This window comes from Bradyrhizobium sp. AUGA SZCCT0431 (assembly GCF_018131065.1).
In the GTDB taxonomy this organism is placed as follows: Bacteria; Pseudomonadota; Alphaproteobacteria; order Rhizobiales; family Xanthobacteraceae; genus Bradyrhizobium.
Genome location: NZ_JAFCLR010000041.1, coordinates 1 through 57671 on the forward strand (window position 1 = coordinate 1; position 57671 = coordinate 57671).

Genomic DNA, 57671 nt, shown 5'->3' on the forward strand with positions numbered 1-57671 from the left:
AGAAAGCCCGTTCACCAGGGAGAGCACGATATAAGCCGTAAAGCCATTGCGCAGGGAAGGCCGGGTGTTCTCCGCTGGACCTGTATGCTCGTGTGCGCATTTTTCTGTGCAAATTGCACACGGGACCGCGGGTGCAGCGCGCACCCGGTCTTCCCTGCGCCCTTTGTTGAGGAGGGCGGGAAGTTCAACAGCAAGCCTCGGGCGCAATGCGTCGCGAGAACGCGAAACTGCGTTTGGATGATGGTGGCACAACAAACACCGCTGTCGTCCCGGCCTTGAGCCGGGACCCATACGCCGCGGCCTTGCGGTTTAGCGCCGGCCGGCAGTGAGCACCCGTAACCACGAAAGCCGGTGGCTATGGGTCCCGGCTCAAGGCCGGGACGACAAAAGCGAGAGGATTGACTCCCTCGCCAATAGTTATAAAATATAACTATTCTGGACGGGAAACAATAATCCATGGGAAACGCCGCTTCCGCAACCGCTGACCAGGCCGGATTGCTCACCATCGAGAAATCAGGCGCGGTGCTGACCGTGGGCCTCAACCGCCCCGCCAAGCGCAATGCGCTGAACGACGGCATCATCCTCGCGATCCAGGATTGCTTCGCCAATCTTCCTGAAGGGACCGGCGCCGTTGTCATCCATGGCATCGGCGACCACTTCTCCTCCGGCCTCGATTTGTCTGAGTTGACCGAGCACGATGCGACCGAAGGCCTGCGGCACTCGCAGATGTGGCATCGGGTGTTCGACCGCATTCAGTACAGCCGTGTGCCCGTGATCGCGGCGCTCAAGGGCGCGGTGATCGGCGGCGGGCTGGAGCTTGCCTGCGCCGCGCATATCCGTGTTGCCGAGCCATCAGCCTATTTCGCGTTGCCCGAGGGCCAGCGCGGCATCTTCGTCGGCGGTGGCGGCTCGGTGCGGCTGCCGCGGCTGATCGGGGTGGCGCGGATGACCGACATGATGCTGACGGGGCGGGTCTATTCCGCAACCGAAGGCGCCGCCTATGGCTTCTCGCAATATCTCACCGAGGCCGGCGGCGCGCTGCCGAAGGCGCTGGAGCTCGCCGAACGCGTCGCGGCCAACGCGCCGCTGACCAATTTTGCGGTGCTGCAGGCGCTGCCGATGATCGCGGAAGCCAATCCGCAGGCCGGCCTCCTGATGGAGTCGCTGATGGCCACGGTGGCGCAGAGCGACAAAGAGGCAAAACGCCGGATCCGCGAGTTTCTCGATCGCAAGACCGCCAAAGTGAAACCGACCTGACATGAGCGCCAAGCCCAACATGTCCCCGATTGAAAGCGCCGGTCGCAGCGGCAGCGCCCATCCGCTCCGCGCGATCTCGTTCGGCAATCCCGACGTCACGGTCGATCGCCGCGATGACGGCACCATCTATCTGCGGCCGAAGCTTAAACTGCGCGACTATCCCGTCCGCATCACCGATCGCCTGCATCATTGGGCGCGGGAAGCGCCCGAACGCGTCTTCATGGCGGAACGGGATGCAAGCGGCGGCTGGCGGAAAATCACCTATGCGCAACTCCTGACCACGACGCGGCGCATCGCCTCGGCGCTGCTGGCGCGCGGGCTTTCGGCGGAAAAGCCGATCGTGATCCTGTCAGGCAATTCGATCGACCATGCGCTGCTGGCGTTCGGCGCGCTCTATGCCGGCATTCCCTTCTGCCCGGTGTCGCCGGCCTATTCGCTGGTGTCGCGCGATTACGGCAAGCTTGCCTTCCTGATGAAGCTGTTGACGCCCGGCCTCGTCTTCGCCGACGACGCCACCAAATTCGCCGATGCGCTTGCCACCAACGTCTCATTGGGGACGGAGATCGCAGCAACACGCGGCGAGGTGCCCGGCCGCGACGTGACGCTGCTGTCGGACCTGCTGGCGACGCCGGAGCATTGGCGCCTCGATGCGGCCCACGATGCCATCGGCCCCGACACCATCGCCAAGTTCCTGCTGACGTCAGGCTCCACCGGCAATCCCAAGGCCGTCATCAACACCCAGCGGATGATCTGCGCCAACCAGGTGATGCTGCGCGAAACGCTGGCGTTCCTGATGGACGAGCCGCCCGTGATCATCGACTGGCTGCCGTGGAATCACACATTCGGCGGCAACCACAATATCGGGCTGACGCTGTTCAACGGCGGCTCGATGTATCTCGACGAAGGCAAGCCGATGCCCGGCGGCATCGAGGAGACCGTGCGCAATCTCCGGGAGATTTCGCCGACGGTCTATTTCAACGTCCCCAAAGGCTATGAATCGCTGCTGCCTTATCTGCGCGAAGATTCAGCGCTGCGCGCAAAATTCTTCGGACGGCTGCACGCGATGTTCTTCTCCGGTGCGGCGCTGTCGCCGTTCGTCTGGAACAGCCTCGACGAGCTCGCGGTGCAGGAGACCGGTTTTCGCATACCGATGCTGACCGGCCTCGGCGCCACGGAAACTTCGCCGTTCTTCATGTCGGTACGTCCCGACACCAGCCGCTCCGGCCATGTCGGCCTTCCCGTGCTCGGCAACGACGCAAAATTGCTGCCCAACAACGGCAAGCTGGAAGTCCGCGCCAAGGGTCCGAACGTCACGCCGGGGTACTGGCGTCAGCCCGAACTGACCGCTGCGGCATTCGACGAAGAAGGCTTTTACAAGTTCGGCGATGCGCTGAAGCCCGCAGATCCCGACAATTTCGACGCCGGCTTCGACTTTGATGGCCGCATCGCCGAGGACTTCAAGCTTGCCAGCGGCACCTGGGTCAGTGTCGGTCCCTTGAGGGCGCGCTTCGTCGCGGCCTGCGCGCCTTTGGTGCGCGACGTCGTGATTGCCGGCATCAACCGCGACGAATTATCGGCGCTGGTCATGCTCGATCTCGACGGCTGCCGTCTGATCAACCCGAAACTCCCTGCGAACGACCTCGCGGCAGCGGCGTCCGATCCGCTGATCCGCGCGGCGTTCCGCGAACGGTTTCAAAAGTTGCTGGCCGATGCCACGGGCTCGTCGACCCGGATCACGCGCGCGGTGCTGTTCGATGCGCCGCTGTCGATCGATCGGGGCGAAGTCACCGACAAGGGCTCCATCAACCAGCGCGCGGTGATCGAGCATCGCAGTGCCGTGATCGAGCAGATTTATTCACCGGCGCCACCGGCGCAGGTGATCACGCTGAAATGAATTCCAGAAACCCTACTTCGAGAAGATTCTACCAGGGAGAAACACAATGCAGTTGAAGGACCAGGCCGCCATCGTCACCGGTGGCGCATCCGGATTGGGCGCCGCCACCGCGCGCCGGCTTGCCGCGCAGGGCGCCAAGGTCGCGGTGTGCGACCTCAACGCCAAGCTCGCTGAAACCGTCGCCGCCGAAATCGGCGGCGTCGCTGTGGTCTGCGACGTCTCGGACGCCGTCTCGGCCGAAGCGGCGGTAGCCGCCGCCGCGAAGGCACATGGCCCGGCCCGCGTGCTGGTCAATTGCGCCGGCATCGGCGTTGCCAAGCGCGTGATCGGCAAGGAAGGCCCGATGGCGCTCACCGATTTCGACCGCGTGATCAAGGTCAATCTGATCGGCTCGTTCAACATGCTGCGGCTCGCGACATCAGGCATGTCGAAGCTGGAGCCGCTTGAAACCGGCGAGCGCGGCGTCGTGATCTCGACCGCCTCGGTCGCGGCCTATGACGGCCAGATCGGGCAATCAGCCTACTCGGCCTCCAAGGGCGGCATTGTCGCGATGACGCTGCCGATCGCGCGCGAGCTGGCGCAGTTCGGCATTCGCGTGCTGACCATCGCGCCCGGCCTGTTCCTCACGCCGCTGCTGGCGAATTTGCCGCAGGAGGCGCAGGACTCGCTCGCCGCCTCGATCCCGTTCCCGCGCCGGCTCGGCCAGGCCGATGAATTTGCCTCGCTGGCGCTGCACATGATCGACAACCCATATCTCAACGGCGAAGTGGTGCGGCTCGATGCCGCGCTCCGCATGGCCCCGCGCTAAGTATGGTCGGCAGGACTGCGCTTGGCTACTTCCCCTCTCCCCTTGTGGGAGAGGGTGGATCGAATGAGCGGAGCTCATTCGAGACGGGTGAGGGGTCTGTTTCCGCGGATAGAGACCCCTCATCCGCCTTCGCTCTCGCCATAGCCGATGCAGAGCATCGGCGTACTTAAGAACGGCGGCCAGAGGCCGCCTATGGGCCACCTTCTCCCACAAGGGGAGAAGGGAAGAAAACTTTCGTTGCGGCGACGTCGAGGTCTAACAACAATGTTCGTTAACAAGCGCGACGTGCAGATCCAGTGGGGCGATTGCGACCCCGCCAACATCGTCTACTACCCGCGCTATTTCGCGATGTTCGACGATTCGACCTCGATCATGTTCGAGGCGGCCGGTTTTTCGAAACAGGACATCATCCACAAATACGGCCTCGTCGGCATTCCCATGGTGGATACGCGGGCGAAATTCCACATCCCCTCGACCCATGGCGACTGGATCAGAATCGAAAGCCGGATCGAGAGCTTCAAGCGGTCCAGCTTCGAAGTGGTCCACAACGTGTTCAAGGGTGAGGCGCTGGCGATCGAGGCGTTCGAGACCCGCGTGCTGGTCGGCAAGCATCCGGACGATCCCGCGCGGCTGAAATCGGCTCCGATGCCGCCGGAGATCATCGAGCGGTTCACGCGGGGCTGAGGCATAGATGGCTGACTTGTTAGCTGACTTGGCGCGTTGCATGACCTAAAGAAGGGGCTGAATTGGCTACCAATTTTTGATCTAAAATTAGAACAATATCCAAGGGAGGAATGAATGAAGAGGTTTTATTTGTCCGCTGCCGTGATTGCGGCGTCGCTGGCGCTGCCGGCTGTGCCCGCGTTGGCGCAAGCCAATGAAATCGTCATCGGCATCACCATCGTCACCACCGGCCCGGCCGCGGCCCTTGGTATTCCCGAGCGCAATTCGCTCGACTTCGTGCCGAAGGAAATCGGCGGCGTGCCGCTGAAACTGATCGTGCTCGACGACGGCGGCGATCCGACCGCCGCCACCACCAACGCGCGGCGCTTCGTCACCGAATCCAAGGCCGACATCATCATGGGTTCCTCGACCACGCCGCCGACGATTGCCGTCTCCACCGTCGCCAACGAAGCCGGCATTCCGCATTTCGCGCTGGCGCCGCTGCCGATCAACGAGGCGCGCATGAAATGGTCGGTCGCGATGCCGCAGCCGATCCCGATCATGGGCAAGGTGCTGTACGAGCACATGAAGGCCCACGGCATCAAGACCGTCGGTTACATCGGCTACTCGGATTCCTACGGCGACCTCTGGTTCAATGATTTCAAGGCCCAGGCCGTTCCGATGGGCATAGCCATGGCGACTGAAGAGCGCTATGCCCGTACCGATACGTCGGTCACCGGCCAGGTGCTGAAGCTGCTCGCCGCCAATCCCGACGCGGTCCTCGTCGGCGGCTCCGGCACCGCCGCGGCCTTGCCGCAGGCCGCGCTGCGTGAGCGTGGCTACAAGGGCCTGATCTATCAGACCCACGGCGCCGCCAGCATGGACTTCATCCGCATCGCAGGTGCTGCGGCGGAAGGCGTGATCATGGCCTCGGGTCCGGTGATGTCGCCGGAAACCCAGCCGGACTCAGCGCTGACCAAGAAGCCCGGCCTGGCGCTCAACACCGCCTATGAAGCCAAGTACGGCGCCAACAGCCGCAGCCAGTTCGCCGGCCATTCCTACGACGCCTTTGAAGTTCTCAAGCGCGTCATTCCGCCTGCACTGAAGGCCGGCAAGCCCGGCACGCCGGAATTCCGTGAAGGCATCCGTCAGGCCCTGTTGACCGAACGCGACATCGCCGCCAGCCAGGGCGTCTACAACTTCACCGAAAAAGACCGCTACGGCCTCGATGACCGCTCGCGCATCATCCTGACCGTGAACAACGGAAAGTACGTTCCAGCGAAGTGAGGGATGTCGTAGGGTGGGCAAAGCGAAGCGTGCCCACCACTACCTCCACGAAGAATGGTGGGCACGGCGCAAGAGCGCCTTTGCCCACCCTACCTTCAGATCGCGCTCTCGCCTTCGTGCGTAAAGCCGAGATAGCTTGCGGCGACGCGCGCGTTGGTGGCGATGTCGCTGGCCGGGCCGCTCAGAACGAATTCGCCGAGCTCCATCACATAGGCGCGGTCGGCGATCCTGAGCGCGGCTTGCGCGTTCTGTTCGACCAGCAGCACCGAGACGCCGGCGGCGCGGAGTTCGCCGATGGTGCGGAAGATGTCGGCGACGATGATCGGCGCGAGGCCGAGGCTCGGCTCGTCCAGCATCAACAGTTTTGGGGCGCCCATCAGCGCGCGGCCCATCGCCAGCATCTGCTGCTCGCCGCCGGAGAGCGTGCCGGCGAGCTGCTTGCGCCGCTCCTTCAGCCGTGGAAACAGCGTGTAGACCCGCTCGAAGGATCTCGCCGCGGTGGCCTTGGGGATCCGGAACGCGCCGAGCTGCAGATTGTCCTCGACGTTCATGGTGCCGAACAATTCACGGTGCTCGGGCACGAGGCTCAGTCCAACAGCGACGCGGTCCTCGATGTCGAGCGGGGCCATGTCCGCGCCGGCGAAAGCCGCAAATCCCGTGAGCGGCAGGATGCCCATGATGGCGTTCAGCAGCGTGGTCTTGCCGGCGCCGTTGGCGCCGATGATGGTGACGATCTCGTTGTCGGCGACTTCGAGCGATACCGAGCGCACCGCCTCGACCTTGCCATAGGCGACATGCGCATCGCTCACCTTCAACAGCGCGCTCATGTGGTGGCTCCGAGATAGGCCTTGATCACGTCAGGATTGGTCTTGATATCAGCCGGCGTGCCCTCGGCGATCTTGGTGCCGAAGTCGAGCACCACGATCCGGTCGGCGAGGTCCATCACAAAACCCATGTCGTGCTCCACCAGCAGTACCGACATGCCGCCGTCACGCAATTGACGCAGCAATGCGGCGAGCCGCTGTTTCTCCATGTGGCGGAGGCCCGCGGCAGGCTCGTCGAGCAGCAGCAGCAGCGGATCGACGCACAACGCGCGCGCGATTTCGACGATGCGTTGCTGGCCGAGCGACAGGCTTCCCGCCAGCTGGTCGATCTGGTCGCCGAGGCCGACGCGCTCGATCTGGCGGGCGGCTTCCGCCAGTAATCTGGCTTCATCAGCGCGGTCGAGCCGGAACATGCTGGAGATCGCGCCGGCATGGCCGCGCAGATGCGCGCCGATCGCGACGTTCTCCAGCACGGTCATGTCGGGCACCAGCTTGACGTGCTGGAAGGTGCGGGCAACGCCGAGCTTGACGACTTCCTGCGGCGGCGCATTGTCGACCTTGGTGCCGAGCACCGAGATCGCGCCGCTGGTCGACGTCAAAACCCCCGTGATCAGGTTGAAGGTCGTGCTCTTGCCGGCGCCGTTGGGGCCGATCAGGGCAACGATCTCCCGTGCCGCGACGTCGAAGCTGACGTCGTTGACGGCGATGACGCCGCCGAATTGCTTGCGCGCCTTGTCGATATGCAGCAGCGCCGAAGATGTCGACGGCGTCCGCACCCGCGCGGGCAGCTCGAGCGAGGTGTCAGGGATCTTGCGGGCCGGCTTGAACGGCAGCTTCGACATCAGCCAGGGCCACACGCCGGTGGGCGCCAGCTGCAGCAGGACCACCAGCAGGATGCCGAACACGATGGTCTCGAGCTGGCTCTGGCCGCCGAAAATATACGGCAGATAGCTCTGCAGGATCTCCTTCAGGATCACCACGATGCCGGCGCCGAGCACCGCGCCCCAGACATAGCCGGCGCCACCGACGACGGCGATGAACAGATATTCGATGCCGGCCTGGGCGCCGAACGGCGTCGGGTTGGCGGCGCGCTGGAAGTGCGCATAGAGCCATCCGGAAAGCCCGGCCAGCACCGCCGCATAGATGAACACCAGAAGCTTGGCGCGCGGCGTCTGCACGCCGAACGCTTCGCCGGCGATATGCCCGCGCCGCAGCGCGCGGATAGCGCGGCCGGTGCGGGAATCCAGCAGGTTCATGGTCAGCAACGCCGAGAGCAGCACGGCGATCCAGATTGCGAAATAGATCGTGCCGGGATCGAGCATCCGGAAGCCGCCGATGCTCAGCGGCGGAATGCCGGAAATGCCGTCATTGCGGCCGAGGAATTCGAGCTTGCTGAACAGATAAAACAGCCCGATGCCCCAGGCGATGGTGCCGAGCGGCAGATAATGGCCGGACAGCCGCACCGTGACGATGCCGAGCAGGACCGCCGCGATGCCGCTGACCAGCAGCGAGAGCGGCAGCGTCAGCCACGGCGACACGCCATAGGCGGTGGTCAGCACCGCGGTGGTGTAGGCGCCGAAGCCGCAAAACGCCGCCTGGCCGAACGAGGTGAGGCCGCCGACGCCGGTCAGCAGCACGAGGCCCATCGCAACCAGCGCCGCGAGGCCGATATTGTCCAAGAGCACGATCCAGAACGGCGGTATGCCCGGGATGAACGGGATCATCGCCATGACGATGGCGAAGATGATGAGGGGAAGCCGTTGCGTCATCGCCGTCAGTCCTTCTCTTCCTCGACCGCGGGGGCTGCGAGGGAACGCAGCACCAGCACGGGAAGGATCAGCGTGAAGACGATGACCTCCTTGAAATTACTGGCGTAGAACGAGGAGAAGGCCTCGACGCTGCCGACCACCAGGGCGGCGACCGCCGTCAGCGGGTAGCTCACCAGCCCGCCGATGATGGCGGCGATGAAGCCTTTCAGGCCGATCAGGAAGCCGGTGTCGTAATAGAGCGTCGTGATCGGCACGATCAGGATTCCCGAAATCGCGCCGATCACGGAGGCGAGCAGGAAGGCGATCTGTCCCGACAGCGTGGTCCGGATGCCGACGAGGCGGGCGCCGAGGCGATTGACGGCGGTGGCGCGCAGCGCCTTGCCCATCAGCGTGAAGCCGAAGAACAGCCACAGCGCGATGATGAAGGCGATGGTCAGGCCGTAGACGGCGATGCTCTGGCCGGTGAAGCGCAGCGGCCCCACCGTGAACGCCGCATTCGACAGCGCTGGTCCGCGCAGGCCTTCGGCGCCGAAGAACACGAGGCCAAGGCCCTGCAGCGCGAGGTGGCAGCCGACCGAGGCGATCAGCAGCACCAGCACCGAGGTGTGCGCAAGTGGCTGAAAGGCGATGCGATAAAGAAACAGCCCGATCGCCGCGACGATCAGCAGCGACAACGCGATATTGACCGCAATCGGGGTTTTGGGACCGGCCAGCCCGTAGGTCAGCGCCAGGATCGCCACCGGCAGCACGATGTTGAGCAGCACCGAGCGCACCACCAGCTTGAAGCGGAGCGAGCGCCGTGCCGCATACAGATCGAGGCCGAAGGCGACGACGCCCATCGCGACCGCCAGCCGCGCCGTGCCCGGCACCTGACCGGTCGCCAGCATGGCGTAGCTCAGCGCGCCGAAGGTAACGAATTCGCCTTGCGGGATCAGGATCACGCGCGTGACGGCAAACACCAGCACCAGCGCAAGCCCGAGCAACGCATAGATCGCGCCATTGGTGATGCCGTCCTGCAGCAGGAACAGCATGATCGTCGTATTCAAGACTGGCGCTCCCCCTCACGCGTCGCGCCGGTCTCGGCCCTTAAGGGCTAGCCGGCGGTTCGATATCGGCAGTTGAATGAGGCCGACATTTGATATAGTCTATAACAATTATCAAACATAACCTCAAGGCCCGGACCACAGGCGGACCTTTTTATCGGGATTGCGAGCCCCCTGCGATGACAGTTTCCAAGGCGGCCACTGACGCCGTCAAGCCTTCCCGCGCAGGCGGCAAGGAGGCGGTCGACGGCGCTGCGGAGAATGCCGCCCTGCAAATGGGCGAATTGTCCGACCTGCTCGGCTATTCGCTGAAGCGCGCGCAGCTGAGGGTGTTCGAGGACTTCCTGCGCTGCGTCGCGCCGCTGCAGCTGACGCCGGCGCAGTTTTCGGTGCTGCTGCTGCTCGACAAGAATCCCGGCCGCAACCAGACCGAGATCGCCAATACGCTCGGCATCCTCCGGCCGAATTTCGTGGCGATGCTCGACGCGCTGGAAAGCCGCGATCTCTGCACGCGGATGCGTTCGACCAACGACCGCCGTTCCCACATCCTGATGCTGACCGACAAGGGCCGCGCGGTGCTGGCGCGCGCCAAGAAGCTCGTCGCCACCAAGCATGAAGCCCGCCTCAACGAAGTGCTGGGGCCGGCCAATCGCGTCGCGCTGCTCGATATGCTGTCGAAGATCGCGGCCGAGTTTTAGTCAGGCCGTCATTCCGGGGCGCGCGAAGCGCGAACCTCAGATGTGCAATTGCACATCGGGGAATCCAGAGGTTGTGGCGCGAGATTCCGGGTTCATCGCTGCGCGATGCCCGGGAATGACAAACGACAATTAATCACGCCGCGACGATACGGCCGGCAGTTGCCTTCGTCCCATTCCCCTTCAGGAACAGCCGCTCGATCTCGCGGGCGGGAAGCGGCTTGCTGAACAGGAAGCCCTGCATCTCCGTGCATCCTTCGGACGCGATGCTGTCGAGCTGTTCCTTGGTCTCGACGCCTTCGGCGGTGGCCGTCATGCCCATGCCATTGGCGAGCGCTGCGACCGCCCGCACGATGTTGAGCGAGCCCGAATTCTCGGTGATGTCCTTGACGAAGGAGCGATCAATCTTGATCTTGTCGAACGGAAAACTCTGCAAATAGGTCAGCGAGGAATAGCCGGTGCCGAAATCGTCCATCGCGATCCGGATGCCGAGCTCGCGCAACTGATGCAGCACGGCGAGTGTCGCTTCCTTGTTGTGCAGCAGCACGGTCTCGGTGATTTCGATCTCCAGCCGGGCCGGGTCCAATCCCGAGGCGGTAAGCGCGCCCGTTATCACCTGCATCAGGCCGGGGTTGCGAAACTGCGCCGCCGAAATGTTGACGGCGATGTGGAGGTTGCCGGGCCATTGCGCCGCGGTAGCGCAGGCCTGGCAGATGACCCATTCGCCCATCGGGACGATGAATCCGATCTCCTCCGCCAGCGGGATGAACGCGGCCGGCGAAATCATGCCCTTGGTTGGATGATTCCAGCGGATCAGGGCCTCAAATCCGCTGATCTCGTTGCTCGCCAGATTGACGACGGGCTGATAGTGCAGCTCGAACTCGCCCGCAGGCAGCGCCTTGCGCAAATCCTGTTCCATGACGCGGCGCGTCTGCATCTGCAGATCCATCACCGGCTCAAAGAAGCGAAACGTGCCGCGTCCGTCCCCCTTGGCGCGGTACAGCGCGAGGTCTGCACTCCGCAATAGCTTGTCGGGGCTATTGCCGTCACCGGGTCCGACCGAGATGCCGATGCTGGCTCCGATCACGGCCTGGTGACCTTCAAGGTCGTAGGGTTCGCTCAAAAGGCCGATGACGCGCTGCGCCAGCGACGTTGCGTCGGCCGGGTCCGCGATCGGGGCCTGCACGATGACGAATTCATCGCCGCCCATTCGCGCGATGGTGTCGGTGTCGCGAACCAGCCCACACAGGCGCTCGGCGACGATCTTCAGAAGCTTGTCGCCGGCGTGATGGCCAAACGTGTCGTTCACGGCCTTGAACTGATCAAGATCGAGGTGATGAACCGCGACCGCTTCCCCGCGGCTCAGGGCGTGTTCGAGCCGTTCGTTGAGCAGCACCCGGTTGGCGAGCTCGGTGAGCGAATCATGGTGGGCCATGTATTCGATCTTGACCTCGGATTGCCGCTGCTCGGTGATGTCCTCGTGCGTGGCGACCCAGCCGCCGCCGGGCATCGGCCGATGGCGGATCTTGAAGGTGCGGCCGTTCCGCAGTTCGACGATGCTGTCTTTGGCTTCGTTGGAAACCGCCACGTTGGTACGCCAGTGCAGATATTCATCCCGGGTCATCGCGGGGAAGCTGCCGGCTTCAAAGCGGAGATCGACGATGTCAGTCAGCGGCGTGCCGGGGCCGACGCGGCCGAACGGGATGTCGTACATCTCGACAAAACGGTCGTTGCACACGATCAGGCGGTGGTCTGAATCGAAGAAGCACAGCCCCTGCGACATGTTGTTGATCGCGGTGTCGAACTGGAAGTTGCGTATCCGCAGCGCCTCTTCCTGCTGCCTTCCCAGATCGTATTGTGTCTTCAGGCGGGCATGGAGTTCTTCGCGCTCGGTGATGTCCTCGTGGGTCGCCATCCCGCCGCCGCCGGGCATCGGGTAGACCGTGTAGGCGATGATCCGCCCGTCGGTGAACTCCTGGAACGTGGTGTCGAGCGCGATGTTCTGTCCGACGCGGGCGCGAACGTAATCATCCGGCGCCACCGCCACCTTCAGGCCGAGCTTCAGCCGGTGCCGGATCAGTTCGCTGGTCGGCGTGCCCGGCTTCACCTGTTCCGGCGAAAGCCCGTACATCTCCGCGTAACGTCTGTTGCAGAAGACGACTTCCCGCTTCTCATCGAAGACGACAATGCCGAGCGACAGGTGATTGATCGCCTGTTCGAGCCGTTCGCTCAAATGAGCTGGCTCGGAACCGGTCGCCCCCGCAACAGAATCCACCATTTCGCATTCCCCTGCCGCGATTTGCGGCACCCCGGCAATAAGGAGGGTCCTATTAAGGACCAGGCTGGTGAATTGCAGCTTTGAGAGGCGGCAATTGCTTGCGGGTTCCTGCGAATGTCCTCAACAAAACGTTAATGCCGTCGGCCTGGGCGGACATGAAATCGAAGGACCACGGCCCAAATTCAATCGACCAGGATCACCCTGACGTCGTTGACATTGGTGAGCGTCGGACCGGTCAGCAGCAGGTCGCCCGTTGCCACAAAGAAGGCGGTGGCGTCGTTATTGTCCAGATAGGCCCTCGGATCGAGGCCAAGCGATTTCATCTTCGCAAATGTGGTCTGGTCGATCACGGCCCCGGCGGGATCGGTCGCGCTGCCGGCGCCGCCGTCGGCACCGTCGGTATCGCCGGCCAGCGCGGAGATGCCGGGTGTCTGCTTAAGCAGGTCCGCCAGCGCCAGCGCATATTCCTGGTTGGGGCCGCCGCGGCCGTTGCCGCGCACGGTCACGGTGAGTTCGCCGCCCGACAGGATCGCGGTGCGCTTGCCCTCGCTGCGCGCTTTCAGCGCCAGTTGAACGTGAGCGGCCGCGACCTCGCGCGCCTCGCCTTCGAGGTCGGCGCCGAGACCGATGATGGCGTAGCCCGCATCCTGTGCGATCCTGATCGCCGCATCGAGCGAGGCCTTCGGCCGCGCGATCAGTTCGAACCGCGCGCGCGCGAACGCGGGGTCGCCGGGCTTGCAGCTCTCGTTCTTCGGGTCGTCCAGCGCACGCCGAACCGCATCGTCGACGGCGAGATTGTACTTCGCGACCAGCGCGCGGGCATCCGCCAGCGTGGTCGGATCCGGCACCGTCGGCCCAGACGCGATCGCGGAAGCGTCGTCGTGCGGCACGTCCGAGATCGCCAGCGTGACGATTTCGGCGGCGCGGTGGCCGGCGCGGGCCAGCCGGCCGCCCTTGATGCGCGACAAATGCTTGCGGACGATATTCATCTCGCCGATCGGCGCGCCGGAACGGAGCAGCGCGCGGTTCACCTGCTGCTTCTGCGCGAACGAAACGCCCTCGACCGGAGCGATCCAGTTCGCCGAGCCACCGCCCGACAGCAGCACCAGCAACAGGTCGTCGGCGGTTGCCTCGGCCGCGAGACGCAGCGTGTCGTCGGCGGCTTTCAGCCCGGCTTCGTCGGGCACGGGGTGGCCGGCTTCGACCACCCTGATCCGCCGCGTCGGCACGCCGTGGCCGTGCCGGGTGGTGGCAATGCCGGTGAGGCGCTCCGGGTCGAGCGCGAGCGTACCGAGATAGTGCCGCTCGGCGGACGCGGCCATGGCCGCGGCGCCCTTGCCGGCGGCGAGGCAGATCACCCGGCCTTTGGGGGCGGGAGGCAAATGCGCTGACAGCACCACATCGGGATGCGCGGCTGCGACGGCCGCATCGAAGATCGCACGCAGGAGGGGACGTCGGTCGGTCATCGGTTCACGGCAAGCCAGAGATCGCGAATGGAAGACCGGTTATCCATCCAATCGCCGCAAAAGAAAACCCCCGCGGGCGGGTCCGCGGGGGCGCTTGAGGCCGCAAATGGGCCGATCGGAATTCGGAATAGCTAGCCGCCGACGTCGCCGGAGAGGATTTCGCCGAAGCGTTCCCAGGTCTCGCCCTTGAACTTGATCAGTTGGACCTGCGAGATCGGCGCAAAGTCGGTGGGCGAGGTGTTGACCTTGATGCCCGGCAGCAAGCCTTCGAGTTCGAGGTTCTTGATGTTGGCCGCCTGCTTCATGACGTTCTCGCGCGTGAGATCGTCGCCGCAAGCCTTCAACACATGCACCAGACCCTGGGCGACGGTATAGCCGAAGATCACCGACGCATCGGCGCGGTTGGCTTCCGGATAATACTTGTCCAGGAACGCGTTCCAGGCCTTCATGCCGGCATCGTCCTTCCACTGCGCATCCGTCGGATCCTTCAGGTACTGCGACGAGATGATGTCCTGGGCGTTTTCCATGCCGGCCGGCTTGATGACGCTGCCGATCGAGGCCGAGACGTTGTTGAGGAAGTGCAGCGGCTTCCAGCCGATTTCGGCGTTCTTCTTGATCGCCTGCGCCGCGAATTTCGGCGTGGTGATGTTGATGAACACGTCGGCGCCGGTCGCCTTCATCTTGACGATGTGGGAATCGATCGTCGGTTCGGAGACTTCATAGCTCTCCTCGATGACGATCATCGATGCGGCCTTGGCGCCGAGCCCGTCCTTGAAGCCCTTCAGATAGTCCTTGCCGTAGTCGTCGTTCTGATACAGCACGGCGATCTTGGCGTTCGGCTTCTCCTTCAGGATGTACTTCGCATAGATCTGCGTTTCGCTCTGGTAGTTGGGCTGCCATCCCATGGTCCAGGGGAAGTTCTTCGGATCGTTCCACTTGGTGGCGCCGGTGGCGACGAACAGCTGCGGCACCTTCTTGGTGTTCAAATATTTCTGGATCGCCGAATTCGGCGGGGTGCCCAGCGGATTGAACACCAGCAGCACTTCGTCGCTTTCGACCAGCTTGCGGGCCTGCTCGACGGTCTTCGGCGGTGAGTAGGCATCGTCATAGCTGATGAAGTTGATCTTGCGGCCGTTGATGCCGCCTTCGGCATTGACCTTCTTGAAGTAGGCCTCTTCGGTCTTGCCGATCACGCCATAGGCGGAAGCAGGGCCGCTATAGGGCATGATGTTGCCGACCTTGATTTCAGTATCGGTGGCACCGCTGTCGTATTTTTTTTGAGCGAGCGCGCCGTTGCTCGTGGCTGCGAACGCAATGAACGCGGCCGAGGCAATGGCGAGTCTGCTGGTAGCAATAGGCATTCCGAGTCTCCCTTTTTGAGATTGTCTTTTTGTGCAAGCGTCACGCTCTGTTGTTGATTGCAGTTTGCGCATGACGTGACGGGATTGAATACGATTTAGCGGAAAGCATCAAGAAAAAGCCCCCGCGGCGATGCCGCAGGGGCTGCTCCTTTGGTAGTCAGGACCGTCTGGGCGTTATTAGCCGCCGACGTCGCCGCTGAGAACCTCGCCGAACAGCTCCCAGCCCTCGCCCTTGAACTTCATGAGCTGCAGTTGCGAGATCGGGGCGAAGTCGGTCGCCGAAGTATTGACCTTGATGCCCGGCAGAAAGCCGCCGAGCTGGAGGTCTTTGATGCTCGCTGCCTGCTTCATGACGTTCGCCCGTGTGAGGTCGTCGCCGCAGGCTTTCAGCACATGCACGAGGCCTTGGGCCACGGTGTAGCCGTACATCACCGACAAGTCGGCACGGTTGGCTTCGGGGTAGTATTTGTCCAGGAATTCGTTCCAGGCCTTCATCCCCGCATCGTTCTTCCATTGCGGATCGGTCGGATCCTTCAGATAATTCGATGAAATAATATCCTGCGCGTTTTCGAAGCCGGCAGGTTTGATGACGCTGCCAACCGAAGCCGAGACGTTGTTGAGGAAGTGCAGCGGCTTCCAGCCGATCTCCATGTTCTTCTTGATCGCCTGCGCCGCGAATTTCGGCGTCGTGATGTTCATGAACACGTCGGCGCCGCTCGCTTTGAGCTTGACGATGTGGGAGTCGATGGTCGGCTGCGAAACTTCGAAGCTCTCCTCCATGACGATCATCGACGCCGCCTTGGCGCCAAGTCCGTCCTTCAAACCTTTAAGGTAATCCTTGCCGTAATCGTCGTTCTGGTACAGCACGCCGATCTTGGCGTCCGGCTTGTGCTTCAGAATGTACTTTGCGTAGATGATGGTTTCGCTCTGGTAGTTGGGCTGCCAGCCCATGGTCCAGGGAAATTCCTTGGGGTCGTTCCACTTGGTGGCGCCGGTGGCGACGAACAGCTGCGGCACCTTCTTCTGGTTCATGTATTTCTGGATCGCCGAGTTCGGCGGCGTGCCGAGCGGATTGAACACGATCAGGACTTCGTCGCTCTCCACCAGCTTGCGCGCCTGCTCGACGGTTTTGGGCGGGCTGTAGTTGTCGTCATAGCTGATGAAGTTGATCTTGCGGCCGTTGATGCCGCCTTCGGCATTGATCTTCTTGAAGTAGGCTTCTTCGGTCTTGCCGATTACGCCGTAGGCGGAAGCCGGTCCGCTGTAGGGCATGATGTTGCCGATCTTGATTTCGGTATCGGATGCGCCGGTGTCGTATTTCTTTTGGGCAAGCGCGCCGCTGCTGGTGGCGGCGAGCAATGCGAGGGCGGCCGAAAAGGCCCCCAATCGCAAGTTGATAGCAGGCATGTTTTTCTCTCCCTGGAGACCACGATGAATGTGTCGTTTTTTCTTGGAGTTGGAGCACTTTGCGGCTCCTGCCATCATTCAATACCTTTCGGTCGCGCCGGGCAACAAAAAGCCCCCCGCGACGGTGTCACGGGGGGCGATATTTTAGTCTCGAGTCCCGGGCGGACTGCCCGTGACGCGGAATATTAATTACTGAGTTCGCCGCTGATGATGTCGCCGAACAGTTCCCATTTCTCGCCCTTGAACCGCTGCATCTGAAGCTGTTCGATCGGGGCGAAGTCCTTGGCTGACGTGTTGATTTTGACGCCGGGCAGCAGGGTGTCGGGTGCAAAGTCCTTCAGGCTGGCAGCCTGCTTCATTACGTTGGCGCGGGTGAGGTCGTCACCGCACATCTCCAGCACCTTTACCATGGTTTGCGCCGCGCCGTAGCCATACACCACGGAGCCGTCGAGCTTGTTGGCTTCGGGATAATACTTGGCGAGGAATTCGTAGAACTTCTTCATGCCGGGATCATTGTCCCACTGCGCGTCCGCGCCGTCCTTGGCGTAGTTGGCCGAGAGAATGCCTTGCGCATTCTCGAAGCCCGCCGGCTTGATCACGCTGCCGACCGAGGCCGAGACGTTGGAGACGATGTGCAGCGGCCTCCATTCGACTTCGGCGATCTTCTTGATGGCCTGGGCGGCGAACTTCGGCGTCGTGATGCTGATGAAGACGTCGGCGCCGGTGGCTTTCAGCTTGACGATGTGGGAGTCGATTGACGGCTCCGAGGTCTCATAGCTTTCCTCCGCGACGATCATCGACGCCTTGGCGCCGAGGCCGTCCTTCAGGCCCTTGAGGTAATCCTTGCCGAAGTCGTCGTTCTGATAAAACACTGCGATCTTGCCATCCGGCTTTTCCTTCATGAGGAACTTGGCATAGATCCGCGCTTCGCTCTGGTAGCTGGGCTGCCAGCCGATCGTCCAGGGGAAGTCCTTCGGCTCGTTCCATTTGGTTGCGCCGGTCGCGACGAACAGCTGCGGTATCTTCTTCGAATTGAGATACTTCTGGATCGCGGAATTGGACGGCGTGCCGAGCGGATTGAACACCACAAGCACTTCGTCGCTCTCGACCAGCTTGCGGGCCTGCTCGACGGCCTTCGGCGGGCTGTAGCTGTCGTCGTAGGTGACGAAAGTGATCTTGCGGCCGTTGATGCCGCCTTCCGCGTTGATCTTCTTGAAGTAGGCCTCTTCGGTCTTGCCGATCACGCCGTAGGCGGACGCCGGTCCGCTATAGGGCATGATGTTGCCGATCTTGATTTCGGTATCGGACGCGCCGGTGTCGTACTTCTTCTGGGCGAGGGCACTGCCGCTGACGGCAATAGAGGCGATGAGCGCCGTCGCGAACGCGGCGCTTCTTGTTGTCGAAAGCATCATTATTTAAGGATTCCCGGATTCGAGTTTGAGGTTAGTTTTTCTTCGTTAGTTTGCCGAGCAAATGCTGGGCAACCATTGCGACCTGCCTTGCGCCGTGCGGCACCAGGAAGATGACAAGGAACAGCAGCACGCCGAACACGGCGCCGGAGAGGCCCTTGGAGATGCTCTCGGCGATGTTGGGCACGAAGATGATGAAGGCGGCGCCGACGAACGAGCCCGGCAGCCAGCCCACGCCGCCGACCACCATGCCGAGGAATAGCGCGATGGCCAGGTTGATCGTGTAGCTGTCGGGCGCCACGAACGCCACGACGATGGCGCTGAGCCCGCCGGCAATGCCGGTGATGCCCGCGGACACGCCGAAGGCGAGCGTCTTGTACTGCGCGACGTCGACGCCCATGGCGGAGGCCGCGATCTCATTGTCGCGGATCGACATGAAGGCGCGGCCCGAGCGCGAGCGCAGCAGGTTGATCGACCCGATATAGATCGCCAGCGAGATCGCCAGTGTGAAGTAATACAGCCACTTGTCCTGTCCGATCGGCAGGCCGAACGGCGCATCGGGTTTCATGACGGTGAGGCCCTGCACGCCGCCGGTCCAATGCTCGAGGAAATGCAGCTTCAGGAGCTGCGGCATGGCGACCGCCAGCGCAAAGGTGGCAAGGGCAAGGTAGATGCCGGAAAGCCGCAATGCGGGTTTGCCGAACAGGTAGCCGGCGCCGAACGAGACCAGCCCCGCGATCGGCAGCGTCAGCGCGTAGTTCATGTTGGCGGTTTCCATCAGGACCGCCGACGTATAGGCGCCGAGCGCGTAGAACGCGCTTTGGCCGAGCGAGAACTGACCGCTTCCGCCGGTCAGGATGTTGAGCGCCAGCACCGCGATCCCGTAGATCATGACCATCGTCATCTGGAAGACGACGAAGTTCTTCACGAATATAGGGGTAACGAGCAGCGCCGCCAGGATCACCAGCGAGGTGCCGGTGCCCAGCGTCATGGCCCGCTTCGGAACGGCCTCGACGGCCGGGGCTTCTGTAACGGCGTCTTCTGCAGCTGCGCTCATGATCAGACTCGCTTGACGATGGCTCGGCCGAAGAGACCGGCAGGTTTGAAGACCAGGACGGTGATGATCAGCGCAAGCGCGATCGGCAGTTTCAGTTCATTACCCACGCCGGGGATGTAGGTGCCGGCGAGGTTCTCGAAGACGCCGACCAGGAAGCCGCCGATGACGGCGCCAAGCGGCGAGGAAAGCCCGCCGAGCACGGCGGCGGCGAAACCGTAAACCAGGACGCCGCCCATCATGTTCGGCTCGAGGAAGACGACCGGGGCGATCAGGATGCCGGCGACGGCGCCGATCGCGGAGGCCATGCCCCAGCCCAGCGCGATCATCCAGGAGGTGTTGACGCCGACCAGCCGCGCCGATTCCGGCAACGCCGCAGCAGCGCGCATCGCAAGGCCAATCCGGGTGAACTGGAAAAAGAGGTAGAGCCCGATCAGCATCAGGAGAGTGACGCCGATCATCCCGGCCTGGTGGGTCGAGATCAGCTGGCTGCCGAGGAAGGGCGAGGATCCGAAAGGCGTCGGATACTGCTTGATGGTAAAATCCCAGATCAGGCCGGCGATCGAGTTGACGATGGCGAACAGGGCGATGAAGCCGGCGACGTTGGTCAGGACCGGGGCCTTGGCCAGCGGCTTGAACAGCAGCCGCTCGATGAGGATGCCGCCGGCAAAGGAGATGATCAGCGTGGCCAGGAAGGCCCACCAGTACGGTATGCCCCACTGCATCAGCTGCCAGGAGATGAAGGTCGAGAACATCGCCATTTCGCCCTGGGCGAAATTCAGATGGTCGATCGCCTGGTAGATCATGACCACCGCGAGCGCCATACAGGCATAGATTGCGCCTGTGGCGATGCCGGCCAGGACTTGGTTGGTAAGTAGTTCCACGGCCGTGCTCCTCAGTAGCCCAGATAGGATTTGCGGACGTCTTCGTTGCTCGCGATTTCCTTCGCGTTCCCCGACATCACGATTTTTCCGGTTTCGATCACATAGGCCTGGTCGGCGAGCTCCAGCGCCAGTTGCGCGTTCTGCTCCACCACCAGAATGGTAACCTTGTCCTCACGGTTGATCTTGCCGAGGATCTTGAACAGGTCGCGCACGATCAGGGGGGCGAGACCGAATGACGGCTCGTCCAGCAGCATCAGCCGCGGCCGCAACATCAGCGCACGCGCGACCGCGAGCATTTGCTGTTCGCCGCCCGACAGCGTTCCGGCCTGCTGGGTATGGCGTTCCTTCAGCACCGGGAAATGCGCGTACATGCGCTCGATGTCGGAAACGATGTTCTTCGAGTCGCTGCGCGTGATGGCGCCGAGCTGCAGGTTCTCTTCCACCGTCATGGTGGTGAAGGTGCCGCGGCCCTGTGGCACATGCGCAATGCCGAGACGGACGACGTTTTCGGTCGAGCGGCCGGAGAGCGACTTGCCCTCGAATTCGATCGCGCCGGTGGAGCGCACCATGTTGCAGATCGCCCGCAGGGTGGTGGTCTTGCCGGCGCCGTTGGCGCCGAGCAGGGTGGTCAGGCTGCCCTCGTTGAGGGCAAAGGACAGGCCGTGGAGCGCCTGGACCTGGCCGTAATAGGCCCGCAAATCCTTGACGTTGAGCATCGCGGTCATTGGTCGTCCTTGCTCCCCAGATAGGCTTTGATGACATCCGGGTCGGCCTGGACCTGGGCCGGGGTTCCCTCGGCAAGCTTGCGGCCGAAGTTGAGTGCGACGACATGGTCGGCGATCGACATGACAAGACCCATGTGATGTTCGACCAGCAGCACGGTCATATGGCGTTCGTCGCGAATGCGGCGGATCAGATCGCCGAGCACGTGAACTTCCTCGTGGTTGAGACCGCCGGCGGGCTCGTCGAGCAGCAGGATTTTCGGATCGGCGGCCAGCGCGCGCGCCAGCTCGACGCGCTTCTGGGTGCCGAAGGGCAGGCCGGATACCACGGTGTGTGCGACGTCACCGAGATCCAGATAATCGAGGATCTCATGAACCTTCCTGTTGATCTCGGCTTCGCCGCGGCGAACCCAGGCGAGCTTGAGCGAATCCGAGATGATGTCGCTGGAGGTGCGCGCGTGGCAGCCGACGCGAACGTTGTCCATCACCGAGAGGTTGGGAAACAGCGCGACGTTCTGGAAGGTGCGGCCGATGCCGATCTCGGCGATCTTGTGCGCTGGCCGCGTCAGGATGCTGACGCCTTCCATCAGAATGTCGCCGGTGCTCGGCTGATAAAGCCTGGAAAGGCAATTGAAGAGCGTTGTCTTGCCGGCGCCGTTCGGTCCGATCAGGCCGAGGATGGCGCCCTTGTGCATGTCAAAGGACACACCATTCAACGCGATGATGCCGCCGAACACGACGCTGACGTCGCGAACCGCAAGCAAGGGAGCATTTCCCTGCGCGAGCTGTGCCTGCGTCATCGCGTCCCGCCCAAGTGAGTCATAAAGTAACTCATGGAGTAACTCATGGAGTAACTCATGGAGCGGGAATGACCGCGCGAAAGCTTGCGCCGGTCATGATGATGGCTACCTGATCCCCTCGACCACACGTGCAACTTTCCCTCCTGCTTTCAACTTCTTGTTCTCTTCTTTTTTGGATTGCGGGGCCGCGCCGCCCAGCGCCGCCTCGATGTTCCTTACCATCGTCACAAGGCGAGGTCCAATGTCGTTGATCAAGCGATCTTCCGTGAAACGGAAAGCGGGCGCGCCACAATTGAAGGCATACGGCCCGGTTCCATCGCTGAGCTTCAACGCGACGCCTACCGCGTGCACATCGTCTTGCCATTCGCCTGCGGAGATCGTGAATCCCTGACGCGCCACCATTTCGCCCGCGCGTTCGATGCCGTCGCGCATTCGCGGCCAGCGGCTGCTGCCGTAATGGTCGCGCAGTTCGCGCAACAAAGCGGCACGCTCGTCATCGGGCAGCGCCCAGATATAGGCACGTCCCATCGCGGTGGTCGCTATCGGTACCCGCGAACCGACGTCGAGCTGCACGCCAAGCAAGCCGGTCCGGCTCTGGCCGAAATAGATCATGCTGTGACGGTCGCGGCCGCCGACCGCAACCGCGCCGCCGGTCTCGCGCATCAGCGCTTCACGGTAGGGTTCGGACAAATGCCGAACGCCGAGATTGGCCAGCGCGGCATACCCCAGGGCCATGGCTGATGGCGCGAGCTGATACTTTTCGAACCGCGGAACGGGTGTAAGATAGCCCAGCTTGGTCAAGGTGTAGGTCAGCCGGGAAATGGTTGGCTTCGGCAATTTAGTACGGGCAGCGATCTCTTGATTGCCAAGAAGCCCGTCGTTGGGTTGGAATGCGCGCAACACATCAAGTCCGCGGGAGAGCGCGACGACGAAGCTGCGATCTGTCGCCGCTTTCTTCCCTGGACGTTTCATTGCCTGCTGCTTTGCCGAGCTCGTTGACAAGGGACGTGCTTCAAAATAACCCTCCGTGTCAAGATGTGGAATTGAATTTCGCAGTGCGAAATCAACAAAACACCGTAGCTACTCAACGCAAGTCGAGCGGCAATCAAAGAACAAGTATCAAGGGAGAGTCCCGTGAACGAAGTCGTAACACTCGAACGTCATGACGCCATCGCCATCGTCACGGTCAACAGCCCTCCGGTGAACGCGCTCAGCGCCGCCGTGCGTGGCGGCATTTTCGACTGCATGAAGGCTGCGATCGCTGATCCCGAGGTGAAGGCGATCGTGCTGACCTGCGGCGGCCGCACCTTCATCGCCGGCGCCGACATCACCGAATTCGGCAAGCCGCCGAAGCCCCCGGGTCTGCATGAAGTGCTGGTCGCGATGGAGAACTCGCCGAAGCCGATCATTGCCGCCATCCACGGCACCGCGCTTGGCGGTGGTCTCGAAGTTGCTCTGGCATGCCACTATCGCGTCGCGACCAAGGAAGCCAAACTCGGCCTGCCCGAAGTGAAGCTCGGCCTGTTGCCGGGCGCCGGCGGCACCCAGCGCCTGCCGCGCGCGATCGGCCCGGAGATGGCGGTCAAGATGATCGTCAGCGGCGATCCGATCGGTGCCGCTGAAGCCCTCAAGAACGGCCTGATCGAGGAAATCGTCGAAGGTCCGGCCTCGGGCGGCGAAGCCTTTGCCCTCAAGGTGCTGGCGGAGAAGCGCCCGCTGCGCAAGCTGCGCGACGACGATTCAAAGCTCGCCGCGGCGAAAGCCGATATTTCGATCTTCACCAACGCGGTCGCGGCCCTCACCAAGAAGGCGCGCGGGCTGGAAGCGCCGTTCGCTGCCGCGGATGCCGTGCGCGCCGCGATCGAACTGCCGTTCGACGAAGGCTTGAAGAAGGAGCGCGAGGGGTTCCTCAAGCTGGTGTCATCAGACCAGTCGAAGGCGCAGCGCTACGCCTTCTTCAGCGAACGCGAGGCGGCAAAGGTCGCCGGCGTTCCCGAAGGCACAAAACCGCGCAATGTCGAGCGCGTCGCCATCATCGGCGCCGGCACCATGGGCGGCGGCATTGCGATGTCGTTCGCCAATGCCGGTATCCCGGTGACGCTGATCGAGACCGGCGAAGAGCAGCTCAAGCGCGGCATGGGCGTGATGCAGAAGAATTACGAGGCGACCGCCGCGCGCGGTGGCATCCCAGCCGATGCGCCGGCCAAGCGGATGGGCCTGATCACCGGCGTGGTCGGCCTTGAGAACGTCAAGGACGCTGACCTTGTGATCGAAGCCGTGTTCGAAACCATGGCGGTCAAGAAGGAAGTGTTCACCGCGCTCGACAAATACGCCAAGAAGGGCGCCGTGCTCGCCTCCAACACCTCCTATCTCAACATCGACGAGATCGCGAAGGTGACCAGCCGTCCGCAGGACGTGCTCGGCATGCACTTCTTCTCCCCGGCCAACGTGATGAAGCTGTGCGAGATCGTCCGCGCCGACAAGACCGCGCCGGATGCTTTGACCACGGCCGTCTCGATCGCCCGCAAAATTGCGAAAGTTCCGGCGGTGGTCGGCGTCTGCGACGGTTTTGTCGGCAACCGCATGCTCGCCCAGCGCGGCAAGCAGTCCGAAAAGCTGCTGTTCGAAGGCGCCTTGCCGCAGCAGGTCGATGCTGTCGTGACGAAATTCGGCATGCCGATGGGCCCGTTCGCGATGGGCGATCTCGCCGGCCTCGACATCGGCTGGCGCTCGCGCAAGGACCGCGGCCTCAAGTCGGAAATCGCGGATGCGCTGTGCGAAGCCGGCCGCTTCGGCCAGAAGACCGGCAAGGGCTACTACAAGTATGAAGGCGGTTCGCGTTCGCCGATGCCCGATCCGGAAGTCGAGAAGCTGATCGCAGAAACCCTGCAGCGCCTCGGCCGCAAGACCCGTGTCGTCAGCGATGACGAAATCCTCGAGCGCATGATGTACCCGATGATCAACGAGGGTGCGCGGATCCTCGAGGAGGGCATCGCGGCGCGTCCGAGCGATATCGACGTGATCTGGCTCTATGGCTATGGCTGGCCGATCTATCGCGGCGGCCCGATGTTCTATGCCGACCAGGTCGGACTCAAGCACATCGCGGATCGCTTGTCGTACTACGCCAAGGAGACCAACGATCCCTCGCTCGAGCCGGCGCCGCTGCTCAAGCGTCTCGCCGCGGAGGGCAAGACGTTTGCGTCGCTGGCACAGTCGAAAGCGGCTTGATGGGCCACTGCTCGTTCCACTCGTCATTCCGGGTTCGAGCTTCGCTCGCCCCGGAATGACGGTCTCTAATGAGCGCTCGTGAAAGCCTGCATGACCCATCCCGGCGAACAGTTCTATCCGCACGGCGTTCACTGGAACGATCCGATTGCGCGCGGCACGCTGCCTGACCTGTTGTCGGCAGCGGCCGCCGAGTTCGGATCGCGTCCCGCGATTGAATTTCGCGACCGGTCGATCAGCTATGCCGGGCTGGAGGCCCTGGTGGAGACGGCAGCCTCGGCCTTCCTGCGCGCAGGCTACGGCAAGGATCAATCGGTCGCGCTGTTCCTCGGCAATTCGCCGGATCATCCCGTCAATTTCTTCGGCGCGTTGAAGGCAGGTGCCCGCATCGTGCATCTCAGCCCGCTCGACGGCGAGATCGCGCTGTCGCACAAGCTCTCCGATTCCGGCGCGCGCGTGCTGGTCACCAGCAATTTGTCGGCGTTGTTGCCGACGGCGCTGAAATTCCTCGACAAGGGCCTGCTCGATCGCCTGATCGTCTGCGAGGACGATGATTGGGGCAAGGTCGGCACGCCGCAGACCAAGCTGCCGGATAACCCGGCTGTCATCACCTACAAGCAATTCACCGACGGCGCGGTGAGGCCTGCGCAATGGCCTGTCATGAGCGCCGACGATGTCGCGCTGCTGCAATATACCGGCGGCACCACGGGCCTGCCGAAGGGCGCCATGCTCAGCCACGGCAACCTGACTTCTGCCGTTTCGGTCTATGACGTCTGGGGTGCGCCGTCGCGCGCCGAGCGCAACGCGATCGAGCGCGTGATCTGTGTGTTGCCGCTGTTCCATATCTACGCGCTGACGGTCGTGCTGCTGTCGTCGATCCGGCGCGGCAATCTGATCTCGCTGCACCAGCGCTTTGATGTCGACGCCGTGATGCGCGACATTGAGTTGAAGCGCGCCACGGCGTTCCCCGGCGTGCCGACGATGTGGATCGCGATCGCGGCATTGCCCGATCTCGATAAGCGCGATCTGTCCTCGCTGGTCAGCGTCGGCTCGGGCGGCGCACCGCTGCCGGTCGAGGTCGCGCGGATCCTCGAACAGAGGGTCGGCATGAAGCTGAAGAGCGGCTGGGGCATGACCGAGACCTGCTCGCCCGGCACCGCCCATCCCAAGGAAGGCCCGGAGAAGCCGGGCTCGATCGGGTTGATGCTGCCGGGGATCGAGATGGACGTGGTGTCGCTCGACGATCCCACACAATTGATGCCGGTCGGCGAAGTCGGCGAAATCCGCATCCGCGGGCCGAACGTCACCAAAGGCTACTGGAACCGGCCGAAGGAAACCGCGGAAGCGTTCGTCGGCGACCGCTTCCTGACCGGCGATATCGGCTACATGGATGGCGACGGCTATTTCTATCTGGTCGACCGCAAGAAGGACATGATCATCTCCGGCGGCTTCAACGTCTACCCGCAGATGATCGAGCAGGCGATCTACACCCATCCCGCCGTGCAGGAAGTGATCGTGATCGGTATTCCCGACGATTACCGCGGCGAGGCCGCAAAAGCCTTCATAAAGCTGCGCGCGGATGCAAAACCGTTCGCGCTGGAAGAGCTGCGTAGCTTCCTCACCGGCAAGCTCGGCAAGCATGAAATCCCGGCCGCGCTCGATTTCGTCGATGAATTGCCGCGCACGCCGGTCGGCAAGCTCTCGCGCCACGAATTGCGTCTGCGGCAGCCTTCGCCGCAGGCCAAACCACAATTGGCATCGGGAGGCCGTGCGTGAGTGAGGTGGTAACCACTCCATCGTCGTCCCGGCGAAGGCCGGGACCCATACGCCGTGCCGGCGATGATGGAAGATGGAGCCAGTTGCCTTTGCTACAAAAAACATCGGTGGTTATGGGTCCCGGCCCCCGTGCGCACTCGCGCACTAGGCCGGAACGACGCAAGTAAAGAGAATTCGTAGTTCTAATTCGCTCACAGGAGGATCCGATGGATCTCGCTTTCAGCAAGGAAGAGATAGCGTTTCGTGAGGAAGTGCGGGCCTTCTTCAAAGACAACGTGCCGCCGGATACACGGCGCAAGCTGCAGGAAGGCCGCCACCTTTCCAAGGACGAGATGGTGACCTGGTGGCGCATCCTGAACAAGAAGGGCTGGGGCGTCTCGCACTGGCCGAAGGAATATGGCGGCACGGGGTGGACCTCCGTGCAGCATTACATCTTCAACGAAGAGCTGCAGATGCACCCGGCGCCGGCGCCGCTCGCCTTCGGCGTCAGCATGGTCGGGCCCGTGATCTACACCTTCGGCAATGAAGCGCAGAAGAAGCAGTATCTGCCGCGCATCGCCAATGTCGACGACTGGTGGTGCCAGGGCTTTTCGGAGCCGGGCTCCGGATCGGACCTCGCTTCGCTGAAGACCAAGGCCGAGCGCCGTGGCGATAAATACATCATCAACGGCCAGAAGACCTGGACCACGCTGGCCCAGCACGCCGACATGATCTTCTGCCTCTGCCGCACCGACAACAACGCCAAGAAGCAGATGGGCATCTCGTTCATCGTGTTCGACATGAAGTCGAAGGGCATCACGGTGCGCCCGATCGAAACCATCGACGGCGGCCACGAGGTCAACGAAGTGTTCTTCGACGACGTCGAGGTGCCCGTCGAGAATTTGATCGGCGAGGAGAACAAGGGCTGGGATTACGCCAAGTTCCTGCTCGGCAATGAGCGCACCGGCATCGCCCGGGTCGGCGTTTCCAAGGAGCGGCTGCGCCGCATCAAGGAACTCGCCGCCAAGGTCGAATCCAACGGCAAGCCCGTGCTCGAAGACCAGGGTTTCCGCGAGAAGCTCGCGGCCTGCGAGATCGAGCTGAAGGCGCTCGAGCTGACGCAGCTGCGCGTCGTCGCCGATGAAGGCAAGCACGGCAAGGGCAAGCCCAATCCGGCGTCCTCGGTCTTGAAGATCAAGGGCTCGGAAATCCAGCAGACCACCACCGAACTCCTGATGGAAGTGATCGGCCCGTTCGCCGCGCCCTATGACGAGCATGGCGACGACGGCTCCAACGAGGCGATGGACTGGACCGCGCAGATCGCGCCGAGCTACTTCAACAACCGCAAGGTCTCGATCTACGGCGGCTCCAACGAGATCCAGCGCAACATCATCACCAAGGCGGTGCTGCGGCTGTGACGTTCGACTAACAACAGGTGTCGTCCCCCGCGAAAGCGGGGGACCCAGTACGCCGCGGCGGTCATGGTTACAACGAACGCCTGTGATTACTGGATCCCCGCCCCAGTGCGCAATTGCGCACAAGGCGGGGATGACGAGGGGAGAACCGGGCAACAGCGTTGCCGCATCGATAGCCGGAGAGAGTAAACAACATGGATTTTGATTTGTCCGAGGAGCAGCGGCTTCTCAAGGAAAGCGTCGACGGTCTCCTCAACGATTCCTACGACTTCGAGGCGCGCAAGAAATACCGCACCGAGAAGGGCGGCTGGAGCAGGACGGTCTGGGGCAAGCTCGCCGAACAGGGCTTGCTCGGTCTTCCGTTTTCGGAAGAAGACGGCGGCTTTGGCGCCGGCGCGGTCGAGACCGCGATCGTGATGGAGGCGATGGGCAAGGCGCTGGTGCTGGAGCCTTATCTGGCCACGGTTGTGATCGCCGGCGGCTTCCTGCGCCATGGCGGCTCGGCCGAACAGAAGGCCGCGCATATTCCCGGGATCATCGACGGCAGCAAGACCTTTGCCTTCGCGCAGCTCGAGAAGAACTCGCGCTATGATCTTTCCGACGTCGCGACGACGGCGAAGAAAAAGGGCGCGGGCTGGGTGATCGACGGCGAAAAATTCGTCGTGATCAACGGCGAGAACGCCGACACCCTGATCGTGACCGCGCGCACCAAGGGCGAGCGGCGCGACAAGAGCGGCATCGGCGTGTTCCTGGTGCCGGCCAATGCCAAGGGCATCAGCCGCAAGGGCTATCCGACCCAGGACGGCCTGCACGCCGCCGACATCACGCTGACCGGCGTCGAGGTTGGCGCCGAGGCTGCGATCGGCGATCCCGAGAACGCGCTTGATCTGATCGAGCGCGTGGTCGACGACGCCCGCACCGCGATGTGCGCCGAAGCCGTCGGCGCGATGGATGAATCGCTGAAATCCACGGTCGAGTACCTGAAAACGCGAAAACAGTTCGGCGTCGCGATCGGCACCTTCCAGACCCTGCAGCACCGTGCCGCCGACATGTTCGTCGCCGTCGAACAGGCCCGCAGCATGTCGATGTTCGCGACCATGGCGGCCGATTTCGACAACGCCAAGGAGCGCGCGACGGCGGTGGCTGCCGCCAAGGTGCAGATCGGCAAGTCGCTGAAGTTCGTCGGCCAGCAGTCGATCCAGCTCCATGGCGGCATCGGCATGACCCAGGAAGCCAAGATCGGCCACTACTTCAAGCGCCTGACCATGATCGAGAACACCTTTGGCGACACGGATTATCATTTGCGCCGTGTGACGGATGGGGGCGGGTTGATTTAGTCTCACCGTCATTGCCGGGCTTGACCCGGCAATCCATCGCTCTTGAAAAGATGGATGCCCGGGGCAAGCCCGGGCATGACTAGATAAGATCGTCATTGCGAGCGAAGCGAAGCAATCCATCGCGCGGCAAAGCAAGTGTGGATTGCTTCGTCGCTTTGCTCCTCGCAATGACGGCAAAAAGAATCAGCGAGGAAGCAACAATGAAAAACACCCCGTTCGATCTCACCGGCAAGGTCGCCGTCATCACCGGTTCGAGCCGCGGCATCGGCCGCTCCTCGGCGGAACTGTTGGCAAAACTCGGCGCCAGGGTCGTGATCTCCAGCCGCAAGGCGGATGCCTGCGTGGAGGTCGCCGAAGGCATCAAGAAGGCCGGCGGCGATGCCCATGTGATTCCCTGCAACATCTCGCGCCGCGAGGAAGTCGACGCGCTGATTTCGGGCACCACAAAGCATTACGGCAAGGTCGACATCCTGGTCTGCAACGCCGCGGTCAATCCCTATTACGGCCCGCTGCTCGACATCAAGGACGAGGCCTTCGACAAGATCATGGGCTCCAACGTCAAGAGCAACATCTGGCTGTGTGCGCAGGCGATCCCGCAGATGGCGGAACGCGGCAACGGCTCTGTCGTGATCGTGTCCTCGATCGGCGGCCTGCGCGGCTCCACCGTGATCGGCGCCTACGGCATCTCCAAGGCCGCGGATTTCTCGCTGTGCCGCAGCCTCGCCGGCGAATGGGGCCCGAAGGGCGTCCGCGTCAATTGCGTGGCGCCGGGCCTCGTGAAAACCGATTTCGCCCGCGCGCTGTGGGAAGACCCGGACAATCTGAAGCGCCGCACCGCCACCACGCCGCTGCGCCGCATCGGCGAACCCGACGAAATCGCGGGTGCGGTGGCGTATCTCGCCTCCGATGCGTCGACGTTCATGACCGGGCAGACGATCGTGGTGGATGGCGGGGTGACCACGGCGGCGACGTAGCTTCTCGCTCTCTCAACGCGTCGTCCCGGCGAACGCCCATAGGCGCTAAAATAGTCTTGCGGATCGGAATCCATCTGTGATTCCAACGTGTCATGAGACACGAATCGCTTTTGAACGAAGACTGGTCGAACGTTGTCGTGCGGCTTGGTGGAGCGGAAAAGCTCCATGTTACGGCGCGGGAGACGAAGGCATTCTTGCGTCCGCGAGAGATCACCAATGCGGTGGATTTGCTGCGGCTGATCCTGGCCTATTGTCTGGGCGACGGGGGATTGCGGTCGACTGCGGCATGGGCGACATCGGTGGGCCTTGTCGACGTTTCCAATGTGGCGCTGCTGTATCGCTTGCGTCAGTGCGGGGACTGGCTCGCGATGCTGGTGGGTCAGGCGCTTGCCGCCGCCGCTCCGAAAGCGAGCCGCGGCCGGATCATCCGTATCATTGACGCCACCACGGTGCCGAAGAAAGGGCCAGGCGCCAGGAAGAAGAACGAGTTGTGGCGTATTCATAGCGCGTTTGATCTTCCGCAAGAGCGCTTTGGCCACTTCGAACTGACCGATCAGCAGGCCGGCGAGACGCTCGACCGGATACCGGTGGTTGCCGGGGAGATCCGCCTTGCCGATCGGGCCTATGTACAACCGGACCGCATGGCGAGCCTGATCGAAGCCGGCGCAGATCTCGTGATCCGGGCCGGTTGGAAGAGCGCCCGCTGGCTCGATGGCGAAGGCAACGTGGTCGATCTTGTCGCCGAGTTGAAGGCGTCAGTCCGCGGTCTGATCGACCGACCGATCTGGATAAAACGCAAGCGCGGCGCGCCTCTCGCCTTGCGTCTGGTTGCGGTCAAGAAGCCGGCGCAGGCTGCCGCCGTTGCGCGGCGCAAGGCGCGCCGAGGCGCACAGCAGGGAGGCCACCAGCTCTCGCAGCAGACGCTCGACGCCGCGGATTGGGTGATCCTGGTAACCTCGCTCAAGCCGAAAGATTTTGCGACTGCTGATGTTCTGGCTCTCTATCGCCTGCGATGGCGGATTGAACTCGCCTTCAAGCGGCTGAAGAGCCTGATCGGCCTGAAGGGACCACCCGGGACCGACGAACGCTCCGCCAGACCTCATGTGCTGGCTCATCTATTGACCATTCTTCTGCTCGAGCCATTCATCGACGAACTCGAGGACTCTCCCCGCTTGGCCGAAGCCGCCTGACACCGCCTGGCGCTTGGCGATTACTCCAGCGCCTCATCGCCGCGCTACTCCAGGCAGTAATCCCACAGCCCACCATCGCCTCCCTGCGTCGATCAAAGCTGGCCCTCCGGCGCCATCTCCGCGAACCGCCAAGAAAACGTCGCTATCAAATGATGCCCCGGCTATCTTAGCGCCTATGGGCGAACGCCGGGACCCATACCGCGTTGTGGTATCGGCCGAAACAAGGTGGCCGACACTGTGCCATGATCGATGGGCCGCGGCGTATGGGTCCCGGCTCAAGGCCGGGACGACGGTGAGATATTGACCTTCGCCTCCCAATCGGATTGCCTCTCGGCCACCACCAACCTTTCCGGGAAGCACCATCATGTCCTTTGTGCTGGCCATCGATCAGGGCACCACATCCTCGCGCGCCATCGTGTTTCGATCGGACATTTCGATCGCCGCCACGGCGCAGCAGGAATTCCCGCAGCATTTCCCGGCCTCGGGCTGGGTCGAGCACGAGCCGGAGGATATCTGGACCTCCACGGTGATGGTCTGCCGCGACGCGCTAAAAAAAGCCGGCCTGAAGGCGAAAGACATCGCCGCGATCGGCATCACCAACCAGCGCGAGACCACGGTCGTTTGGGACCGCGCCACCGGCCAGGCCGTGCATCGCGCCATCGTCTGGCAGGACCGCCGCACCGCCGACATCTGCGCCAAACTGAAGGCCGAAGGCCATGAGCCTGCGATCTCGGCCAAGACCGGCCTGATCATCGATCCCTATTTCTCGGGCACGAAAGTCGCCTGGATCCTCGACCACGTGCCCGGCGCGCGCGAACGCGCTGCGCGCGGCGAGCTGATGTTCGGCACCGTCGATTGCTATCTGCTGTGGCGTCTGTCAGGCGGCAAGGTGCACGCGACCGACGCCACCAACGCCTCGCGCACGCTGCTGTTCAACATCCACACCGGCGAGTGGGACGACGACCTGCTGAAACTGCTGCGCGTCCCGCGCTCGATGCTGCCCGAGGTAAAGGACTCCTCCGCCAAATTCGGCGAGAGCGAACCAGATTTGTTCGGCGGCGTGATCGCGATCTCCGGCATCGCCGGCGACCAGCAGGCCGCGACCATCGGCCAGGCTTGCTTCACCCCCGGCATGATCAAATCGACCTACGGCACCGGCTGCTTCGCGCTGCTCAACACCGGCGCCACGCCGGTGGCCTCGAAGAACAAGCTGCTCACCACCATCGCCTATCAGTTGAACGGCAAGCGCACCTATGCGCTGGAAGGCTCGATCTTCGTCGCCGGCTCCGCGGTGCAATGGCTGCGCGACGGCCTCGGCATCATCAAGCAGGCGTCGGAAACCGGCCCGCTCGCCGACAAATCCGATTCCATGCAGAGCGTCTATCTGGTGCCGGCCTTCGTCGGCCTCGGCGCGCCCTACTGGAATCCCCGCGTGCGCGGCGCGCTGTTCGGCCTCACCCGCAACACCGGCCCCGCCGAACTCGCGCACGCCGCGCTGGAGAGCGTCTGCTACCAGACGTTCGATCTCTGGGCCGCGATGCGCGCCGACTGGCCCGACGCCAAAGCCGCCAACATCGTGCTCCGCGTCGACGGCGGCATGACCGCCTCCGACTGGACCATGCAGCGCCTCGCCGACCTGCTCGACGCCCCCGTCGATCGCCCGATGATCCAGGAAACCACCGCGCTGGGCGCCGCCTACCTCGCGGGTCTGCAGGCGGGTGTCTATCCCGAGCCCGCGAAGTTCGCCGACAATTGGCGGCTGGAGCATCGCTTCAAGCCGGCGATGAGTGCGGCGACAAGAGAGCGCAAGCTTGCAGGGTGGGCGAGGGCGGTGAAGGGCTTACTCGCGAGCGATGAGGGGGAAGGGTAACTCCACCCGTCATCGCCGGGCTTGACCCGGCGATCCACGTCTTACTTCCTTCGACCCAGAGCAGCGCAATGACCCTCCCCGACGGCGACTTCGACGTTCCCTCCGGCAAGATCGCCACCGTCGTTACGCATCTGGAGATGACCGAACTCCCCGCGATCCCGTCCGACCCTGCGGGCGCATGGACGCTGCGCCGGGTCGAGACGCCCGCGCTTGACTGGTATCGCGAACTGTTCCGCCGCGTCGGCGAGGAGTGGCTGTGGATTTCGCGGACGCGGATGTCGGATGCCAAGCTCGCCGCGATCATCCATTCGCCGCTGGTGGAGGTCTATGCGCTGGAGCATGAGGGCCGCGGCGAAGGCCTGCTGGAGCTGGACTTTCGCGAGGCCGGCCAGTGCGAGCTCGCGTTCTTCGGCGTTACCGCAAAACTGATCGGCAGCGGCGCCGGCCGCTGGCTGATGAACCGCGCGCTGGAGCTGTCCTGGTCGCGGCCGATCGAGCGGTTTTGGGTGCACACCTGCACGCACGATCATCCGTCAGCCGTGGCGTTCTATCAGCGCTCGGGCTTTCGCGCCTTCCGGCGGCAAATCGAGATCGAGGACGACCCGCGGCTCGACGGCACCGCGCCGCGTGACGCGGCGAGGCATGTGCCGGTGATTGAGTGATGCCAGGTCGCTGCAAAGACCACCGCAGTCATCACCCGCGAAAGCGGGTGATCCAGTATTCCAGAGGCGTCAGCGATGGAACCGCGGCACCCCGGCGTACTGGATACTCCGCCTTCGCGGAGTATGACGACGTGTCTTGAGGCCTCAGTTAGGTAGCTCGTATGGTGCCAGCCGCCACAATCGTTCCGGCAGCGGTTGCCGCGCGGGAAGCGCGAGTTCTCCATAGCTGGATCGTAACGGCAGGTTTGGTTTCCAGAAATGGACAACAAAGACGACGCGATATTGAGACGCTTCTGGTAATTTCTGGGTACGGCTGAGGTCGATGAGTGTCTTGCCATCCGGCGTGAGAAACTTTTCGTTCCATGCCACCTGCCAGAAGTTCTCGGACTGCGCCGGATCTGGTTGGACGAACTTTCCGATATCGAAGCTCGCGTCGGGGTTCGAGACCATTACCTCGATCACGGCCGCTTCATCCATGTGAAAACGGAGCTCTTCTTCCTCTTCCTGTCGATCCGTGTCGGTGTAGGGCTGTGGGTCTCGACCCAAGCGCCGAAGCTTTTCCTTGACCTCTTCGGAAAGGTTAGCCGGGTCGCCGGATGCGATCTTTTCCCTGATGAAGCGCGAGTAGGCTTCCTTGTCGGCGCTAAGTGAATATAGACCGATGACCTTAAGAGATGGAGATTGCATTCCGTTCTGTCCCTGCGCACGGACAATCAACAGTGGCAGCATCAACAATATCGATATGAGCCGGAGCTTCACTCTAAAACAAATCCTGCTTCGCCCGCGACAGCGAAAACCCGCGGCGGTCCGCATTGAAGCACGTGACGCCCGTCTGCTCCGACGTGCAGGTAAAGCCGCCGCGCTGCCAGACTTCGCCATAGGCGAGCAGCGGCATCTTCGGGTCCATGACCGTGTCGCCGTAGCAAAGGCGCGTCGCGCCACCCTTCGCGTTCATCTCGAACGCCTTGCCCCATTCGAGATCGCAATCGGCCGGCCGCCGTGCGGTCACCGTGGCTTCCATGATGTCGCAGCGGAGCGTGTTCTGCTTGTCGTAGTCGAAATAGGCGCAGGCGATGTTTTTCGATGGCGACTGGAAGCCGGTGGGGCCGCTCTGGGCGTGAGCTGAGCCGGCAAGGAGCAGCAGCGAAAGCCCGAGGACGTTGAGTGGCAGGCGCATGGCGGTCCTTCCGTTTGGGGAATGTCATGCCCGGACTTGATCCGGGCATCCATCCCACTTCATGATGACACCTTCAAAGCAGATGGATGGCCGGGTAGCTAGCATAAAGACGCGCTTCGCGCTGGCGCCCGGCCATTACAAGTAGGACACAGTCACCCATGTTCCTGATCGGCCAATACGACTCCCCCTTCGTCCGCCGCGTCGCGATTGCGCTGCGGCTGTATGGCTTGCCGTTCGAGCACCGGCCGTGGTCGACCTTCGGCGATGCAGACAAGATCGCGCCGTACAACCCGTTGCGCCGGGTGCCGACGCTGGTGCTCGACAGTGGCGAGGCGCTGATCGAGAGCGCGTCGATCCTGGATGCGCTGGATGAACTGGTCGGCCCGGAAGCGGCGATGATGGCCGAGCGCGGCGATTTGCGCCGCCGGCAATTGCGGATCTGCGCGCTCGGCAGCGGCCTCGCCGACAAGGCGGTCAGCCTGATCTACGAGCGGGTGCTGCGCAAGGACCAGCTACAGCTCTGGGTCGAGCGCTGCCAGACGCAAATCGGCGGCGTGCTCGAGATGCTGGAGAAAGAGCGCGAGGCGATCCCGACGCCATACTGGTTCGGCGAGCGCATCGGCCACGCCGACATCATGATCGCCTGCGCATTGCGCTTCACGAGCGAAGCGCACCCCGCGCTGTTCGATGCGCGCTATCCAGCGCTGCAAGCCCACGCCGCGCGCTGCGAGGCGCTGCCGCCGTTCCAGGAAATTTTGCAGCGGCTCGATCCGCCGAAGGGGTGAGGGTTTCGCTCTCCACCATTATTCCCAGATGTGCAATTGCACATCTGGGGTGACGCCGCTATTTGCAGTCGCGGCAGATCGTCAGCTTGCGCCTGAGCTGCACATCTTCCGCAGAATCGGCCCACGGTTGCCCCGCGATGCCATCGGGCTCTTTCATGGGCTTCGACCGTTTGGCTGTGCGTGGCAGGTCCGGTGGCTTTGCAACGGGCGCGTTCTGAACATCGGTGGTGAAACCGTCATAGTCTGCCGCCGGTTTCGGCGACGATGTGTCCCTGGTGGCCAGCGGCGGCGCCGCGCGTTTGGCGGTCGCCGCCGGTGGAGGAGCGTCGTCGGCCGCCGTTGGTGGCGAAGCCCGGATCACAGCCGGAGGCGGTGGCACAGCCTCGTCCGGCGATGGCGCCGGCCGGGCAAGCGGGGGGGCAAGCGAGGTTTGGCCTATCGCACCGTCAGGCAGCCAAAAGCTGACAGACAAAAATCCGATGGCAAACAGTGCAGCGTTCTTCATTCGCATTTTGGAAAACCGCTTTGCTCTGAAATCAACGACGGGGCCCCGGGGAACCACGCTTCGCGTAAACTACGGATATTATGCTTGGCGGTCAAAGTTGACGGAAATAGGAGCAGGCGTATCAACAATCTCCACCGTCGTCCCGGCCTTGAGCTCAGATGCGCAATTGCGCATCGGGGGACCCATACGCCGCGGCCCATCGGTTAGAGCGCTGGCGTCAGAGACCTTCCGCGAACAATTGCCGCCGCGGCGTATGGGTCCCGGCGTTCGCCGGGACGACAGCGGTGGTGAGCAGAACGCTTGCTAAAGCAGCCTCACCCCTTCGGCCGCATCGCCTCCGGCGTATCGGGCTGCATCGATGGATGGGCGCTTGCAAATTCCGGCAGCGCCATCGCGGTCTCGAAGATGCGCTTCACGGCCGGATAGGGCGCAAGGTCGATCTGCTGATTGACCGCCGCGGTGACGTGGGTGACCAGGCAGATGTCGGCCATGCCAGGCGCATCGCCATGACAAAAGCGACCGGTCTCCTTGTGGCCGGCAAGATGGCCTTCCAGCGCCGCCAGCGTCTCCACGGTCCAGTGCCGCCGCCACGCCGCCTGCTGGGTGTCGCGCAAATTCAGTTCGTGATCGAGATAGCGGCGTACCCGTGGCGTCAGCAGCGGGTGGCCTTCGCAGGCGACCATTTGCGCGAGCCCGCGCACCCGGGCGCGGCCGCGCGGATCGGATGGCAGCAGCGCCGGGGCGGGGTGCGTCTCCTCGAGATATTCGAGGATCGCGAGCGACTGGAACAGCACGGTGCCGTCATCCAGCACCAGCGACGGCAGCGCCATCTGCGGATTGATGCGGCGATATTCTTCGCCGCGCTGCGCGTTGGCGTCGAGATCGATGAACACGACTTCGGCGGGGAGGTTCTTCAGATTGAGCGCGATGCGAACGCGAAAGCTCGCCAGCGATCGCCAAAAGGAGAAGAATTTCATGGGGGAACTCCGGCACACTCTGTCATGCCCGGGCTTGACCCGGGCATCCATCAACCTTCGCGAGAGTCTCCTGAGATGGATCACCGGGTCAAGCCCGGTGATGACAGCGGTATGTGCCGGGAGAGGCCTTACGCCCCCACCGCCTTCTTGCGATACGCCAGATGCACCACGCAGGTGCAGCCGGGCGGATGCGAGGCGACGTCGTTGGCCGGAACCGCTGCGATCGGCGCAGGCGCCGGTGTCGCCGGCTGATCCTGCGACGGGATATAGTTCAGCACCGGCGCCAGCCAGCGCTCGGTCTCGGCGACGCTCATGCCCTTGCGCGCGGCGTAGTCCTCGACCTGGTCGCGCTCGATCTTGCCGACGCCGAAGTAAAAACTCTCGGCGTGGCTGAAATAGAGCCCGGACACCGACGAGCCCGGCCACATCGCATAACTCTCGGTGAGTTTTACGCCCGCGGTATTCTCCGCATCGAGCAGCCGGAACAGCGTCGCCTTCTCGGTGTGATCGGGCTGCGCGGGATAGCCGGGCGCCGGGCGGATGCCGGCATATTGTTCGAGAATGAGCTGATCCGGCGCCAGCGCCTCGTCCGGCGCATAGCCCCAGAATTCCCGGCGCACGCGCGCATGCATGCGTTCGGCGAAGGCTTCGGCCAGACGATCGGCCAGCGCCTTGCACAGGATCGAGGAGTAATCGTCATTGGCGTTCTTGAAGCGGTCGGCAACGACGTCCTCGCCGATCCCGGCGGTGACCACGAAGGCGCCGATATAGTCAGGCACGCCGGAAGATGCCGGCGCGATGAAATCCGACAGCGCCGAATTGAAGCGGCCTTCGCGTTTCTCCAGCTGCTGGCGCAGCGTGTGGAAGGTCGCGATCTCGGTCTTGCGGGCATCGTCCGCGTAAACCTTGATGTCGTCGCCTTGCGCGTTGGCCGGCCAGAAGCCGATCGTCGCACGCGCCGTGAACCATTTCTCCTTGATGATCAGGTCCAGCATCTTGCGCGCGTCGTCATAGAGCGAGCGGGCGACTTCGCCGATCTTGGGATCGTCGAGGATGGCCGGGAAGCGCCCGGTCAATTCCCAGGTCTGGAAGAACGGCGTCCAGTCGATGTATTCGGCGAGTTCCGCAAGGTCGTAGGCGTCAAAGCTGCGGATGCCCAGGAATGCCGGCTTCTTCGGCGGCGTCTTGGCAAAGTCGATAGTCACAGCGTTGGCGCGCGCAACGGCCAGCTTGAGCCGCTTCTTGTCGGCCTGGGCGCGGAAATGCGCCGCGGAGATTTTCGCGTATTCGGTCCTGATATCGGCGGCATAGGCCTCGCGGCGGTCCGGCGACAGCAGCGACGAGGCCACGCCGACGGCGCGGCTGGCGTCGTTGACATGCACCACCGGGCCGCCCTTGTAGTTCGGGTCGATCTTGACGGCGGTGTGAACACGGCTGGTGGTGGCGCCGCCGATCAACAGCGGCATGTTCATGCCCTGCCGCTGCATCTCGCCGGCGAGGAAGCTCATCTCGTCCAGCGAGGGCGTGATCAGGCCGGAGAGCCCGATGATGTCGGCGCCCTCGGCCTTGGCGGTCTCGATGATCTTGGCCGCCGGCACCATGACGCCGAGGTCGATCACCTCGAAATTGTTACATTGCAGCACGATGCCGACGATGTTCTTGCCGATGTCGTGGACGTCGCCCTTGACGGTCGCGAGCACGATCTTGCCGGCGGCGTTGCGGCCGCCGTTGCTGGTGACGCCATTGGCGAGGTTGCGCGCCTTCTCCTCTTCCATGAACGGCATCAGATAGGCCACCGCCTGCTTCATCACGCGGGCGGACTTCACCACCTGCGGCAGGAACATCTTGCCGTCGCCGAAGAGGTCGCCGACGATGTTCATGCCGTCCATCAGCGGGCCTTCGATCACGTTGAGCGGCCGCTCGACGGTCTTGCGCACCGCTTCGGTGTCTTCCTCGATATATTCGGTGATGCCGTGCACCAGCGCGTGAGAAAGCCGCTTCTCGACCGGCCATTCGCGCCAGGCCAGATCCTGCTCCTTGGTCTGCTTCTCCTTGCCGCGGAATTTCTCCGCCAGCGCCAGCAGCCGCTCGGACGAACCGGGGTCGCGGTTGAGGATGACGTCTTCGCAGACCTGGCGCAGCTCGGGGTCGATGTCGTCATAGACGATCATCTGCCCGGCATTGACGATGCCCATGTCCATGCCGGCCTTGATGGCGTGATACAGGAACACCGAATGCATCGCCTCGCGCACCGGCTCATTGCCGCGGAACGAGAAGGAGAGGTTGGAAACGCCGCCGGAAATATGGGCATGCGGCAGGTTCTGGCGGATCCAGCGCGTCGCCTCGATGAAGTCGACGCCGTAATTATTGTGCTCCTCGAGGCCGGTTGCGATCGCAAAGATGTTCGGGTCGAAGATGATGTCTTCGGGCGGGAAGCCGAGCTCGTCGACCAGGATGTCATAGGCGCGCTTGCAGATTTCGGTCTTGCGCGCAAACGTATCGGCCTGTCCGACCTCGTCGAACGCCATCACGACCACGGCGGCGCCATGGCGCTGCGCGATGCGGGCCTCGTGGATGAATTTCTCCACGCCCTCCTTCATCGAGATCGAGTTCACCACCGGCTTGCCCTGAACGCATTTCAGGCCGGCTTCGATCACGCTGAATTTCGAGGAATCGACCATCACAGGAACGCGGGCGATATCGGGCTCGGCGGCGACGAGGTTGAGGAACGTCACCATCGCGGCTTCGGAATCCAGCAAACCCTCGTCCATGTTGACGTCGATGATCTGGGCGCCGTTCTCGACCTGGTCGCGCGCGACCTGAAGCGCGGCGGTGTAATCGCCGGCAGTGATCAATTTACGGAATTTCGCCGAACCCGTGACGTTGGTGCGCTCGCCGACGTTCACAAACGGGATCGCGGGTGTCAGTTCAAACGGCTCCAGGCCGGACAGCCGCAGGCGCGGCTCGATCACGGGAACGACGCGGGGCTTGTGCGGGGCGACGGCCGCCGCAATCGCCGCGATGTGGGCGGGCGTGGTACCGCAGCAGCCGCCGACGATATTGACAAGACCAGCAGCTGCGAATTCGCCGATCAGTCCGGCCATGAATTCCGGGCTCTCGTCATATTGGCCGAATTCATTGGGCAGGCCGGCGTTGGGATAGGCGCAAACAAGGGTATCCGCGACGCGCCCGATGTCGGCGATGTGGGCGCGCAAATCCTCGGCGCCGAGCGCGCAGTTGAAGCCGATCGTGATCGGCTTGGCGTGCCGCACCGAATTCCAGAACGCTTCCGGCAATTGCCCGGAGAGGAGGCGGCCGGATTTGTCGGTGATGGTGCCCGAGATCATCACGGGCACGTCGATGCCGCGTTGTTCGCAGATTTCCGAGATCGCGTAGAGCGCCGCCTTGGCGTTGAGCGTGTCAAAAATGGTTTCGACCAGCAGCAGGTCGGCGCCGCCGTCGAGCAAGCCGTTGATCTGTTCGCCATAAGATTTGCGCAGATCGTCGAAGGTGACGGCGCGGTAGCCGGGGTTGGACACATCAGGCGAGATCGAGGCCGTGCGGTTGGTCGGCCCCAGCGCGCCGGCGACGAAGCGCGGTTTGCCGTCCTCGGCGGTGACGCGTTCGGCCGCATTGCGGCAGAGCCGCGCGCCGTCGCGGTTGAGTTCGTAGGCGAGGTCCGACATCTCGTAATCGGCCTGCGCGATCGAGGTCGAGGAGAAGGTGTTGGTCGCGACGATGTCGGCGCCGGCGCGCAAATAATCGGCGTGGATGTCCTCGATCGCCTGCGGCTGGGTCAGGATCAGCAGATCGTTGTTGCCGCGGACGTCGCGGTGGAAATCCTTGAAACGCTCGCCGCGGAACGCCGCCTCGTCATATTGCAGGCCCTGGATCATGGTGCCCATGGCGCCGTCGAGCACCAGGATGCGTTCGCGGGCAGCCGCGAGCAGGGCGGTTCGCTTCGGGGACACAGGTACGGTCATCGGATCAGGCAGCTTTCTGTGCGCCAGTGGGACGGATGCCCAGTAAATGGCTGATCGCGAACACGAGGTCCGCGCGGTTCATGGTGTAGAAGTGAAAGGTGTCGACGCCCTGTTTTGCCAATTTCTGCACCTGCCCGGCAGCCACGGTCGCGGCCACCAGCTTGCGGGTCTCGGCGTCGTCGTCGAGCCCTTCGAATTTGTCGGCGAGCCAGGACGGCACCGTGGTGCCGGCGCGGGTCACGAAGCTGCGGGCCTGCTTGAAATTGTGCATCGGCATGATGCCGGGCACGATCGGGATGCTGATGCCGCGGGCGCGGACGCGATCGAGGTAACGCAAATAAAGGTCGTTATCGAAGAACACCTGGGTGATGGCGCGCGCCGCACCGGCGTCGACCTTGGCCTGCAGCGTGTCGATGTCGGCGTCGAGGTTCGGGCTTTCCGGATGCTTCTCGGGATAGGCCGAGACCGAAATTTCAAAATCGGGATAATGCTTCTTGATGCCGGCGATCAGGTCGGGCGAGCTTTGATAGCCGTCGGGATGCGCGTTGTAGGCGGTGCCGATGCCGGTCGTGGGGTCGCCGCGCAGCGCCACGATGTGGCGGACGCCGATCTCGTGATAGCGCGCGACCACGTCGTCGATCTCGCCCTTCGGGGCGCCGACGCAGGTCAGATGCGCGGCCGGCGTCAGATTGGTCTCTTTCAGGATGCGGGCGATGGTCGAGTGGGTGCGCTCGCGCGTCGATCCCCCGGCGCCATAGGTCACCGACACGAAATTGGGGGCAAGCGGCGCCAGCCGGTTGATGGTTTCCCAGAGCGAGCGCTCCATCTCCTCGGTTTTCGGCGGGAAGAACTCAAAGGAGATTTTTGGCGATTGCAGCGCGCGGTGGCCGTTGGACGCGGCGGACGTAACTTCGGTCATGGCACTCACAGGCTCCACAGACGGACGGGCATCAGGCCTAGCGGCCGTCAGCTAAAATAGGCCAAACGAGGCCGTCCCAATAGCCCATCAAGGATGGGAATTTGCCCAATCTTTACATGAATAGTGAAATTTATGGCCGATACAATAGATTGGTGGGCAGGATGATTTTCAGAGATTTGGCGCAAAGATAGTAGATAATACAAAGCAAAGTGCCATTTTTAGTTCCTATCCGCCTTCCAATCAACTAGTGGGCAGTATGGATATAGAACCAATTTATGTTATCTTGTCCCACCTGACGACCGTCGGGGCCTGATCTCCATCCCCGGAAGCGCGGGCCTGATCTGCGCAGGCCGGGCCTTTGTCGCTTCCACCTGCCGCACTAGCTTAGCGCGATGATCCCGCTTTCAGTCCTCGACCTTTCCGTCGTCACCACCGGCACCAAACCCGCAGCCGCCTTGCGCAACAGCATCGATCTGGCCCGCCATGTCGATGGGCTGGGCTATGTCCGCTATTGGCTTGCCGAGCATCACAACCTCGCGTCGGTCGCGAGCCCCGCGCCCGATCTGATGATCGGACAGATCGCGGCGGTGACGAAAAACATCCGCGTCGGCTCGGGCGGCGTGATGCTGCCCAATCACGCGCCGCTGGTGGTGGCCGAACGCTTCAAGATGCTGGAGGCGTTGTTCCCCGGCCGCATCGATCTCGGCCTTGGCCGCGCGCCGGGCACCGATGGCGCGACGGCGTATGCGTTGCGCAGCCGGCTCGACAAACGCGAGGGCGACGATTTCCTCGAACGGCTGCAGGAGCTGATTCTGTGGGAGACGCGCGATTTCCCGGCCGGCCATCCCTACAACAATGTGGTGGCGATGCCGGACGATTCGCCGCTGCCGCCGATCTGGCTGCTCGGATCCAGCGACTACAGTTCCGAGCTCGCCGCCCAGGTCGGCATGGGCTTCGCGTTCGCGCATCACTTTGCTTCCTATGATGCGATCGAGGCGATGACGCATTACCGCGCGCGCTTCAAGCCGTCCGCCTGGCGCCCGGCGCCGCACGGCATTCTGGCGATCGCAGCCGTCGCCGCCGAAACCGACGCGGAGGCTGAAAAACTCGCCTCCTCGATGGATCTCAATCGCCTGCGCCGCGACCGCGGCCAGTATCTGCCCTTGCCGAGCGTCGAGGAGGCGCTGGCCTATCCCTATTCGGACGCCGAACGGGCCTCGATCACGCGCAACCGCTCGCGGCTGTTCGTCGGCAGCCCGGCGACGCTGATGGCCAAGCTGCAGCCGATGATCACGGCAAGCCAGCCGGATGAATTGATGATCATCACCGCAGTCTACGACCACGACGCGCGCAAGAAGTCATATAGCCTGCTCGCGGATGCGTTCGGGCTCAGCAGCAAAGCGGCGGCGTAACGCCTGTCGTCCCGGCCCTGAGCCGGGACCCATACGCCGCGGCCCATCCATGATGGCGCGACGTCAGTCACCTTTTTTCGATCGATAGCACAACGCGGTATGGGTCCCGGCGTTCGCCGGGACGACAACTGAGATTATTCCACCATCTCGCTGAACGTGGCGCGGAAGGGCTGCGCCGGGTAGACGCCGACGATGCGGAATTCGCGCGAGAAGAATTTCAGCTCCTCCAGCGCAAACGCGAGGCCCCGGTCCTCGGGATGGCCGTCGACGTCGGCGTAGAATTGCGTGGCGAAGAATTCGCCGTCGACCATGTAGCTTTCCAGCTTGGTCATGTTGACGCCGTTGGTGGCAAAGCCGCCGAGCGCCTTGTAGAGCGCGGCGGGAAGGTTGCGCACCCGGAAAACAAAAGTCGTGACCAGCGGCCCCGATCCCTGTTCGGCCCATTTGGCCTCGCGCGCCAGCACCACGAAGCGGGTGGTGTTGTGGGCCTCGTCCTCGACGTCCTCGGCGAGAATGTCGAGACCATAGATATTGGCGGCGAGGCGTGACGCGATCGAGGCGCAATGCTTGTCGCCGCGTTCGGCGACGATGCGCGCGCTTCCGGCGGTGTCGCCCGAAACGACCGGCTTGATGCCGAGCTTGCGGATGATGCGGCGGCACTGGCCGAGCGCGTGGACGTGGCTCTCGACGGTCTTGATGTCGGCGAGCTTGGCGCCACGCGGCGCCATCAGCTGGTGATGGATCGGCAGGAACCATTCGCCGACGATGAACAGCCCGGAATGCGGCAGCAGGTGATGGATGTCGGCGACGCGGCCGGCGACCGAATTCTCGATCGGGATCATCCCCAAATCCGCTTCGCCTGAGGAGATCGCCGCCAGCGCGTCCTCGAAGGTCGGGCACGGCAACGGCTCGGCGTCCGGATAGGCCTCGACGATGGCGATATGCGAGTTGGCACCAGGTTCGCCCTGGAACGCGATTTTCAGCTTGCTTGTCATGTCGTCTTTCTGGGGCCTTGTATCAGCCGTTCAGGTTCTGGCCAGTATCTGGCGGGCAGTTTCGAGGTCGGCCGGCGTATCGACGCCCCGCGGGACCGTGTCCACGATCATGACGTCGATCCGCATGCCGGCTTCCAGCGCTCGGAGCTGCTCGAGTTTCTCCTGCTGCTCGAGCGGCGAGGGTGGCAGCGCCACGAAACGCTCCAGCGCGGCGCGGCGGTAGGCGTAGAGGCCGATATGATGGTAGCGCGGCCCGACGCCGGTGGGCGCCGTTGCCCGCGTAAAATACAGCGCGCGCAACCTTCGCGGAGCGATCGGCGAGCCGACCGCCTTCACCACATTCGGATTGTTGGCTTCTTCCTCGGTGTGAATCTCGGCCGCCAAGGTTGCGATATCGACCGCGGGGTCGGCAAGCGGCGGCAGCACGTCGCGGATATTGTCGGTCGAAATGGTCGGAAAATCGCCCTGCAGATTGACCACGATCTCGACCTTGCCCTCGGGATCGAGGGTTTTCAGCGCCTCGTAAATCCGGTCCGATCCCGAAGGGTGTTCGGGGCGGGTCATGACGGCCAAGCCGCCATGGGATGTCACGGCGGCGGCGATTTCCGCCGTGTCGGTGGCGACCGCGACCCGGCCGATGTTGGCGGCTTCCGCCCGCCGCAGCACATGGACGATCATCGGCACCCCGCCGATGTCCAGCAGCGGCTTGCCGGGCAGCCTCGTGGCGGCCATGCGGGCGGGAATCAGCACCAGGTTGCGGGTTTCGGTCATCGGGCGCGAGGTCACGGGTTAGCGAAAACAGGCCGGAAATAATGGGGATTGGCGGAAAGTCGGGGCGTTTATACGGGTTGCCAGAGCCCGGGCAAACCGATATCTCAACCCTGCTGAGGGTGCGGCGCGAAAGCCTGATTCCTGAGGCTAAACCGCGGCCGTTTTGCCGGCCTTTAAGTCGATCCTTTAAGGCCTGGAGCCTGAGCCACTATGGACTCCTTCGAACTCAACAAGATCATCGGCGCCGTTCTCGCCACCTGCCTTATCGTCCTGGTGACGAGCTTTGCCGCCAACGCGATTTTCGCGCCCCATATGCCGGAAAAGCCGGGCTTCGAGATTGCCGTGAAGGAAGTGGCGCAGGGCGGGGCCAAGGAAGCCGCCGCACCGTCCGAGCCGATCGAGAAATTGCTGCAGTCCGCCTCGGTTGAAAAGGGCCTCGGCGCCGCCAAGAAGTGCGCGGCCTGCCACACCTTCGAAAAGGGCGGCCCCAACCGGGTCGGTCCGAACCTGTTCAGTGTCATCAACGAGAAGAAGGGCGAGGGGCGCGGCGGTTTCAATTTCTCTGCCGCGATGAAGGGCAAGGGCGGCACCTGGACCTTTGACGACCTCAACAAGTTCCTCGCCAATCCGAAGGGCTTTATCCCGGGCACCGCGATGGGCTTTGCCGGTATCAGCAAGGACAGCGAGCGCGCCGACGTGATTGCTTATCTGGCCACGCTGGCGGACAAGCCGGTCCCGCTGCCGACGGCGGCGAAATAACATTTCGACAGTCCTGCACGGACTTCGGCGACACGACGGCCAGGCATTGCCTGGCCGTTTGCCTATTCGGATACGCCGTTTGCGTATCCTAGATCGCGTTGTTGTTATCGGGACCTTTCGCCGCACCGGCGCGTTTCGTTGGTTGATAACATGAGGAAAAAGCAACGTAATTTGTCGAACCCTTGCCTTATATTGGGTCCTCACTGGAGCATGATCCGGAAAAGTGGGCACCGGTTTTCCGAGTAGGATCGTGCCCTTGGGCGCAGCAACAGGAATTCTGCATTTGGCGATCACCCGACGACATCTCCTGCAAGGCGGCGCGGTCGCCGCGATGGCTCCGGCACTGGGGCTTAATGCGAACCTTTTCTCGATTGAAGTCGCCCGCGCCCAGTCCGAAATCAACGGGTTGCAATGGCGCCACGCGCTCTCCCTGTTCGGTGACATCAAATATCCGGCCGACTTCAAACATTTCGACTATGTCAATCCGAGCGCCCCCAAGGGCGGCGTCGCCCGGATGATCTCGATCGGCACGTTTGATAACTTCAATCTCGCCGTCGCCGGCGTTAAAGGTTCGCTCGCGCCGGCCGCCACGCTGATCTATGAGACGCTGATGACCAAGTCGCAGGATGAGGTCGTCACCGAATACGGCCTGCTAGCCGAAGCGGCGGCTCATCCGGAGGACTTTTCCTGGGTCGTCTACCGTCTCCGCAAGGAGGCGCGCTGGCACGACGGCAAGCCGGTCACGCCCGAAGATGTGATTTTCTCGATCGATGCGCTGAAGCAGCACAGTCCGATGTACGGTTCCTATTACCGGCACGTGGTCAAGACAGAGAAGGCCGGCGAGCGCGATATCAAGTTCACCTTTGACGGCCCGGGAAATCGTGAACTGCCGACCATCGTCGGTGAATTGCCGGTCTTGCCCAAGCACTATTGGGAAGGCACCGACAGCCAGGGCCGCAAGCGCGACATCTCGGCAACGACCTTGGAGCCGCCGCTCGGCTCGGGTCCTTATCGGATCAAGGAATTCGTTGCGGGCCGCTCCGTTACACTTGAACGCGTCAAGGACTATTGGGGCGCGCAAATTCCGGCTCAGGTCGGAACGAACAATTTCGACCAACTGCGTTTCGAGTTCTTTCGCGACAATCTGGTTGCGCTGGAGGCCTTCAAGGCGGACCAGGCGGACTGGATTAGCGAGAACTCGGCCAAGCAATGGGCAACGCAGTATGAATTTCCGGCTGTCGTCGAGAAGCGCGTCGTCAAGGAAGAATTCAAGATCAACGATTCAGGCCGGATGCAGGCCTTCGTGCTCAATTTGCGCCGGGATCAATTCAAGGATGCGCGTTTGCGGCGGGCATTCAATTACGCCTACGATTTCGAGGAGATGAACAAGCAGCTCTTCTACAGCCAGTACAAGCGCATCAACAGCTATTTCGAGGGTACGGAGCTTGCATCATCCGGGTTGCCGGAAGGACGCGAACTGCAAATCCTTGAAGCGGTGCGTGACAAGGTGCCGGCCGAAGTCTTCACAAAGCCCTATGTCAATCCGGTTGGCGGCAATCCCGAGGCGGTGCGCGGCAATTTGCGGGAGAGTGCGAGACTGCTGAAGGAGGCAGGCTTTCTCGTGCGCGACCAGAAGCTCGTCGATAGCAACGGCAAGCCTGTGACCGTGGAAATCCTGGTGCAGGACCCGTCTGCCGAGCGCATTGCCCTGTTTTTCAAGCCATCGCTTGAACGCATCGGAGTCACGACGTCGATCCGGGTAGCGGATGACGCGCAATATCAAAATCGTATCCGCAGTTTCGATTTCGACATGATCATTGATCAATGGGGGCAGTCTCTGTCGCCAGGCAATGAGCAGCGGGAATTCTGGAGCACCCGCACCGCCGACCAGCCGGGTTCGAGGAACACGGCCGGCATCAAGAATCCCGCGGTCGATGCGCTGATCGAGCAAGTGATTTTTGCCAAGGACCGTGAGGGACTGGTGGCGGCGACCCGGGCGCTAGACCGTGTGCTGCTCTGGAACTTCTACGTCGTGCCGCAATTCACCTATGGTTTCTCGCGCTACGCCCGCTGGGATCGTTTCAGCCACGCCGAGCCGTTGCCAAAATACGGCCGTTCGGGTCTTCCCTCGCTGTGGTGGTATGACGCCGACAAGGCAGCCAAGATCGGAAAGCGCAGTTGAAGGAAAAGCGCATGGCGCACCTCAATCGCCGGCACGTGCTGGGGCTCGGCCTCGGCGCGGTGAGTGTCGGCATAGTTCGGCCCGCCGCCGCTGACAATGGCGGCGCCGAGTCCCACGGCATGTCGGTCTTCGGCGACCTGAAATATCCGGCCGACTTCAAGCATTTCGACTACGTCAATCCGGATGCGCCGAAGGGCGGCTTGTTTTCCACGATCCCGTCCACCCGCGCCTACAATCAGTCCTTCCAGACGTTCAATTCGTTCAACGCCTTCGTCCTCAAGGGCGAAGGCGCCAAGGGCATGGAGCTGACATTTGATACGCTGATGGCGCGCGCCAATGATGAGCCCGACGCGATGTATGGCCTTGCGGCGAAGTCGGTGTGGATTTCGTCCGACAAGCTCACCTACCGCTTTACGATGCGTCCCGAGGCTCGCTTCCGCGACGGCTCGAAGCTGACGGCGCATGATGTCGCCTTCTCGCTCAACACGCTGAAGGAAAAAGGCCACCCGCTGATCGTGGTCCAACTGCGCGACATGGTGAAGGCTGAGGCGCTCGACGATGCGACGGTGGCCGTGATGTTTGCGCCAAACCGCGCGCGCGACGTACCGCTCTATGTCGCGAGCCTGCCGATCTTCTCCAAAGCCTATTACGCGACGCGGCCATTCGAGGAATCGACCACCGATATCCCGCTCGGCTCGGGACCGTACAAGGTCGGCAAATACGAGATCAATCGCTACGTCGAATACGACCGCGTCAAGGACTGGTGGGCGGCCGATCTGCCCGTCAACCGCGGCAGCTACAATTTCGACACTGTGCGCTATGAATTCTATCGCGACCGCGATGTCGCGTTCGAAGGCTTTACCGGCAAGAATTATCTCTACCGCGAGGAATTCACGGCGCGCATCTGGGCCACCCGTTACGATTTTCCCGCGATCAAGGACGGTCGGGTCAAGCGCGAGACCCTGCCGGATGAATTGCCCTCGGGTGGACAGGGCTGGTTCTTCAACACCCGTCGCGACAAGCTCAGGGATCCCAGGGTACGCGAGGCGGTCATCAACGCATTCGATTTCGAATGGACCAACAAGACCGTGATGTACGGCGCCTACGCGCGCACGGTTTCGCCGTTCCAGAATTCGGACATGGTGGCGACCGGGCTGCCGTCGCCTGAAGAGCTGAAGCTGCTCGAGCCGTTCCGCGGGCAGGTGCCCGACGAGGTGTTCGGTGAGCCGTTCGTGCCGCCGGTGTCGGATGGCTCCGGCCAGGACCGGAGCTTGTTGCGCAAGGCCGGGCAGTTGCTGCAGGACGCGGGACTTGTAGTGAAGGACCGCAAGCGCCTGCTGCCGAACGGCGAGGTCTTGAAGATCGAGTTTCTGCTCGACGAGCCCTCGTTCAAGCCGCATCACGCGACCTTCATCAAGAACCTGGAACTGCTCGGGATCGAGGCGGAAATCCGGCTGATCGATGCCGTGCAGTATCGCGCCCGCGTGGAGTCGTTCGACTTCGACATGACGACGATGCGCCTGAGCATGTCGCCGACGCCGGGCGACAGCCTGCGGCCTTACTTCACGTCGCATGCGGCGGCCACCAAGGGATCGTACAATCTGGCGGGAGTAGCCAATCCCGCCATCGACGCGCTGGTCGACAAGGCCATCGGCGCCGAAACGCGTGCCGATCTGACGATTGCATGCCGCGCGCTCGATCGGGTGTTTCGGGCCGGTCGTTATTGGGTGCCGCAGTGGTTTCGCACCAATCACCCGATCGCCTATTGGGATCAATTTGCCCATCCGCCCAAGCCGGCACGCTACACACAGGGCACCGGAGCGCCCGAGAACTGGTGGTACGACCCCAACAAGGCCGCGAAACTCGAGCAAGCGAAATAATTCATGGCAGCTTATATCGCCCGCCGTATTTTCCTGATGCTCCCGACGCTGCTCGGCATCCTGTTCGTGTCGTTTATCGTCGTGCAGTTCGCCCCCGGCGGTCCGGTCGAGCGCGTACTCGCGCAGCTCTCCGGCGCCGACACCGGCGGCACCTCCAGAATATCGGGCGGCGGCGGCGATATGGGGCCGCGGGGTCAGGTCGGCGCGTCGGCGGACGCGGTCAGCTCCAAATACCGCGGCGCGCAGGGGCTCGATCCGGAATTCATCAAGAAGCTGGAAGCGCAGTTCGGCTTCGACAAGCCGGCGTATGAGCGCTTCGCGCTGATGGTGTGGAATTTCGCGCGGTTCGATTTCGGCAAGAGCTATTTCCGCGACGTCAGCGTGATCCAGCTGATCAAGGAGAAGCTGCCGGTCTCGATGTCGCTCGGGATCTGGATGATGCTGCTCACCTACCTGATCTCGATCCCGCTCGGCATCCGCAAGGCGGTGTTGGACGGATCGCGGTTCGACACCTGGACCTCGGCGATCATCATCATAGGCTTTGCGATTCCCGGCTTCCTGTTCGCGATCCTGCTTATCATCCTGTTTGCCGGCGGCTCGTTCTTCAACATCTTCCCGCTGCGCGGCCTGACCTCGGATGGCTGGGCGCAGTTCCCCTGGTACTGGAAGATCATCGATTATTTCTGGCACATCACGCTGCCGCTGATCGCGATGGCGCTCGGCGCCTTCGCCACCATGACGCTGCTGACCAAGAACTCGTTCCTCGACGAAATCCGCAAGCAATATGTGATGACGGCGCGCGCCAAGGGCTGCGGCGAGCGGCAGGTGCTGTACAATCACATCTTCCGCAACGCCATGCTGATCGTGATCGCGGGTTTCCCGAGCGCGTTCATTCACGCCTTCTTCTCCGGCTCGCTCCTGATCGAGACCATCTTCTCGCTCGACGGGCTCGGCCTGCTCGGTTTCGAGAGCGTGCTGAACCGCGACTATCCCGTGGTGTTCGGAACGCTGTTCATCTTTTCGCTGGTCGGCCTTGTGGTCAATCTGATCTCCGACCTCGCCTATATGTGGGTCGATCCACGGATCGACTTCGAGGCGCGTGAAGTCTGATGACGATCACCGCACCCCAGCCGGTCGAGGCCACGACGCAATCGCCGCTCGGCGAGGCCGTGCCGATGACGCGCCATGCCTTCACGCCGTCGCCGCTCAACCGCCGCCGCTGGCAGAACTTCAAGGCCAACCGCAGGGGGTACTGGTCGTTCTGGATCTTCATGGTCCTGTTCGTGATCTCGCTGTTTGCGGAGCTGATCGCCAACGATCGTCCGTTCCTGATCAAATACGAAGGCCATCTCTATTGGCCCGCCTTCTTCAGCTACTCGGAGACCACCTTCGGCGGCGACTTCGAGACCGCTGCCGACTACCGCGATCCGTACTTGCAGAAGCAGATCGCCGACAAGGGCGGCACCATTATCTGGCCGCTGATCCGCTATTCCTACAGCACGCATAATCTCGATTTGCCGACGCCGGCGCCGTCGAAGCCGACCTGGATGCTGTCAGAAGCGCAGTGCAAGGAAGTGGTGACAAAGAAGGGGCTCAACGGCTGCAGCGACCTCGAATACAACTGGCTCGGCACCGACGACCAGGGCCGCGACGTGGTCGCGCGCCTGATCTACGGCTTTCGCATCTCGGTGCTGTTCGGCCTGACGCTGACACTCTTCTCTTCGGTCATCGGGATCGCCGCCGGCGGCGTGCAGGGCTATTTCGGCGGCATGACCGATTTGCTGTTTCAGCGCTTCATCGAGATCTGGAACGCTATCCCCTCGCTCTATCTGCTGCTGATCATCTCGGCGGTGCTGCCGCCGGGCTTCTTCATCCTGCTCGGGATTCTCTTGCTGTTCTCCTGGGTGTCGCTGGTGGGCCTGGTGCGCGCCGAATTCCTGCGCGGCCGCAATTTCGAATACATCCAGGCCGCGCGGGCGCTCGGAGTCTCCAATGCCAGGATCATGTTCCGCCACCTGTTGCCGAACGCGATGGTGGCGACCATGACGTTCCTGCCATTCATCGTGTCGTCGTCGGTGATGACGCTGACGGCGCTGGACTTTTTGGGCTTCGGCCTGCCTCCGGGCTCGCCGTCGCTGGGTGAATTGCTGTCGCAGGCAAAAGCCAATGTGCAGGCGCCCTGGCTCGGCCTCGCCGGCTTTTTCTCGGTCGCGATCATGCTGTCGCTGCTGATCTTCATCGGCGAGGCCGCACGCGACGCCTTCGATCCGCGCAAGACGTTCAGGTAGGGGATATGGAGCGCTTTCCACTTCACTTGAGCCGGTGTGGTCTTTCTTCTCCCCTCCCTCCGCGAAGCGGCGGGGAGGGGTCGGGGGTGGGGGGTCTATCGACAGGAACCGCCGCTTCGGTGAATGCCGCGCTACCCCCCACCCCCGACCCCTCCCCACCACGCGCAAGGGCGCGTGGGGGGAGGGGAGGACAGCATCGCCAGGTGATGAAGTAATGGACGCCATCAACCAGCCTTTGCTCGATGTCCGCGATCTCTCGGTGGCGTTCGGCGACACCCTTGCGGTGGATCATGTCTCGTTTTCGATTCGGCGCGGCGAGTGCGTGGCCCTCGTCGGTGAATCCGGCTCCGGAAAATCCGTCAGTGCGTTGTCGATCCTGAGGCTGCTGCCTTATCCGAGTGCCTCGCACCCTTCCGGCAGCATTCGCTTTCGCGGCCAGGATCTGTTGACGGCGCCCGAGAACGAGATGCGCGGAATCCGCGGCAACGACATCTCGATCATCTTCCAGGAGCCGATGACCTCGCTCAATCCGCTCCATACGATCGAGGCGCAGATCGGCGAGATCCTGTTTCTCCACAACGGCGTCCGCGGCGCGATGGCGCGGGCGCGCACGCTCGAACTCTTGACCCAGGTCGGCATTCCCGATCCGGACCGGCGGCTGCAAAGCTATCCGCACCAATTGTCCGGCGGCCAGCGCCAGCGCGTCATGATCGCGATGGCGCTCGCCAACGAGCCGGACCTGTTGATCGCAGACGAACCGACCACGGCGCTGGATGTCACGGTGCAGGCCCAGATCCTGGCGCTGCTGGCCGAAATCCGCACGCGGCTCGGCATGAGCATGCTGTTCATCACCCATGATCTTGGCATCGTCCGCCGCATCGCCGACGTCGTCTGCGTCATGAATGGCGGCAAGATCGTCGAGCAGGGGCCCGTGGAACAGGTTTTTACGGCGCCGAAGCATTCGTACACACGAGACCTGCTCGCGGCCGAACCAAAGCCCGACCCGGCGCCGCCGCGGCCCGATTCGCCGGTGGTGATGTCGGCGGATAATTTGAAAGTCTGGTTTCCGGTCAAGCGCGGCCTGCTGCGCCGAACCGTCGACCATATCAAGGCGGTGGACGGCGTCAGCCTTGCGGTGCGCAAGGGCGAGACGCTCGGCGTTGTCGGCGAGTCCGGTTCCGGCAAGACCACGCTTGGCCTCGCGCTGCTGCGTCTGATCTCGTCGGACGGGCCGATCGTGTTCCTCGGCAACAACATCCAGGGCCTGCGCTTCAAGGCGATGCTGCCGTTCCGCCGCGACATGCAGATCGTGTTTCAGGATCCGTTCGGCGCGCTCAGCCCGCGCATGTCGGTCGGCGATATCGTCGCCGAGGGTTTGAGCGTGCATCAGCCCAAGCTGACATATGAGGAGCGCGAGGCGCGCGTCATCAAGGCGCTCAGGGATGTCGGCCTCGACCCCAAGACCCGGTTTCGCTATCCGCATGAATTCTCCGGCGGCCAGCGCCAGCGCATCTCCATCGCGCGCGCGGTGGTGCTGGAGCCGGATTTCGTCGTGCTGGACGAGCCGACCAGCGCGCTCGACATGCTGTTCCAGGCCCAGATGGTGGACCTCTTGCGCGAGCTGCAGCGCAAGCGCGACCTCACCTACATGTTCATCTCGCATGATCTGCGCGTGGTTGCGTCGCTCGCGAGTCATTTGATCGTGATGCGTCACGGCAAGGTGGTGGAAGAAGGGCCCGCTGCCGAGCTGTTCAAGAATCCGCAGAGCGACTACACCCGCGCGCTGTTCGCCGCCGCGTTCCGGATCGAAGCCGTGCCTGACGGGACGGTGGAGGTTTAGCGAAACGGTATTATGATGCCATTTTTTGCAGTGATGGCCGCCCAATTCCTACTTTGCATGGGGTTGTTTTCGAGATTTTGATTCTGCCACCTCTCCCGATGGGAGAGGTGAAGACAGCGCCTCGCCTTAGCTCAACCTCTTGATCGCCGTCACTTCGCTGCCTGCCGCCTTGATGCGCGCGATGGCCTCCACCGTATTTTCGATCGCCGTGGCCATGTGATGTGCATTGGCGTGCACGATGGTGTCGGCGTCGCGCACGATCGCGACGTGGCCCTTCCAGAAGATCAGGTCGCCGCGTTGCAGCTTCTTGGTTTCGGAAGGATTCAAGGCGCGGCCGAGGCCGTCCTGCTGCATGTCGCTGTCGCGCGGGCAGCCGGTGCCGGCGGCGTTGAGCGCTATCTGCACCAGGCCGGAGCAGTCGATCCCGAGGCTGCTCTTGCCGCCCCACAGATAGGGCGTTCCGACGAATTTTTCCGCGACCGCAACGAAATCCTTCTCCATCGTCTCCAGACCGCTGACATGGCGGCGCGGCAGGTGCCAGCCTTCGCGCGTCACGGCGAACGCGCCGTCTTCGCGCGCCACGTTGAGCAGCGCGCCCATCGACAGCGTATCCACCGGCGGCAGCTTGATCGACGCGGCCGGAAACGCAAAAGTCCGCAACGCCGTGACCTTGTGGGTCGGTGCAGCAGATGGTTTGCCGAGCGCGGCGTCGGGGAGCCAGCCGACATAGCCGTCGCTGCCCAGTTGGCCCCAGGCAAAACCTTCGCCGTTGCGGTCGTAGATCGTGACGCGTTCGCCTTTCAGCGCCTGCGTCAGCAACGGGGCATCGGCGGCCGGCGCCTCGCGCAGCGGCGCGATCGCATCGATCACACAAAATTCTTCGCCGGTCACAAAACGCGCCGCCGTGACCTTGCCTTCGAGATATTTGGCGGCCAGATCAGGGCGTGCCGGGGTCAGGCGTGGATCATCCATAGCGCTCACTCAGCAATTTGTAGATCGCGCGCGCGGCCTGGCATTCGCCGCCCTCGGGGCGCGCGGGTTTGGCCGACGGGGTCCAGCCGTAGATATCGACATGCAGCCAGCTTTTGGCGTCGGTGACGAAGCGCTGCAGGAACAGCGCGCAAATGATCGAACCGGCAAAGCCGCCCGACGGCGCGTTGTTGATGTCGGCGACTTTCGAATCCAGCCATGAGTCGTAAGCCGGCCACAGCGGCATACGCCACAACGGATCCTGCTCCCCGGTTGCGAAACGCGCAACGTCCTGCGCCAGCGTCTCATCATTGGTGTAAAAAGGCGGTAAATCCGGCCCCAATGCAACACGCGCCGCACCGGTCAGGGTTCCCAGATCGACCAGCAGATCCGGCGTCTCTTCGCAGGCAAAGGCCAGCGCGTCGGCCAGCACCAGCCGGCCCTCGGCGTCGGTGTTGCCGATCTCGACGTTAAGCCCCTTGCGCGACTTGAAGATATCGAGCGGACGGAAGGCGTTGCCGGCCACCGCGTTCTCGACCGCGGGGATCAGCACCCGCAACCGGACTTTCAACTGGGCGTCCATCACCATCTGGGCCAGCGCCAGCACGTTGGCCGCACCACCCATGTCCTTCTTCATGATCAGCATGCCGCTGGAAGGCTTCAGGTCGAGCCCGCCGGTGTCGAAGCACACGCCCTTGCCGACCAGCGTCACCTTGGGATGCGAAGCATCGCCCCAGCTCAGATCGATCAGCCGAGGGGCGCGCGTCGAGGCCATGCCGACGGCGTGGATCAGCGGGAAATTCTGTTGGATCAGTTCGTCGCCGACGATGGCCTTGAAGCTGGCGCCGAAGCGAGCCGCGAGTTGCTCGGCGGCCGCCGCCAGCTCCTCCGGTCCCATGTCGTTCGATGGCGTATTGATGAGGTCGCGCGCCAGCGAGGCCGCTTCTGCCATCCGCGCGATGTCTGATATGTCGACGCCATCGGGCGGCACCAGCCGCACATCGGGTTTGTCCGCCTTGCGGTAGCGGCCGAAACGGTAGCTGCCGAGGGCAAAGGCGAGCGTCGCGAGGCGCGTGTCGTGCGGCGCATTGGCGAAGTGGTAGACGCCCGGCGGCAGCAGCCCGGGCAGCGCGCCGGGCCGGAACAGGTCACGGGATTTGCCGGCCTCCTCTTCGAGACCGAAGATGACTTGCGCAATCTGTCCGTCGGGCGAGGGGAGCGTCAGGCACTTGCCGGGCTTGGCGGTGAAGTCGTTGGCCAGAGCAAATTGCTGGGCGTGTGGAGGTAGCTCCTTGCTGACCGTGGCCCATGTCGCCTTGGTGGCAAAATAAATCGGAATGCTGGAGGCAGCGGGTGCGGTCTCGAACGGGGATTGCATGCTTGTCTCGCGGAAAAGGAGCGGGCTCGGTCAGCTGCCGAGGTTGCAGGATATTCGTGTGACTTCAATGGTGAAGCTGCAAAATTGTGGGTCAAACCCCGTCGGGGGCCCAACGCGGCGCCGCAGCTCCCGCCTGCCAATTAACCAGCCGTTAGGGTTAACAGTCTATTGCTGGCGTGTTCGGCTCCACCCGAAATCGTGAGTTGAAGTGCCATGCGTCCACCATCATCCAGCCTTGTCCGGCCCAATGTGGCCCGGTTTCTCGCCTCCGCGGCCGTGACGGCGATTTTGGCCGCAGGCCTTGGCGGCTGCCAGACCATGTCCGATGTGACGGGCGCGCTGACCCAGAAGTCCAGCAGTGCCGCCGCTCCCGCCATTCCCGACGATCCGCGTCGTGCCGTCGAAGTCTATGGCGAGCGCTATCGCGCCAATCCCAAGGATGCCAACGCCGCCCTGGCCTATGGCCAGGCGCTGCGTGCCTCAGGCCAGCGTTCGCAGGCCGCCGCCGTTCTCGAACAGGCCACCATCGCCCATCCCGGCAACAAGGCGCTGCTCGCCGGCTATGGCCGCGCGCTCGCCGACAACGGCAATTCGCAAGCCGCCTTCGACGTCCTCAGCCGCGCCCATTCGCCCGACAATCCCGACTGGCGCATCCTCTCGGTGCAGGGCACCGTGCTCGACAAGCTCGCCAAGCACGACGAAGCCCGCCGCTATTACGCCAGCGCGTTGAAAATCGCGCCGGAAGAACCGTCGGTGCTGTCCAATCTCGGCCTCTCCTACATGCTGACGCGCGAACTGCCCG

General features: G+C 63.1%; 45 protein-coding genes (1 of these 45 running past the window's edge). 23 read left to right on the forward strand and 22 right to left on the reverse strand.

Annotated elements, in window-relative coordinates; genetic code table 11:
* The first annotated feature begins 456 nt into the window (after nucleotides 1–456).
* The 5 genes from JQ567_RS30180 (at nucleotide 457) to JQ567_RS30200 (ending at nucleotide 5909) form a co-directional block, all read left to right on the forward strand.
* Nucleotides 457–1257, forward strand: coding sequence for a crotonase/enoyl-CoA hydratase family protein (locus tag JQ567_RS30180; protein ID WP_212442200.1), 801 nt, complete (start codon nucleotides 457–459; stop codon nucleotides 1255–1257).
* Between the two features lies 1 nt (nucleotide 1258).
* The gene (locus JQ567_RS30185; protein ID WP_212442201.1) at nucleotides 1259–3151 is read left to right on the forward strand and encodes a feruloyl-CoA synthase; all 1893 of its coding nucleotides are present in this window, start codon (nucleotides 1259–1261) and stop codon (nucleotides 3149–3151) included.
* Between the two features lie 46 nt (nucleotides 3152–3197).
* On the forward strand, nucleotides 3198–3959 hold the full coding sequence (locus JQ567_RS30190; protein WP_212442202.1) for an SDR family NAD(P)-dependent oxidoreductase: 762 nt from the start codon (nucleotides 3198–3200) through the stop codon (nucleotides 3957–3959).
* Nucleotides 3960–4223: 264 nt separating this feature from the next.
* Nucleotides 4224–4643, forward strand: a complete 420-nt coding sequence (locus tag JQ567_RS30195; protein WP_212442203.1) for a thioesterase family protein — start codon at nucleotides 4224–4226, stop codon at nucleotides 4641–4643.
* 114 nt (nucleotides 4644–4757) lie between these two features.
* Nucleotides 4758–5909 carry an ABC transporter substrate-binding protein gene (locus tag JQ567_RS30200; RefSeq protein WP_212442204.1) on the forward strand — a complete coding sequence of 384 codons (1152 nt, stop codon included), beginning with the start codon at nucleotides 4758–4760 and terminating at the stop codon, nucleotides 5907–5909.
* Between the two features lie 95 nt (nucleotides 5910–6004).
* On the opposite strand, the gene JQ567_RS30205 is transcribed toward JQ567_RS30200, so the two are convergent.
* Genes JQ567_RS30205 through JQ567_RS30215 form a run of 3 tightly spaced genes read right to left on the reverse strand, consistent with a single transcriptional unit; the run spans nucleotide 6005 to nucleotide 9548 of the window.
* On the reverse strand, nucleotides 6005–6736 hold the full coding sequence (locus JQ567_RS30205; RefSeq protein WP_212442205.1) for an ABC transporter ATP-binding protein: 732 nt from the start codon (nucleotides 6734–6736) through the stop codon (nucleotides 6005–6007).
* On the reverse strand, nucleotides 6733–8502 hold the full coding sequence (locus JQ567_RS30210; protein WP_212442206.1) for an ABC transporter permease subunit: 1770 nt from the start codon (nucleotides 8500–8502) through the stop codon (nucleotides 6733–6735). Before JQ567_RS30210 ends, JQ567_RS30205 begins: the two co-directional genes overlap by 4 nt.
* A gap of 5 nt (nucleotides 8503–8507) precedes the next feature.
* Complete coding sequence (locus tag JQ567_RS30215; protein WP_212442207.1) at nucleotides 8508–9548, reverse strand: branched-chain amino acid ABC transporter permease; 1041 nt, start codon at nucleotides 9546–9548, stop codon at nucleotides 8508–8510.
* 176 nt (nucleotides 9549–9724) lie between these two features.
* Here JQ567_RS30215 and JQ567_RS30220 point away from each other — a divergent pair, with 176 nt between their 5' ends.
* Complete coding sequence (locus JQ567_RS30220; RefSeq protein ID WP_212442208.1) at nucleotides 9725–10243, forward strand: MarR family winged helix-turn-helix transcriptional regulator; 519 nt, start codon at nucleotides 9725–9727, stop codon at nucleotides 10241–10243.
* A gap of 133 nt (nucleotides 10244–10376) precedes the next feature.
* Here JQ567_RS30220 and JQ567_RS30225 read toward each other — a convergent pair whose 3' ends face one another.
* From JQ567_RS30225 to JQ567_RS30270, 10 genes are all read right to left on the reverse strand, one after another.
* Complete coding sequence (locus JQ567_RS30225) at nucleotides 10377–12518, reverse strand: EAL domain-containing protein (RefSeq protein ID WP_212442209.1); 2142 nt, start codon at nucleotides 12516–12518, stop codon at nucleotides 10377–10379.
* A gap of 182 nt (nucleotides 12519–12700) precedes the next feature.
* Nucleotides 12701–13984: a glycerate kinase gene (locus JQ567_RS30230; RefSeq protein WP_212442210.1), complete on the reverse strand. Its 1284-nt coding sequence runs from the start codon at nucleotides 13982–13984 to the stop codon at nucleotides 12701–12703.
* Between the two features lie 131 nt (nucleotides 13985–14115).
* Nucleotides 14116–15345, reverse strand: coding sequence for an ABC transporter substrate-binding protein (locus tag JQ567_RS30235; protein WP_212442211.1), 1230 nt, complete (start codon nucleotides 15343–15345; stop codon nucleotides 14116–14118).
* A 177-nt stretch (nucleotides 15346–15522) separates the two neighbouring features.
* Complete coding sequence (locus tag JQ567_RS30240) at nucleotides 15523–16752, reverse strand: ABC transporter substrate-binding protein (protein ID WP_212442212.1); 1230 nt, start codon at nucleotides 16750–16752, stop codon at nucleotides 15523–15525.
* Nucleotides 16753–16937: 185 nt separating this feature from the next.
* On the reverse strand, nucleotides 16938–18161 hold the full coding sequence (locus tag JQ567_RS30245) for an ABC transporter substrate-binding protein (protein WP_249165824.1): 1224 nt from the start codon (nucleotides 18159–18161) through the stop codon (nucleotides 16938–16940).
* Nucleotides 18162–18195: 34 nt separating this feature from the next.
* Nucleotides 18196–19218 carry a branched-chain amino acid ABC transporter permease gene (locus JQ567_RS30250; protein ID WP_212442214.1) on the reverse strand — a complete coding sequence of 341 codons (1023 nt, stop codon included), beginning with the start codon at nucleotides 19216–19218 and terminating at the stop codon, nucleotides 18196–18198.
* A gap of 2 nt (nucleotides 19219–19220) precedes the next feature.
* The gene (locus JQ567_RS30255) at nucleotides 19221–20099 is read right to left on the reverse strand and encodes a branched-chain amino acid ABC transporter permease (protein ID WP_212442215.1); all 879 of its coding nucleotides are present in this window, start codon (nucleotides 20097–20099) and stop codon (nucleotides 19221–19223) included.
* 11 nt (nucleotides 20100–20110) lie between these two features.
* On the reverse strand, nucleotides 20111–20824 hold the full coding sequence (locus JQ567_RS30260; protein ID WP_212038501.1) for an ABC transporter ATP-binding protein: 714 nt from the start codon (nucleotides 20822–20824) through the stop codon (nucleotides 20111–20113).
* Complete coding sequence (locus JQ567_RS30265) at nucleotides 20821–21621, reverse strand: ABC transporter ATP-binding protein (RefSeq protein WP_212442216.1); 801 nt, start codon at nucleotides 21619–21621, stop codon at nucleotides 20821–20823. The genes JQ567_RS30260 and JQ567_RS30265 overlap by 4 nt, the downstream gene beginning before the upstream one ends.
* Before the next feature lie 105 nt (nucleotides 21622–21726).
* On the reverse strand, nucleotides 21727–22593 hold the full coding sequence (locus tag JQ567_RS30270; RefSeq protein WP_212442217.1) for an IclR family transcriptional regulator: 867 nt from the start codon (nucleotides 22591–22593) through the stop codon (nucleotides 21727–21729).
* 162 nt (nucleotides 22594–22755) lie between these two features.
* On the opposite strand from JQ567_RS30270, the gene JQ567_RS30275 reads away from it, so the two are divergent.
* The 8 genes from JQ567_RS30275 (at nucleotide 22756) to JQ567_RS30310 (ending at nucleotide 34049) form a co-directional block, all read left to right on the forward strand.
* Nucleotides 22756–24849, forward strand: coding sequence for a 3-hydroxyacyl-CoA dehydrogenase NAD-binding domain-containing protein (locus JQ567_RS30275; RefSeq protein ID WP_212442218.1), 2094 nt, complete (start codon nucleotides 22756–22758; stop codon nucleotides 24847–24849).
* 90 nt (nucleotides 24850–24939) lie between these two features.
* Complete coding sequence (gene pimA, locus JQ567_RS30280; RefSeq protein ID WP_212442219.1) at nucleotides 24940–26622, forward strand: dicarboxylate--CoA ligase PimA; 1683 nt, start codon at nucleotides 24940–24942, stop codon at nucleotides 26620–26622.
* A 206-nt stretch (nucleotides 26623–26828) separates the two neighbouring features.
* A complete protein-coding gene (pimC, locus tag JQ567_RS30285) occupies nucleotides 26829–28019 on the forward strand; it encodes a pimeloyl-CoA dehydrogenase large subunit (RefSeq protein WP_212442220.1) in 1191 nt (396 codons plus the stop codon).
* A gap of 191 nt (nucleotides 28020–28210) precedes the next feature.
* Nucleotides 28211–29353, forward strand: coding sequence for a pimeloyl-CoA dehydrogenase small subunit (gene pimD / locus JQ567_RS30290; RefSeq protein ID WP_212442221.1), 1143 nt, complete (start codon nucleotides 28211–28213; stop codon nucleotides 29351–29353).
* Nucleotides 29354–29553: 200 nt separating this feature from the next.
* The gene (locus JQ567_RS30295; protein ID WP_212442222.1) at nucleotides 29554–30327 is read left to right on the forward strand and encodes an SDR family NAD(P)-dependent oxidoreductase; all 774 of its coding nucleotides are present in this window, start codon (nucleotides 29554–29556) and stop codon (nucleotides 30325–30327) included.
* 92 nt (nucleotides 30328–30419) lie between these two features.
* The gene (locus JQ567_RS30300) at nucleotides 30420–31517 is read left to right on the forward strand and encodes a transposase (protein WP_212442223.1); all 1098 of its coding nucleotides are present in this window, start codon (nucleotides 30420–30422) and stop codon (nucleotides 31515–31517) included.
* A 364-nt stretch (nucleotides 31518–31881) separates the two neighbouring features.
* Nucleotides 31882–33387 carry a glycerol kinase GlpK gene (gene glpK, locus JQ567_RS30305; RefSeq protein ID WP_212442224.1) on the forward strand — a complete coding sequence of 502 codons (1506 nt, stop codon included), beginning with the start codon at nucleotides 31882–31884 and terminating at the stop codon, nucleotides 33385–33387.
* Nucleotides 33388–33455: 68 nt separating this feature from the next.
* Nucleotides 33456–34049 (forward strand): GNAT family N-acetyltransferase, encoded by a 594-nt coding sequence (locus JQ567_RS30310; RefSeq protein WP_212442225.1) that lies wholly within the window; start codon nucleotides 33456–33458, stop codon nucleotides 34047–34049.
* Between the two features lie 144 nt (nucleotides 34050–34193).
* On the opposite strand, the gene JQ567_RS30315 is transcribed toward JQ567_RS30310, so the two are convergent.
* Nucleotides 34194–34778, reverse strand: coding sequence for a hypothetical protein (locus JQ567_RS30315; protein ID WP_212442226.1), 585 nt, complete (start codon nucleotides 34776–34778; stop codon nucleotides 34194–34196).
* Nucleotides 34779–34809: 31 nt separating this feature from the next.
* Entirely contained in the window at nucleotides 34810–35226 is a 417-nt protein-coding gene (locus JQ567_RS30320; RefSeq protein WP_212442227.1) for a DUF6636 domain-containing protein, read from the reverse strand.
* Nucleotides 35227–35384: 158 nt separating this feature from the next.
* On the opposite strand from JQ567_RS30320, the gene JQ567_RS30325 reads away from it, so the two are divergent.
* A complete protein-coding gene (locus JQ567_RS30325; RefSeq protein ID WP_212442228.1) occupies nucleotides 35385–36011 on the forward strand; it encodes a glutathione S-transferase family protein in 627 nt (208 codons plus the stop codon).
* Between the two features lie 819 nt (nucleotides 36012–36830).
* Here JQ567_RS30325 and maiA read toward each other — a convergent pair.
* From maiA to metF, 3 genes are all read right to left on the reverse strand, one after another.
* Nucleotides 36831–37493 carry a maleylacetoacetate isomerase gene (gene maiA / locus JQ567_RS30330; RefSeq protein ID WP_212442229.1) on the reverse strand — a complete coding sequence of 221 codons (663 nt, stop codon included), beginning with the start codon at nucleotides 37491–37493 and terminating at the stop codon, nucleotides 36831–36833.
* Between the two features lie 128 nt (nucleotides 37494–37621).
* Complete coding sequence (gene metH, locus JQ567_RS30335) at nucleotides 37622–41476, reverse strand: methionine synthase (RefSeq protein ID WP_212442230.1); 3855 nt, start codon at nucleotides 41474–41476, stop codon at nucleotides 37622–37624.
* A gap of 4 nt (nucleotides 41477–41480) precedes the next feature.
* Nucleotides 41481–42395, reverse strand: a complete 915-nt coding sequence (gene metF / locus JQ567_RS30340; protein ID WP_212442231.1) for a methylenetetrahydrofolate reductase [NAD(P)H] — start codon at nucleotides 42393–42395, stop codon at nucleotides 41481–41483.
* A gap of 392 nt (nucleotides 42396–42787) precedes the next feature.
* Here metF and JQ567_RS30345 point away from each other — a divergent pair, with 392 nt between their 5' ends.
* A complete protein-coding gene (locus JQ567_RS30345) occupies nucleotides 42788–43807 on the forward strand; it encodes an LLM class flavin-dependent oxidoreductase (protein WP_212442232.1) in 1020 nt (339 codons plus the stop codon).
* A gap of 134 nt (nucleotides 43808–43941) precedes the next feature.
* Here JQ567_RS30345 and JQ567_RS30350 read toward each other — a convergent pair whose 3' ends face one another.
* Together JQ567_RS30350 and JQ567_RS30355 are read right to left on the reverse strand one after the other, a co-directional pair.
* Complete coding sequence (locus tag JQ567_RS30350) at nucleotides 43942–44802, reverse strand: prephenate dehydratase (RefSeq protein ID WP_212442233.1); 861 nt, start codon at nucleotides 44800–44802, stop codon at nucleotides 43942–43944.
* A gap of 30 nt (nucleotides 44803–44832) precedes the next feature.
* Nucleotides 44833–45573 carry a 3-deoxy-manno-octulosonate cytidylyltransferase gene (locus tag JQ567_RS30355; RefSeq protein ID WP_212442234.1) on the reverse strand — a complete coding sequence of 247 codons (741 nt, stop codon included), beginning with the start codon at nucleotides 45571–45573 and terminating at the stop codon, nucleotides 44833–44835.
* 210 nt (nucleotides 45574–45783) lie between these two features.
* Here JQ567_RS30355 and JQ567_RS30360 point away from each other — a divergent pair, with 210 nt between their 5' ends.
* The 6 genes from JQ567_RS30360 to JQ567_RS30385 all read left to right on the forward strand — a co-directional run bounded on the left by JQ567_RS30360 (nucleotide 45784) and on the right by JQ567_RS30385 (nucleotide 54522).
* Entirely contained in the window at nucleotides 45784–46332 is a 549-nt protein-coding gene (locus JQ567_RS30360; protein ID WP_212442235.1) for a cytochrome c family protein, read from the forward strand.
* A 331-nt stretch (nucleotides 46333–46663) separates the two neighbouring features.
* Nucleotides 46664–48514, forward strand: a complete 1851-nt coding sequence (locus tag JQ567_RS30365; protein ID WP_212442258.1) for an extracellular solute-binding protein — start codon at nucleotides 46664–46666, stop codon at nucleotides 48512–48514.
* Nucleotides 48515–48525: 11 nt separating this feature from the next.
* Complete coding sequence (locus JQ567_RS30370; protein WP_212442236.1) at nucleotides 48526–50394, forward strand: extracellular solute-binding protein; 1869 nt, start codon at nucleotides 48526–48528, stop codon at nucleotides 50392–50394.
* 3 nt (nucleotides 50395–50397) lie between these two features.
* Nucleotides 50398–51504 carry a microcin C ABC transporter permease YejB gene (locus JQ567_RS30375; RefSeq protein ID WP_212442237.1) on the forward strand — a complete coding sequence of 369 codons (1107 nt, stop codon included), beginning with the start codon at nucleotides 50398–50400 and terminating at the stop codon, nucleotides 51502–51504.
* Nucleotides 51504–52682, forward strand: a complete 1179-nt coding sequence (locus tag JQ567_RS30380) for an ABC transporter permease (protein WP_212442238.1) — start codon at nucleotides 51504–51506, stop codon at nucleotides 52680–52682. Before JQ567_RS30375 ends, JQ567_RS30380 begins: the two co-directional genes overlap by 1 nt.
* 214 nt (nucleotides 52683–52896) lie before the next feature.
* Nucleotides 52897–54522, forward strand: a complete 1626-nt coding sequence (locus JQ567_RS30385; protein WP_212442239.1) for an ABC transporter ATP-binding protein — start codon at nucleotides 52897–52899, stop codon at nucleotides 54520–54522.
* Between the two features lie 126 nt (nucleotides 54523–54648).
* On the opposite strand, the gene JQ567_RS30390 is transcribed toward JQ567_RS30385, so the two are convergent.
* Nucleotides 54649–55494: an NlpC/P60 family protein gene (locus JQ567_RS30390; protein WP_212442240.1), complete on the reverse strand. Its 846-nt coding sequence runs from the start codon at nucleotides 55492–55494 to the stop codon at nucleotides 54649–54651.
* Nucleotides 55487–56869, reverse strand: a complete 1383-nt coding sequence (locus JQ567_RS30395) for a M17 family metallopeptidase (protein ID WP_212442241.1) — start codon at nucleotides 56867–56869, stop codon at nucleotides 55487–55489. The genes JQ567_RS30390 and JQ567_RS30395 overlap by 8 nt, the downstream gene beginning before the upstream one ends.
* Nucleotides 56870–57082: 213 nt before the next feature.
* On the opposite strand from JQ567_RS30395, the gene JQ567_RS30400 reads away from it, so the two are divergent.
* Nucleotides 57083–57671, forward strand: partial view of a tetratricopeptide repeat protein gene (locus JQ567_RS30400; protein ID WP_212442242.1) — the 5' portion only. Its footprint extends 242 nt past the window's final position; only the first 589 of its 831 coding nucleotides appear in the window; it begins with the start codon at nucleotides 57083–57085; the stop codon falls past the right edge of the window.

Coding starts and splice junctions, on each gene's coding strand:
- JQ567_RS30200 (WP_212442204.1), top strand. CDS start 4,758: ATGAAGAGGTTTTATTTGTCCGCTGCCGTGATTGCGGCGTCGCTGGCG.
- JQ567_RS30225 (WP_212442209.1), bottom strand. CDS start 12,518: ATGGTGGATTCTGTTGCGGGGGCGACCGGTTCCGAGCCAGCTCATTTG.
- JQ567_RS30365 (WP_212442258.1), top strand. CDS start 46,664: ATGGCTCCGGCACTGGGGCTTAATGCGAACCTTTTCTCGATTGAAGTC.
- JQ567_RS30315 (WP_212442226.1), bottom strand. CDS start 34,778: ATGCTGCCACTGTTGATTGTCCGTGCGCAGGGACAGAACGGAATGCAA.
- JQ567_RS30220 (WP_212442208.1), top strand. CDS start 9,725: ATGACAGTTTCCAAGGCGGCCACTGACGCCGTCAAGCCTTCCCGCGCA.
- JQ567_RS30265 (WP_212442216.1), bottom strand. CDS start 21,621: ATGACGCAGGCACAGCTCGCGCAGGGAAATGCTCCCTTGCTTGCGGTT.
- JQ567_RS30395 (WP_212442241.1), bottom strand. CDS start 56,869: ATGCAATCCCCGTTCGAGACCGCACCCGCTGCCTCCAGCATTCCGATT.
- JQ567_RS30260 (WP_212038501.1), bottom strand. CDS start 20,824: ATGACCGCGATGCTCAACGTCAAGGATTTGCGGGCCTATTACGGCCAG.
- JQ567_RS30195 (WP_212442203.1), top strand. CDS start 4,224: ATGTTCGTTAACAAGCGCGACGTGCAGATCCAGTGGGGCGATTGCGAC.
- JQ567_RS30360 (WP_212442235.1), top strand. CDS start 45,784: ATGGACTCCTTCGAACTCAACAAGATCATCGGCGCCGTTCTCGCCACC.
- metF (WP_212442231.1), bottom strand. CDS start 42,395: ATGACCGAAGTTACGTCCGCCGCGTCCAACGGCCACCGCGCGCTGCAA.
- JQ567_RS30295 (WP_212442222.1), top strand. CDS start 29,554: ATGAAAAACACCCCGTTCGATCTCACCGGCAAGGTCGCCGTCATCACC.
- JQ567_RS30390 (WP_212442240.1), bottom strand. CDS start 55,494: ATGGATGATCCACGCCTGACCCCGGCACGCCCTGATCTGGCCGCCAAA.
- JQ567_RS30270 (WP_212442217.1), bottom strand. CDS start 22,593: ATGAAACGTCCAGGGAAGAAAGCGGCGACAGATCGCAGCTTCGTCGTC.
- glpK (WP_212442224.1), top strand. CDS start 31,882: ATGTCCTTTGTGCTGGCCATCGATCAGGGCACCACATCCTCGCGCGCC.
- JQ567_RS30245 (WP_249165824.1), bottom strand. CDS start 18,161: ATGCTTTCGACAACAAGAAGCGCCGCGTTCGCGACGGCGCTCATCGCC.
- maiA (WP_212442229.1), bottom strand. CDS start 37,493: ATGAAATTCTTCTCCTTTTGGCGATCGCTGGCGAGCTTTCGCGTTCGC.
- JQ567_RS30235 (WP_212442211.1), bottom strand. CDS start 15,345: ATGCCTATTGCTACCAGCAGACTCGCCATTGCCTCGGCCGCGTTCATT.
- JQ567_RS30320 (WP_212442227.1), bottom strand. CDS start 35,226: ATGCGCCTGCCACTCAACGTCCTCGGGCTTTCGCTGCTGCTCCTTGCC.
- JQ567_RS30300 (WP_212442223.1), top strand. CDS start 30,420: ATGAGACACGAATCGCTTTTGAACGAAGACTGGTCGAACGTTGTCGTG.
- JQ567_RS30310 (WP_212442225.1), top strand. CDS start 33,456: ATGACCCTCCCCGACGGCGACTTCGACGTTCCCTCCGGCAAGATCGCC.
- JQ567_RS30375 (WP_212442237.1), top strand. CDS start 50,398: ATGGCAGCTTATATCGCCCGCCGTATTTTCCTGATGCTCCCGACGCTG.
- JQ567_RS30185 (WP_212442201.1), top strand. CDS start 1,259: ATGAGCGCCAAGCCCAACATGTCCCCGATTGAAAGCGCCGGTCGCAGC.
- JQ567_RS30355 (WP_212442234.1), bottom strand. CDS start 45,573: ATGACCGAAACCCGCAACCTGGTGCTGATTCCCGCCCGCATGGCCGCC.
- pimC (WP_212442220.1), top strand. CDS start 26,829: ATGGATCTCGCTTTCAGCAAGGAAGAGATAGCGTTTCGTGAGGAAGTG.
- metH (WP_212442230.1), bottom strand. CDS start 41,476: ATGACCGTACCTGTGTCCCCGAAGCGAACCGCCCTGCTCGCGGCTGCC.
- JQ567_RS30345 (WP_212442232.1), top strand. CDS start 42,788: ATGATCCCGCTTTCAGTCCTCGACCTTTCCGTCGTCACCACCGGCACC.
- JQ567_RS30230 (WP_212442210.1), bottom strand. CDS start 13,984: ATGACCGACCGACGTCCCCTCCTGCGTGCGATCTTCGATGCGGCCGTC.
- JQ567_RS30325 (WP_212442228.1), top strand. CDS start 35,385: ATGTTCCTGATCGGCCAATACGACTCCCCCTTCGTCCGCCGCGTCGCG.
- JQ567_RS30210 (WP_212442206.1), bottom strand. CDS start 8,502: ATGACGCAACGGCTTCCCCTCATCATCTTCGCCATCGTCATGGCGATG.
- pimD (WP_212442221.1), top strand. CDS start 28,211: ATGGATTTTGATTTGTCCGAGGAGCAGCGGCTTCTCAAGGAAAGCGTC.
- JQ567_RS30180 (WP_212442200.1), top strand. CDS start 457: ATGGGAAACGCCGCTTCCGCAACCGCTGACCAGGCCGGATTGCTCACC.
- JQ567_RS30380 (WP_212442238.1), top strand. CDS start 51,504: ATGACGATCACCGCACCCCAGCCGGTCGAGGCCACGACGCAATCGCCG.
- JQ567_RS30370 (WP_212442236.1), top strand. CDS start 48,526: ATGGCGCACCTCAATCGCCGGCACGTGCTGGGGCTCGGCCTCGGCGCG.
- JQ567_RS30385 (WP_212442239.1), top strand. CDS start 52,897: ATGGACGCCATCAACCAGCCTTTGCTCGATGTCCGCGATCTCTCGGTG.
- JQ567_RS30190 (WP_212442202.1), top strand. CDS start 3,198: ATGCAGTTGAAGGACCAGGCCGCCATCGTCACCGGTGGCGCATCCGGA.
- pimA (WP_212442219.1), top strand. CDS start 24,940: ATGACCCATCCCGGCGAACAGTTCTATCCGCACGGCGTTCACTGGAAC.
- JQ567_RS30205 (WP_212442205.1), bottom strand. CDS start 6,736: ATGAGCGCGCTGTTGAAGGTGAGCGATGCGCATGTCGCCTATGGCAAG.
- JQ567_RS30240 (WP_212442212.1), bottom strand. CDS start 16,752: ATGCCTGCTATCAACTTGCGATTGGGGGCCTTTTCGGCCGCCCTCGCA.
- JQ567_RS30350 (WP_212442233.1), bottom strand. CDS start 44,802: ATGACAAGCAAGCTGAAAATCGCGTTCCAGGGCGAACCTGGTGCCAAC.
- JQ567_RS30250 (WP_212442214.1), bottom strand. CDS start 19,218: ATGAGCGCAGCTGCAGAAGACGCCGTTACAGAAGCCCCGGCCGTCGAG.